The organism is Nitrosomonas sp. (assembly GCF_024282095.1).
In the GTDB taxonomy this organism is placed as follows: Bacteria; Pseudomonadota; Gammaproteobacteria; order Burkholderiales; family Nitrosomonadaceae; genus Nitrosomonas.
On record NZ_JAMWZS010000027.1, the window covers coordinates 1 to 40,789 of the forward strand.

Genomic DNA, 40,789 nt, shown 5'->3' on the forward strand with positions numbered 1-40,789 from the left:
AACTCAATCATATGATTTGGAACAGAATTATATCATTCTGCTCGTTCATAGCGGCTTTTAACCGTGCAATGGTCTCTAAGATTGAATGCGTGTTTCAGATACGGCAGCGATGCCATCAAACGAATGGGCAATCGGGGCCGACCCGCAGCACTCACTCCTGTGCCGACAGTCGCTAACGCCGTGCCGAAAAGATCACTGACCTCTACCACTTGGCCTTGACGGTTCTTGCGCTCGAAAGCTGATGCAAGTGCTGCTTCAATATCAAACTACGGCAGTCGATTTGCCAACACCGCCAAGGGGTGGTGCAGATCGATCATCTGGTCTAGACGAGCGTGGAAAAGGTCATCGGTCGGCATTTAAATTCCCCTCTAATTCCCTCAGGTTTTGATGCCTATATTATATTCTCAGGGTTTTCAGCGCTGGATAATTTGGTATGAGTCCCAGCATTCATAGGAGGTAGAGTGTTTTTGCAGGGGAGACTAAGTAGAAGTAGAATTAAACTAGACGAACACGTGCCGCTGGCCGAAGCCCGCCGCAAGATCTGGCAAAAAGTGGACCAGTTGATCGCCGACTTCTCTACTGCGAAAACACGCTGCAGTGCAGGCAATAACCCCTCCGCGAAAGCAAAACTGAGCGAAATACGCGCAAGGATTCGTGAATTGATCCACCCTAATGCAGAACTCTCGGCCGTGGCTCGATGGTGTATTTTAGTTAGAAATGATAGCCAACTCTCAAAGCTGATCGGATAAATTGGGAAAATATGGTTAGATAGACGAAAGCTCATTTCCGACAACTCACTATTCGCATTCTGCAACAATTTAACAGCTGTGCTGCCTGATTAGCCTTACCAGTTAAACATTAAACCGGAAGTGCATCACATCGCCATCCTTAACGATATATTCTTTACCTTCCAAACGCATCTTGCCGGCTTCCTTGGCGCCTTGTTCACCGTTACAGGTAATAAAATCCTCATAACTGATCACTTCAGCGCGAATAAAGCCTTTCTCAAAATCAGTATGAATGACGGCAGCGGCTTGCGGTGCGGTATCGCCTTTGTGAATCGTCCATGCTCTGACTTCTTTGACACCGGCGGTGAAGTAGGTTTGCAGTCCGAGTAATTCATAACCGGCGCGCACCAGTCGATTGAGCCCAGGTTCTTCCAGGTTAAGATCGGCTAAGAAGATTTGCTTATCTTCATCAGGCAGTTCTGCGATTTCTGACTCAAGTGCTGCACATATGGCGACTACGGGCGCATTTTCGCTTGCTGCGTATTCCTGGACACGTGTTAACAATGGATTGTTTTCAAAGCCATGATCGTCCACATTGGCTACGTAAATAGCCGGTTTAGCGGTTAGCAAACAAAGCGGTTGCAGCAATTGTTGCTGCTCCTTATCCAATCCGAGTGTTCTGGCTGGTTTGCCGCGGTCAAGATGCGCTTGTACCATTTCCAGTAAGGCGCACAATTTGATGGCTTCCTTATTGCCCGACTTGGCCACTTTGGATTCGCGTTGCAGTGCTTTTTCTATCGTGGCGAGATCAGCCAAAGAGAGTTCGGTTTGGATGACTTCAATATCCGATATCGGGTCCACTTTACCTGCGACATGAACGACATTGTCATCAGCGAAGCAGCGCACCATGTTGACGATGCCATCCGTTTCACGGATATTGGCAAGGAATTTGTTACCGAGGCCTTCCCCTTTGGATGCGCCAGCCACCAGTCCGGCGATATCAACAAATTCGACGATAGCCGGTTGCACTTTCTGCGGTTTGACGATTTCACTGAGTTTTTGCAAGCGGGGATCCGGCACTTCAACGATGCCGATATTGGGATCTATCGTACAAAAAGGATAATTTTCTGCAGCGATCCCTGCTTTGGTGAGTGCATTAAACAATGTGGATTTGCCTACATTGGGTAGACCCACGATTCCGCATTTCAGACTCATGACCTGATTCTCATTAAAATTTGTTTGAACAATGGCATGAAGTTTTGCAAACGAATAGCATACAGTTTCTATGTGCACTTATATTTTGGTATGCAATTTTAACATGGCTGCTTCACAAGCGCCTTGGGCAAGGAGTGGCCACACTTCCAGACTTCTCTCAATTGCTTCAGCAATTAATTGTGCTTCTTCTTTTTTGGGTGGATGTAATACATAACCGACCACTGCGCTACGATCACCCGGATGACCTATACCTATTCTCAATCGCCAGAAATCCTGCGTACCCAATTTTGCCGCAATGTCTTTGAGTCCATTATGGCCGCCCAAACCGCCGCCTTTCTTTAACTTGACGATACCTGGCGGTAAATCGAGCTCGTCATGAATGACGATCATTTCTTCAACCTGGATTTTATAGAATTGACATAGTGCAACCACCGCGCGCCCACTGACGTTCATGTAAGTTTGCGGTTGTAGTAGCCATAGATCAGTATCTTTCTGACTGACATGTGCACATAATCCATGAAACCGTATTTCCGGTTTAAGTGTGACATGTAACATTTCAGCAAATCGGTTGATCCACTCAAAGCCGGCATTGTGGCGTGTGCCAACATACTCTTTGCCTGGATTGCCTAGTCCAACGATAAGCTTCATGAAGTGCGATAAGACAGTTGATGGATAAATCTGCCGGTATTTGTTCTATTCCAGCAGATTTATCGAATTTTGAGTGCGATTGATTAGCTCTTTTTTTATCAGGCAGGCTTTTTCTCTGCGTCGGCTTCCGCAGCGGAAGCTTCGTCAGAGAGTGCGGAGCGTGGAATAACAATCGCCGCAACCGCTGAATTGTCACCTTTTGACAGAGCAACAATTTCAACCCCTTTGGGCAATACCATATCACTTAAGTGAAGTGTATGTCCGGCTGTGAGTTCGGCTAAATCGACTGAAATGAATTCAGGCAAGTCTGCCGGCAAACAACTGACATCCACTTCGGTCAAGATATGCGTAACAACACCACCGGATGTTTTTACACCGGGAGAAATTTCCGCATTGATAAAGTGCAACGGAACTTTCATGTGTATTTTCTTGTTCTTATCAACTCTTTGAAAATCCACATGCAACACTTGCTGCTTGAAAGGATGCATTTGTATATCGCGTAGCAGCACTTGTTCTGTTTTTCCTGCAACACTGAGCGACAAAATAGATGCATGAAAAGCTTCCAGTTTGAGCTTGTGAAATAAATCATTATGATTCATTTCAATCGATTGCGCTTCTTGATCACCGCCATAAATGATTGCTGGTACTTTACCAGAACCACGCAGGCGGCGGCTCGCACCCTTTCCCTGCAGTGTGCGCTTGTCGGCACTGATTTCAATTTTCATTGCTATACTCCATAATTGTGATTTGTTCGCGACCAAACAAACCGGTTAAAAAAACGGTTCAATTTATTCCATGAATAGTGAACTTAATGAACTTTCATTGCTGATGCGCAACATGGTTTCCGCCAGCAGATTTGCGATGCTTAACTGGCAAATGCGATCACAAGCCATCGCATCTTCGCGCAAAGGTATCGTATCGGTGACCACCAACTTATCCAGCGCCGAGTTTTGAATACGTTCCACTGCATTGCCTGATAATACCGCGTGCGTGGAGTAAGCCAGCACTGATTTTGCACCGCGTTGCTTTAATGCGTTGGCTGCTTCACACAATGTGTTGGCGGTATCCACTAAGTCATCAATGATCACACATGTACGATCCTTAACTTCACCAATGATGTTCATGACTTTTGCTTCATTGGGTTTGGGGCGCCGTTTGTCGATAATGGCCAGATCGCATTCCAAACGCTTGGCCAAATGCCGGGCGCGTACCACACCGCCAACATCAGGCGATACAACCATCAGATTCTGATAATTATGCTTCCAGATATCTCCCAGCAGGATGGGCATGCCATAAATATTATCAACAGGAATATCAAAAAAACCCTGAATTTGGTCTGAGTGCAAATCCATCGTTAACAATCGGTCAATGCCGACGGTCGTCAGCATATTGGCAACTACTTTGGCGGTGATTGGCACGCGCACTGAGCGCGGCCTTCTGTCCTGGCGGGCATATCCAAAATAGGGAATTGCCGCAGTGATGCGACCGGCGGAAGCACGTTTCAGCGCGTCCACCATGACCAATATCTCCATCAGGCTGTCATTGGTCGGTGCGCAGGTGGATTGCAATACAAAAACATCTTTTCCTCGCACATTCTCAAGGATTTCCACCATGATCTCGCCATCGCTGAAACGCCCGACAGTTGCACGCCCCAAATGGATATTCAGATGCTTCACAGCATCCTGGGCCAATTTGGGATTGGCAGTACCGGTAAAAACCATCAAACTGTCATAAGACATGCTGTTTCTTTGAGATAGATTAGCGGGAAAAGACGATTACAGGTTTTTCTTGTCAATATGAATCGTTACAGAGACTTAGAACATGACTTGATTGCCATTCATCTATTGTGTTCATGAAATAAATTTGCCAATTATTCGAATGAAATTTCTTGCTAAACGAAAACTGGCTGGGGAGGTAGGGATCGAACCTACGAATGCCGGAATCAAAATCCGGTGCCTTACCACTTGGCGACTCCCCAAAAACCGTTACTCCATCAGCCCGTGCAGCGGATGAAAATCTAATCCTTTTGCAACAAAACCTTTCATATCGTCAGGAATTTTTTCAAAAGCGGTTTGTGCCGCTAACTCTGTTACAAACTCAGCAAACACACAAGCGCCTGAACCACTCATTGCCGCTATTGTAGTATTTTCTAGCCGCTTTAGCCACTCCAAACATCTGACTACTTCAGGATATGCTTGGCAAACGACTAATTCCAAGTCGTTATGTCCTTGCCACACAGAAAAGGGCGGTATTTTGATCGGTAATGTGTTGCGTGTCAATTCCTTACTTGCAAAAACTTCCGCGGTCGATACCTGCACGGAGGGCACAAGCACTAAGTACCAAGCTGGCGGTAGATCGATAGCCGTTAGCTTTTCGCCAACGCCCTCTGCAAACGCATTTTGCCCAAAAATAAATATAGGGACATCGGCACCGAGTTGTAGCCCTAATTCGAGCAAATGATCTTTGCTCAGATTCAGCTCCCACAAATAATTGAGTGCCAGCAGAGTGGTTGCTGCATCAGAGCTTCCGCCTCCCAAACCGCCGCCCATCGGAATTCGTTTTTGTAGAAAAATGTCGACACCATGTTGGGTATTGGTTGTTTGTTTGAGCAGTGCGGCGGCACGGACGCATAAATCCTTATCCTCTGGCACACCTGCAATGGGATTGTGCAGTTTGATGATGCCATCGGTACGCAACTTAAAACTTAGTTGATCAGAGAAGTCTATCAAACGAAAAACAGTTTGCAGTAAGTGATAACCATCCGGCCTGCGGCCTACGACGTGTAAAAAAAGATTCAGCTTGGCAGGGGCTGGAAATGTATGCATGGATAAATAATGATTTTTGTTTTTAGTGAAAGAATAATTTATTCAGCTTTCCAGTTATCAACTACCAATTTGATCTTCAAATTTTCATACGTTAGGTATAAAACTCTCGGAAGAGGAGGTTGATTGGGCTGAGCAGGCGTGTAATTACTATAATAAATTTTCCAGCCATCCTGCCGGATAGCTACCACTTGCTCTTTGTTATCCAAATCTTTTTCCGCGACGGTAGCGGGTGAGTGCATACCTTGTATCCAGTATCGCAGGCCATCGAGTGGCAAGCGCCACCCTAGAATTTCTTCTGTCAGACTTTCCACATCATTGGCATAGAAAGCTTCCAGTTTTGACGTGATTAAACGTACACCTTCTTGATCTTTGGTTATTTCCGCCACTGCTTGACCGAGTGGTGTAAATAACAAGATTTCATCACTGTTTGCTAAATGCTGCCAGCGAAAGCTACCGGAAGAATTTTGGTTCTGGCTTTGAATGGATATTCTACCGAGTAGATTAAAATCAGTGGCTGGGGCGATTTGAGCATCTGCAGCAGGCTCAATGAGGATGGTTTTGACAGTGGTATCAGCCGTCGTTTGATGAGCCGGGGTAACACAACCGGAAATCCATGGAAAAGCACTACATATCAGGATTCCCGCATAGATAATCTGCTGATTGACGCTAAACCAGAGAGATAGTAATTTAAGATTTCTCACTTATCTATTAGAACTATCCGATATTGATTCATAAATAATCAGCGACTTCTAGTGAAGTTATACATTCTCTAATTATTGAGTCCCTTATCGGAATGCTGATAATCAGGCAGCACAATGTTCAGCTCTAATGTTTCCTGATTCTCATCTTGCTCAAAATTAACTGATATTGCATCCTGATTCACGTTGACGTACTTACGGATAACTTCCAGCAGTTCTTTTTGCAATTGCGGCAAATAGGAGGGCTGATTGCGATAACTGCGCTCGTGTGCTACAAGAATTTGTAATCGCTCTTTGGCAACCGATGCGGTTTTAGGTTTAGATGATCTAAAATAATCCAGTAAGCTCATTTTCTTCCTCCGAAAAGCCGCCTGAAAAACCCTTGTTTGCCATCAATGAATCGATGTGGCCGCTCTTCTCCTAAATATCGCGCGACGACATCGGCATAGGCTTGGCCTGCTTCACTTTTTTCATCGAGAATGACCGGTATGCCGGCATTAGACGCAGACAACACTGATTTTGATTCAGGGATGATACCTAACAAGTGCAACGATAGGATTTCTTGAACATCCTCGAGACTCAGCATTTCACCCAACTTGACTCGATCAGCATCATATCGGGTGAGTAACAAATATTCCTTGATCGGCTCTTCATTTCTCTCTGCTCGACGTGATTTGCTGGATAAAATACCCAACATGCGATCCGAGTCCCGCACTGAAGAAATTTCAGGATTGGTGACGACAAAAGCATCATCGGCAAAATACAGTGCCAAATTGGCACCTTTCTCAATACCCGCAGGAGAATCGCAAACAATATATTGAAATTCCTTGGACAATTCATCCAAGACTTTACCGACCCCTTCTTGTGTCAGTGCATCCTTATCACGTGTCTGAGAGGCTGGAAGAATGTACAGCAAGTTACAATTCTTATCACGAATGAGTGCCTGATTGAGACTGGCTTCCCCGTTAATGACATTGATAAAATCATAGACAACCCGGCGCTCGCAACCCAAAATCAAATCCAGATTGCGTAACCCCACATCAAAATCAATCACAGCAGTCTTGTGGCCAGCTTTTGCCAACCCCATGGCGATTGCTGCGCTTGTTGTTGTTTTACCAACGCCGCCTTTGCCTGATGTCACGACGATAATTCTTGCCAATTGAGCCTCCTTTGCCGTATTTGGTCTTAAGCAATCTCTTTAATAATTAATGCATGGTTTTGCAAATATATCTGTACCGGACTTGTGTAGGTTTGCTTGTTCAAATCTTCGCTGGTTTTATAATCCCCCGCAATGGAAATAAGCTCAGCCTGTAAATCAAAACAAAATATCCTGGCAGCCGTGTTGCCATGCACGCCTGCTAAGGCGCGGCCTCTCAGCGTATTATAGACATGTATGTTGCCTTCAGCCATTATTTCAGCACCAGCGCTGACCTGAGATAGAATGATCAAATCACCGGATGCATAAATACGTTGTCCTGATCGAATCGGCTGTGTAACGAGTGTTGCTGCAGCAGAAGCTGGTGGAGCAGGAATAGGATTTGCAGATTGCTTGGCAACGGGTACTTCCGGTTGTGGGGAAGGTTGTGGCGCGGTTTCCTGTTTTTGTGTTTCGCCGATGCTGATAGAACTGCTTTGCTCGCGTACAGTGTCAAGCGGAATGGATAATGTACGCGCTTGTTTATTTTGCTGTTCGTTACCGCCGCGAATACCGACTGGGAAGAAGCCAACTCTGCGCAATATCTGCACTATCTGAGTAAAATCCAGATCCTGGTTTTGTTTGTTGAGTTCGCGCAAATCGACAATCAACGGAGAATCTTTAAAAAACTCCGGCGCCAAGCTTATTTTGTCCTGCAGTGCCTCTTCAATTGCGGCCATGTCATTGTTGAAAAGAATCAAAATAGGTGCAAAGAAGGTACTGCTTTTAAATTCAAGTACGGGTGAAGTGTTAAGCATGTCTGAGGATTCTATCGATACCCATAGAAAGTTGATTGATGATATTGATAGCGCTGGTCAATTGTACTGTCACGCCTATTATAGCTTGACTTGTTAACTATGATTGTTCTCATGGCGTTATTTTGCTTGGTTTAATCTCAAAGCCGTTAATCCACCACTTTCTTTTTAATAAAACGTTGTAGAGTTTCAATCAATACTTCGTTATCCGGATCTTTCTCCAAGGCAAAGCGCCAGATATTTTTGGCATCTTCTTTGGCGCCCTGCATCCACAGCACTTCTCCCAGATGCGCTGCAATTTCCGGATCAGGGCGGGCTGCGAAAGCCAGGTTCAAGTAATTCAACCCCTCAGTAAAATTACCCATGCGATAGTATACCCAACCCAAGCTATCCATAATATAGGGATCTTCCGGGGACAATTCGACTGCTTTGCGAATTAATTTCAAAGCTTCCGGCAATTGATTGCCGCGTTCAGCGAGACTATAACCCAGCGCATTGTAAGCATGGGCATTGTCCGGTTTGAGCTGTATCAGCTTGCGCAGATCTTGTTCAAGAACAGTGAACTTGCCCAGTTTGTCTGCCGCTAACGCCCGGTCATAAAGCAACTCAGGATAATCGGGCAGCTTCTTTAAGCCATCATTCAATAAATTGAATACTTCCTGATGCGCTCTGGTTCTTCGCAGAATTTGCGCTTCTGCCAGTATCAGATGAGCTGCTTGCTGATCGTTGGCGGCTGGAAGTTTCTGCAGATGTTCGCGCGCTTCGTTCAAATAGCCTTTCGAAGCCAGTAAATCCGCGTAACGTATTTGTGCAGGTAAATAGCGTGGACCGCTTTTTACCATTTGATACGATTCCATCGCGATATCGGGGCGCTTGGTTTCCTCGTAGATCTGACCCAGATGAAAATGGATAGCGTTTGGATCTTTATATCCCAAGCTCAGCGCTTTCTTAAAGCTTGTTTCTGTGATATCAAAATCGCCCATTTCGGTAGCGAGCAATCCAATGGCCAGCATGACTTCAGGATCTTCCGGGTTCTTATCCAGCAGCAATTGCAACTGCTCCCGAGCTAAATCAGTGCGATCGTCGTTGATTAACACCCGGGTATACGCAATCCTCACCTCGTTGGCTGCAGGATATTTTTTTAAGTAATCATGATAAAACGCGCTCGCATCACTATTGGAGGTGCGCTGTAGTATTCGTCCATTGTGAACTGCGGCGATTTCCCACCCGGGACGTAAAGCCAGTGCTCGTTGCATTTCTTCCAATGCCAACTGATGCTGGTTGGCAAACCACGCTGCTTGGGAAATTGAGAAATGGATTTCCGGTAAATCTTTATAAGGTTGAGCGAGTTGTTGTATTAACTGTAATGTGGCTGCTTTATTGGGGTTGCGTGACAACAGTTGATTAAGTTGCATGAATGCATTGCCTACCCCATCTTTTTCTGAAGCCAGTAATTTTTCCAGATGCGGCCGTGCTGCATCCAGTTTGCCCAGATTTACCAATAGTGCTGCAATGGTTTGGCGTGCATCCACTGAATCGGGCTCAAGTTCAACCCACATGGTGGTCGCTTGTTCCGCTGCATACGGGTTTCCTGCGTGCAAAGCAATTTCACTGGCGCGTTTTGCGATCCGTGGATCGCGCGTTGTCTTGGCCAACTTGATATAGCGATTAACGGCAATATCCAGATTGCCTCGCTGTAAGGCGGTTTCACCGACTAAAAAATCAAATAAGATAGGTGCGGTCAGTTCCTGCTTAGGTAAATTAAGCTGACTGATTTCTTCTTGTTCAGTGGATTCTCCTGTTTCTTCTACTCCCTCTTTGTTGGGAATCTGCGCGCAGGCAGTCAATCCAAACAGCAGTAACACGCATAGAATTCTAAATTTCATGAAAAATCCAATTGGTTTCCAAATATAAGATAAAAGATACAACTATTCCGCGACACTTGAAAGATCTATGAAATTAAATCATTTAATATCATTCTTCCACCCCTCGATCTTTGCACTCGTAGGTAGATTCTTACCATCATCAATGCGTATATTCTACGTTTATACCGACAATAAAGTGAATAAATAATTATTTAACAGGCCGTTGAAAAACTATCTGTGTTGCCGCTACGGTGTTAAAAACAGGCTCAAAATGCTCATTTATTACGCATAAATTGCGCTTTTTCGTCTGTTTTTGCCTGGTATCGGTTGCCTCGAAAACATTTTTCAACGGCCTGTTAACGCTTGTAGTATTTTATGTCACCACGCCAAGCAATGTTAGAATTGCGCGCAAAGCAGTCATTAATTAATTTATGATAAGAAAGGATGAGAACAGCATCAGATCATGAAAGTTCACATAATCTCATACTGTGCATTGCGCTGATTATTGTAGGCTGGTCTGTCTCTCGTTCATTCATTTTGTCCATTAAGCCATCTCGTGGGTTCGATTGAAAAATCTGTATAGTATTCAGCTGATTATTATTTTCTTACTGGGCATGCTGACTGTGCTCGGTTTTGCGCCATTCTATCTGTTTCCGGTACCCGTCATCACGCTGGCCGTGTTGTTGGGATTTTGCCATAAAAGCCGGTCCCCTATGCGTGCAACCTTGCTTGGGTTTTGTTTTGGCATGGGATTATTCTGTGCAGGAGTAACCTGGATCTATGTCAGCCTGCATGATTTTGGTGCCATGCCCATGCCCATCGCGGTGATTGCGTTGATCATACTATGTGCTTATCTATCGTTATTTCCGGCTTTGAGCGTTTGGATATTAGCCAAGCTGCGGCTCACATCACCGCTGATCTGGGCAGCGGTCGCCGCTGCACTCTGGATGTTGTTTGAATGGCTGCGCGGTTATCTGTTTACCGGCTTCCCATGGCTGGCGCTGGGCTATTCACAGGCGCCATTTAGCCCATTGGCAGGTTTTGCGCCCATCATCGGTGTGTATGGTATTTCGCTGCTGTTGATATTTAGCGCCGCATTGCTTTTTCTTTGGGCGGAAACAGGTTTCAGAAAATGGCGTTATGGCGTGCCATTTGTTTTGATTTGGCTCGGTGGTTTCGGCTTGCAGGCAATTGAGTGGGTAAAGCCGGAGGGAGAGCCGGTCACGGTAAGCCTGCTGCAAGGCAATATCGCGCAAGATCTGAAATGGCGTGAAGATCATCTCGAGAATACCATGGAAACGTATGCCAAGTTGATTCTGGAAAGTGATAGTCGTCTCATTGTGACACCGGAAATTTCCATCCCGCTTTTCAGCGACGTCATGCCGCAATCCTATTTGTCCCATCTTGCCGCACATGCTAGAAACAATGATGGCGACGTATTAATCGGTTTGGCTGAGCGCACTGTCGACGGCAGTGACGATTATTACAACACCATGTTCAGTTATGGTTCCGCGCCGCAGCAGCGCTACCGCAAACACCATTTGGTGCCTTTTGGCGAATTTATTCCATTGAAACCCATCTTTGGCTGGGTGATTCAGGTGCTGCAAATTCCGTTATCCGATTTTTCGCGCGGCAGCCTGGATCAGCAGCCGATGGATTTAGCCGGACAACGGGTTGCCATTAACATCTGTTACGAAGACGTATTTGGCGAAGAGATTATTTATCAATTGCCGCAAGCAACGATGCTGGTGAATGTCAGCAATGATGCCTGGTTCGGACGCTCGATCGGACCGCAGCAACATCTGCAGATTTCGCAAATGCGCGCATTGGAAACCGGACGCTATATGCTGCGCGCCACCAATACCGGTGTGACGGCGATTATCGACGAGCGCGGCAGGGTGCTGCAAACCATCGAAATTTTTACCACCGCAGCGCTGCACGGATTGGCGCAAGGCTTCAGCGGCGCTACACCGTATGTGCGCGCTGGCAATTACCCGGTGCTTGGATTGGCCGGTTTGCTGGTGTGCATCGGATTGATGTCCGCGCTTACGCGCCGTACAAAAAACCCTGTAAAATCCAGTTAATGTTCATTTTAATGGTGGTTTAATCCAGATTCTTCATGCCGACACTGACTTTCCAGGAAATTATTCTTAAACTACAACAGTATTGGGTCAAGCAGGGCTGCGCAATTCTGCAGCCTTACGATATGGAAGTGGGCGCGGGAACGAGTCATACCGCCACTTTTTTGCGCGCCATCGGCCCCGAGCCGTGGAAAGCGGCGTACGTGCAACCATCGCGTAGACCTAAAGACGGCCGCTATGGCGATAACCCCAATCGCTTGCAGCATTATTATCAGTTCCAAGTAGTGCTCAAACCGGCACCGAAAAATATTCTGGATTTGTATTTTGAATCGTTGCGCGAATTGGGGTTTGATTTAACGCAGAATGACGTGCGCCTGGTCGAGGATGATTGGGAGAATCCCACGCTGGGCGCTTGGGGCTTAGGTTGGGAAACCTGGCTCAATGGCATGGAAGTCACGCAATTCACTTATTTCCAACAAGTCGGCGGTATTGATTGTAAACCGATCACTGGAGAAATCACGTATGGACTGGAGCGCTTGGCGATGTATTTGCAAGGCGTGGAAAGCGTGTTTGATCTGGTTTGGACCAAAGGACTGACTTATCACGATGTGTACCATCAAAACGAAGTCGAGCAATCGAAATATAACTTTGAACAGAGTGACACCGAATTTCTGTTTTTGGCCTTCGGCAAGCACGAGGCGCAGGCGAATCATTTAATCGCGCAGCAATTAGCGTTGCCAGCCTATGAGCAAGTATTGAAAGCGGCGCATACGTTTAATCTGCTGGATGCGCGCGGCGCCATTTCAGTCACTGAACGTGCTGCCTATATCGGTCGCATCCGCAATCTGTCGCGGCAGGTTGCCAAAGCGTATTACGACAGCCGCAAAAAGCTGAATTTTCCCATGGCGCCTCCTGAATGGGTTGCGCAAATGCCGGATGTCGCGGAATCCGCATCATGACCAAAAATCTACTCGTTGAATTGTTGGTCGAGGAGTTGCCGCCCAAGTCGCTGAAGCAGCTTGGCAACAGCTTTGCGGAATTATTGGCTGCCGGCTTGAAAGCGCAAGATCTTTTGGCGACGGATGCGCAGATCACCGCGTATGCCTCACCACGGCGTCTGGCGGTGCATATTACCCATGTGTCAGCACAAGCAGTCGATAAAGCGGTCGCGCAGAAACTGATGCCGGCAGCCGTCGGTCTGGATGCGCAAGGTCAGGCAACGCCGCCGTTATTGAAAAAACTGGCGAGCCTGGGAGCGGATGTCTCAGTGGTGCCGCACCTCAAGCGCGTGATGGAAGGTAAAACGGAAACATTATTTTGGGATAGTACGGTTAAAGGCACACCATTGACCGATGGTCTGCAAAAAGCCTTACAGGAAGCAATCGGCCAACTGCCGATTCCCAAAGTCATGACGTACCAGTTGGCAGACGGCTGGAGCAGCGTCAATTTTGTACGTCCGGCGCATGCATTGATCGCGCTGCATGGCGCAGATATCGTTCCGGTCAATATTCTGGGTCTACAAGCCGGACGCGAAACGCAAGGGCATCGTTTTGAGGCGACAGTTAATCCCATCGTGTTGCACAATGCGGATAGCTATGCACAACAACTGCTGACGGAAGGTGCCGTGATCGCCGGTTTTACCGAGCGCCGCGCGGAAATCGCGCGCCAGCTTGCTGTCGCCGCCACGAAGGAAAATCTCACTCCGATTGACGATGACGCATTGTTGGACGAAGTCACCGCATTGGTCGAACATCCCAACGTGTTGGTCGGCACGTTCGACGCAGAGTTTCTGAAAGTACCGCAGGAATGTCTGATTCTGACCATGAAAGCGAATCAGAAATATTTTCCGCTGCTGGATGCACAAGGAAAACTGGCCAACAAGTTCTTGCTGGTTTCCAATATTCGGCCGGCCGATCCCGGTTTGGTGATTGCCGGAAACGAGCGCGTGGTGCGTTCACGTCTGGCCGATGCCAAGTTTTTCTTTGATCAGGATCGCAAGAAAACGTTGGTATTGCGCGTGCCGGAATTGGATAAGGTGGTTTATCACAATAAACTGGGTACACAGGGTTTACGCATGCACTATGTCCGAGCGATCGCAAGCATGATTGGGCAGCAATTGGACGGCGATGCACTGGCTGCTCAGGCTTATGAAGCCGCTACGCTGGCGAAAGCAGATTTGCTCACAGATATGGTAGGTGAATTCCCAGAGCTGCAAGGCATTATGGGGCGCTATTATGCGCAGCACGAGGGTTTAAGCGACGACATCGCCTTTGCCATTGAAGATCATTACAAACCACGCTTTGCCGGTGATGCATTGCCGCGTAACCCAGTTGGCGTTTGTGTGGCGCTGGCGGATAAGCTGGAAACATTGGTGAATATGTTCGGCATCGGTGAAATTCCGACCGGCGACAAGGATCCGTTTGCATTGCGCCGCCATGCCTTGGGTGTTATTCGTATATTAATTGAAAACAATTTATCACTTAAGTTGGACATATTGATTCAGAGCGTTACTAAAATAGTCAGAGATGAAAAAATTACCGAGCAATGGGCTAAACCACACTTTGATAGAATAAAAAAAACAGGGGGAATTGCTTCACTAACTCAGTTCAACTTTGAAAGCTTTGTAAGTAGTCTTCGTCAAGCACCAAAAGAATCAACTGAACAGTTGCTGACTTTTATCCATGAACGTCTCGCTGGAACTTTACGTGAACAAGGGTACACCGCTCAGGAAGTCGATGCCGTGCTCAGTTTGAATCCGCAAAATTTGAGTGATATTCCGAAACGTCTTGCCGCTGTGCGCGCTTTTGCGGCGTTGCCAGAAGCGGTCAGTCTGGCGGCAGCCAACAAACGAGTGGGCAATATCCTAAAAAAATCGGAAGGTGGTATCAGCTCCGAGGTGAATACCAGTTTGCTGCAGGAACCTGCCGAGCAGGCGCTCTATCAGGCATTAACCAGCCTTTCTTTCAAAACTAAAGAGGCTTTTGACACCGGAGATTACACCACTTCGCTGCAAATACTCGCCGCGCTGAAATCGCCGGTCGATACCTTTTTCGATCATGTGATGGTGAATGTTGACGATGAAGCGTTGCGCAATAACCGCCTTGCCTTGTTGGCGCAGCTCCATCAGATCATGAACCGGATAGCCGATCTTTCAAAGCTGGCAAATTGATATGAAACTGATCATTCTCGACCAAACCGGTGTGATTAATCAGGGCAGTGATACATTCATCAAAACGCCGGATGAGTGGATTCCCATCCCGGGCAGTCTGGATGCGATCGCCCAGCTGACGCATGCCGGTTATCGCGTGATCATCGCCACCAATCAGTCGGGTATCGGCCGCGGGTTAATCGACATGGCGACCTATAATGCGATCAACGACAAAATGTATAAAGCAGTTCATCATGCCGGCGGGCGCATCGACACCATATTTTTCTGCCCGCACACTAACGCGGATAAATGCCTGTGCCGTAAACCCGCGACCGGTATGCTGGATGAAATCATGCAGCGGTATGGTGTTAATTTGAAGCATGTGCCGGTGGTGGGTGATTCATTAAAGGATCTGCAGGTTGCCGCCGCAGTCGGCGCGCTACCGATGTTGGTGCTGACCGGCAATGGACAGATAACCCGTGCTGCGGATGAGATTCCCGCCAACACGCAGATTTTCGAGAATTTGGCGGCGGTGGCCGATGCGCTGGTTGGAGGGGCATGATGCAGGCAATGTTACGTTCAGCACTGTATATGTTGCTGCAAATCATCATTACGCCGCCGTATGCACTGCTGACACTGGCTTGTTTTCCCTTATCACCGCATAACCGCTATCGCGTCACTTCCAGTTGGACCATGATCATGCTGTTTCTGCTGCGACATCTGTGTGGTATTCGCTATCAGATTATCGGTGCGGAGCATATCCCTAAAACCCCGAGCATCGTGCTTTCCAAGCATCAATCGGCATGGGAAACGCTGGCTTTCCAGAAAATCTTTCCGCCGCAGGTGTGGGTGCTTAAAAAGGAATTGCTGCGCATTCCATTTTTTGGTTGGGGATTGGCGATGACCAGCCCGATCGCCATCGACCGGAGTGCCAAGAAGAAAGCGCTGGAACAAATTGTCGAGCAAGGTAAAGACCGGCTGCAACAAGGATTCTGGATCGTGATTTTTCCGGAAGGTACGCGCATTCCACCGGGGCAGCGCGGCAAATACCGCATCGGCGGTGCCTGGCTGGCGACGCACACCAACGTACCTGTGGTACCGGTAGCGCATAATGCCGGCGAGTTGTGGGGGAGAAATTCTTTTGTCAAACACCCCGGCACCATCACCGTCAGTATCGGCGAACCCATCGACCCCACCGGCATGGAAGCGGGCGAATTGAATGCGAAAGTGGAAGCCTGGATTGAAGCTGAAATGCTGCGCATCAGTCAACAAAACCAGCAAAAAATATAGCAGTGCTCGCACAAACCATTCTAAATGGCGAAGAAATAACGTATATGCTCAAACGTTGTAAGCGCAAATCCATTGGTTTAAGAATTGATAGTCATGGATTGAGTATCAGCGTGCCATTACAAACCGCGCTGCCTCATGTTGAAACCATTCTGCAGGAAAAAGCAAACTGGATTACGGAAAAGCTTCAGCATTGGCAGAGTAAAAAAAGTCTTGCGCCGACATGGGCGCATGATGCTACATACCCATTATTGGGCGAGCCGTGGCGTATTGCGCTGAAACCCTCGGGTGAGATACAAATGGCATGCCAATCCGCCAATGAAGCAGTAGATTCGGCATTTGTAGAACAATTCACGGCGCAACTCAATCCGCGCCAAATCGAGAAATTCGTGATGGCCTGGTATGACCAGCAAGCCATCGTCTGTTTCAGACAACGCATCGCGATTTATGCGCAAGCCTTGAATGTGTCCGCACCCCCATTCCGCCTGTCGCGCGCCAAAACCCGCTGGGGCAGCTGCAACAGCCGCGGCATCATCCACCTGAACTGGCGTTTGATCCAGATGCCACTGCATCTAATCGATTACGTCGTGGTTCATGAACTGTCGCATTTGATCGAGATGAATCACTCGCCTGCGTTCTGGAAACGGGTGGAAAGCGTTTATCCGGATTATCTGGTAGCTCGTAAGGAGCTTAGGGCGTATGGTTGATATCTTTTGTTTAAATACACGTAGAATGTAATTTGGAACGTCCTTTACGTATTAAATTCGCTGAGGTGCTGTATCGCCTCACAATGAGGGGGATGGGAAAAGGAAGCGAGAATGTCAAATGCAAGGCTTAACTCCATGATCTCTTGGAGCTCTAGCAAAAAATGTGAATGTTATTCCTATATGCGATAAATACTAATCAGATTCTATGTAACCCTTGGCTTTTTAAAGCGATTACATTTAACACCAGGAGTGAAAATGATGAAGAAAATTGTAAAATATTGCTTGCTTGTTGTAGCTGTGAGCACAAATTTCCTGCCTAACGAGGGGCGAGCTAATTCAGTCGATGAGTTGATAAATAATATAGCTAAGGGGTGCCGGTTCAATATTCAAACAAAATCAAAGAATGAATATGTATCCGTTGGGGATGACGGCAATATTCTTAGGTGGGAAAAAACAGGTAAAAACGCACAAAAATGGATCGTCTATCCGGTTGATCCGAGTATGCCATCTGATAAGTCGGAAGTAACGGAGTCTTTGAAGTATCGAATCATGACTGTCTCCAATGGTGAATTCATGTCGGTTGGAAGCAACGGAAGCATCCTCAGATGGACGAAGGCCGGTGATGATACTCAAACATTCAGGTTCGTGGATCCGAACGGTGATTATCTGAAGATCAAGGAACCGACGAAGAGTGAATTTGTTTCCGTCGGGTGGACTGGTTCTATCCAGCGCTGGAGCAATACCAATGACGATTATCAACTCTTTAAATTCGAACCAATTGAATGTATTGGGAGTACAACTCCTAATTTTCTGGCTGATAAAGTAGCCGAAATTGAAAAAATAGGACCACCACCAATCACCAACATAAATGGTCCGGGACCTGTTGGAACTGAGTCTGAGAGAATTAAGATTGGCTGGGAGAGAATATCCTACTTGCTGGTCGATGACCCTCTCTACACCAACAAAATAAGTCAAGGTAAGAATGAGGAGTGGTATACGCTTGAACGATGGAGATATTGGAAGGCGGACAATATCATACCGATCGGTCTTAGCGAAAAAACGGTGGAAATTACCTACTATATTGGAATGTCACAATCTTCGTTGGACGAGCTGAAAAAGACAGTGTCCCAAGGTTTCACAGGCAAGCTTGAGGTTGAGGGCAAGGATAAGGTGGCATCCGCAAAAGGCAGCCTGGAATACGCTTATAAGCAAGAAAACATCGAGAGAACCGAATCTAAGCAGGATCAACAGGAATGGCGTACGCGCAAAGTAACTGAAAAATTCCCTAAAACTGACAAACAAGCTGTCATAGTTACTTGGGTTCTGTATGACGAATATAGTTTGCTTGGGTACAACGGAAAAAAGAAAGTCTGGCAAAATCCTGTACTAGCCGTTGTCGCGAACGTGGCACCGCAAGTGGTGATCTATCCGCCCCTTCAAGAATTTAACGCACCCTTACAAAATATGATAAATCAGATGAGCAATCAGACTAAACCGATGCCCTAGTACTAATAGCTGGGTTTCACAATAAAAGCGCAACCCAGCATTAAAACGTATCGATCCCGGATTTCAACAGTTTTATTCCTTATGATCGACTTTGACTCGGGAGCAAGCTCCCGAGATTTCTTCCGTTCAATGATGGCAGTTGCCTTCGGTTGCGACCGGAACATCGCAATCATGTTTGGAGCTATGACTTTGTTTTGATCCTGGGTGCATATAGTCGCAAGCATTCGTATGCTTACCATGATCGACGAATTCAGTCGAACCTGTTTGGATATTCATTGCGCCAGACACATAAACGCTGATGAAGTGATCACTCAATTGGTCAATGCGATGATTGTTCATGTCATTTATGCAATGACATATGATGCAAATGCTCTCTCAACCATTGGTGCAAATCTACAGCAGTTCACTGATCATCAGCGTGTTTGACAGCCAATACGACTTTCCGTACATTATTCATATCTTCTATGAAAAAGGTGTCCACCTTATATACCGGGAGAAACCGGATCATGATGTCCACTGCCTGCTTTAGATTAGCACTCCGATTCTTTTTCCTCTGCTTATTGTCACTATCGCTGACATCTTGCAGTAAAGATGAACCAATCGATTCCGGCTTCTCGCTCGTGCGCTTGACTCCAGAACAAAGGCAAGCCGACCTCGATGCGATGCTGGAAGAAGCTGTATTGCGAGAAACGGAACTAGGTGAGTTTTTCGAAGTCACGACTGAGATTGGCGGCGGTGCACCTGCGGCTTGCCGGCCTGAATTTGTTGCACAGCGATGGAATTCTGACCAGTATCAGGCAAACCAGTTTTTCCCCTCGACAGAGGAATGCGGGCGCAATCAACCCCCCGACAATCTCAAACAACGGGAATCGGTTCCAATCTTTTGGCTGAATTTGAGCACAAGGCGAAACGATGCAGCGGGCAACGCGATCGGTTGGAGCGACGATATCGCGCGTGACAAAATGCAGGAAGCCATTGGTTGGTTTGCTGCCTATTGCATTGACCTCGATGTAAAGAAAGTAGCGGTAGCGGCAAACCGGTTAGACAAGATGCGCGCGGCAATGACGGCCGCCATCGAAGGTAGGCCCTTTCAGGGAGATGCGGTGACTGTGGAAAGCGTGTCGGATTCTCTCAATCACCAACTTTACGAGCGGGAGCTGCGCAAACCACGCAAATATTTGCTGATACTATTTACCGATGCTTTTCAGAATGTTCGCTTCGGTGGTCAAGATTCGCGCATCAATCGTGTTGCAGGGAACTTTGAAGGTATCCCGGTGATACTGGTTCCCGATCCACCGGATTCAGCTTCGACAAACATCGTCACGCACGAACTGATTCATGGTTTTGGCAAGGTGTTGGCGGGTCAGCATAGTTTTGCTTATCTGCAAGACTCGCCACAGCTCGGCAACCCGACTCCCGAAAAAATTTCGATGAATCGGAAAGCAACATGGGATGAAGGTGGTTGTTCGTTCGATATGGGAAATGCGGGGCGCAGCGATCAAGATTCTCCAATGCGTAAACCTGATACCGATAAAATGGATTGGGCCAGTTTTTGGCAGTTTGATTTCAACGGTAACACGAAGCCAAAATAGTATTGTGAAGTTATTCCCTCCAAACGGCCGAATAAGAAATACCCAATTGTACAGTTCGTTTAGCAGGTCGTTGAAAAACGTTTTCGAGGCAGCCGATACCAGGCAAAAACAGGCGAGAAAGCGCAGTTTATGCGTGATCAATGAACATTTTGAACCTGTTTTTAACACCGCAACGGTAGCGCAGATAGTTTTTCAACCGCCTGTTAGGGGTGAATATTGTGCCAAGAATGGTATGATCTGGTTATAAAACGAACAGTTGGAGGAATCATGCGCAGTTCAGAATCTGAATCAGGCTTGAATTTTAACCTGATCATGCCGGCGGCGTTATTGCTGGTTTTATTAGTCGTACCCTTCTCGGTCAATTCCTTTATGCATATGCTGTCGGCTAAAAAGCATTTTAATACGCTGATGATGAAAATTCCGATTGATAGTAATGCAATCACGATTCCATCAGCAGCCAAACAATATGAACCTTTCGACGTGACTTTACAGCTGGAAACGAAGCAGCTTTCTAAGTTTCTGAACGAAATTGTTTCGACAGCATCCGAAGGCACCGCAATACAAGGGATTGTGGGGGTAGTGTCGCCGAACATGAAGGCGGAGGTTGCAGGTGAGGATTTTGCGATTGACAAGCAGGGGCCGCAAGAACAGCTGTCTGCCTATGGCGGCAGGGCAGACTGGCGCTGGCGTGTTACACCGGAATCATCAGGGTCACATGGTTTGAAATTTCAGCTGCACCTAGTAACGCAACATAACGGTCAGCAGAGCACCAAAGTTCTTGATCTTGCCGAAGCGAGTTTTTCTGTTCAGGCAAATCCATCGGAATGGTTTAAGCGTAATGGGTTATGGATTGCTTTATTACTGTTGGTGCCTGCTGCGATAATTTTCGGGTTGCGGCATCGTTATGCGCGATAGAACCAATTTTCACAATCGTTATCGATAATTGCCTATTAAACCGTTTATCAGGCTGCTTGAAAAAAAACGAATGATCCTTATATCCGTTACTGAAGTTGTATTGTTGTAACTGTAAAAACGCCGCATTGAAAGTTTAGCGATTACAAATTGAATGAGGCGTTGATGTTGTTGATACGCAATGTACTTTTTTAATCGATAAGGAGAAATGTATTATGGCCATTACACGTTATGAACCCTGGGGTTTATTGAGTCAGTTGCAAAGAGAATTGGAACGCAACGTTGCTGAAGGTTCAACAGCAACTGCGGAGTGGGCGCCTGCTGTTGATATCAAGGAAGAAGCCGATAAATTTGTTATCCATGCCGATATCCCTGGTGTTAAACCTGAAGAGATAGATATCAGCATGGAAGATGGTGTACTCACGATCAAAGGCGAGAAGAAATCGGAAAGCAAAACTGAGAAAGAAGGTTATAAACGTGTTGAGCGCACGTACGGTTCTTTCTACAGACGTTTCAGTTTGCCTGATACGGCAAATGCTGAGGCAATCTCGGCATCATCGAAACATGGCGTGCTGGAAGTTGTGATACCGAAGCGTGAAGCTGTGCAACCGAAGAAAATCAGTGTGACAGCGGCGGAGTGATTCATTGTAGATTTCGCCTGTTTTAAGAGTAATCAGACAAAATGGAGCCTGCGGGCTCCATTTTTATTCATACTTGTCTTTGCCAAGCGTGATAAAGCATGACAGAATAGCCGCTTGTTTTCTTGAAAATTCTGATGAGTTCCAACGACTGCCCGTTTTAAACTTCCCTGATGCCGCTTATTACACTGGAAAATGCCTGTTTGGCTTTTGGCCATCATGCCTTGCTGGATCATGCAAGCTTACAGCTTGATCCGGGTGAGCGTGTTGGTTTGATCGGCAGAAATGGCGGGGGTAAATCAAGTTTGCTGCGCGCCTTATCAAGTGAAATAAAACTGGACGATGGCATACTTTGGCTTGCTCCCAACTTGAAGTTGGCTTATGTGCCACAGGAACCCATACTGAATCCCACTAATACGGTCTATCAAGAAGTTGCAACGGGTTTGGGTAACATCAGTCAGATACTGCTGGATTATCACGCGGTCTCTCATGCCTTAAGTGAAGCGACAGATGATACGCAGGCACTACTGATTCGATTACAAGATTTGCAAGGCGCTCTAGAAGCTCAGGAAGGTTGGAATCTGCAAGCCAAAATAGAGACAGTCATCGACAAACTCAATTTGCCTACGGATACTTTGATTGCGCATCTTTCCGGCGGCTTAAAAAAGAGAGTGGCGCTGGCGCGTGCGTTGGTGGTGTCGCCTGATGTGTTGTTACTCGATGAGCCCACCAATCATCTTGATTTTTCATCCATTGAATGGTTGGAAGGGCTGCTGCAAGATTTCTTGGGCAGTGTCTTATTTATTACGCATGATCGGCGCTTTCTGGATAATGTGGCGACGAGGATTATCGAGCTGGATCGCGGAAAGTTGGAATCTTTTTCCGGGAAATTTACCGATTATCAACGCAAAAAAGCAGAAATGCTGGAAGTTGAAGCGGTTCATAATCAGAAATTTGATAAAGTCTTGGCGCAGGAAGAAGTCTGGATACGGAAAGGAATTGAAGCACGACGCACCCGTAATGAAGGCAGGGTTAGAAAATTAGAAGCATTACGCTTGGAGCGCGTAGCGCGGCGAGAGAAAGTGGGTAAAGCCAATATCAGTGTGGATGTAGGCGAACGCTCAGGTAAACTGGTTGCTGAACTGGAACATGTCAGTAAAAGCTACGGTGATAAAGTTATTATCGAAGATTTTTCCTGTCGCGTTATGCGGGGTGACCGGGTAGGATTATTGGGGCCCAATGGCGCTGGAAAGTCGACCTTATTAAAATTAATCCTCGGTGAATTACAACCTGATTCCGGTAAAATTCAACAAGGCACTAAGCTAGCGGTTGCTTATTTTGATCAAATGCGTGAGCAACTCAATGAAGAAATGATTCTGACGGATACCATCAGTCAGGGTTCTGAATTTGTGGAGATTAACGGTAAGCGCAAACATGTCATCAGCTATTTGGAGGATTTCCTGTTTGCACCGGAGCGTGCCCGCTCTCCAGTCAAATCCCTGTCAGGGGGTGAAAGAAATCGTTTGTTGCTGGCACGTTTATTTACCCGACCCGCTAATGTCCTGGTGCTCGATGAGCCGACCAATGATCTGGATATTGAAACACTCGAGCTACTGGAAGCTTTGTTGCAGGACTATACCGGTACATTATTTTTGGTCAGTCACGACCGTGAATTTCTTGATAATGTGGTAACACAAGTAATTGCATTTGAAGGAAATGGAAAATTATGTGAATATATTGGCGGTTATGAAGATTGGGTACGTGCAAAACAGTTTGAAGATAATATCAGTCGGCAGAAAATATTATCGAAGCAGTCAGAAGCTTCACCAGCCAGTATTCCTAGATCACCCGGGCTTGCTCGAGCTAAAAAACTGAGTTACCAGGAAGCGCGTGAGCTTGAAGCATTACCTGGTAAAATTGATATCTTGGAACAAGAGCAAGCGAATATTACTTTGCGTTTGAATGATCCAATTATTTATCGTGATTGCCCGGACGAAGCAAAAGCACTGCAAGCACGCTTTGCTATGATTGAAAAAGAACTGATAGACTGTCTTGCAAGATGGGAAGAATTAGAGTCAAAATCTACCGCGAAAACGTAGCGCTTGTGACAAATTTCCCCATAAACAACATGGACATGCTTGCACTTATACATTGACCAAATCGGGCGCATCGTTTAAAGTTCAACTTTTGAGAGAAGGAGGCTTACATGAAACAAAAATCGATTATGAATTTATTACTTGCCTTAGGCATGTTTTTGGCATTTTCTGGGGTGACCCAGGCGGCTGGAGATGTAGCAGCAGCAAAGGAAAAAACTTCAATGTGTGAAGGGTGTCACGGAATTCCCGGCTACAAGACAGCTTTCCCTACTGCTTATCATGTGCCTAAACTGGGCGGACAGCATGCAGAGTACATCATAAAAGCATTGGAAGGTTACAAAAATGGCACACGCAGTCATCCTACTATGACAGGCCTTGCTAAAACATTATCTCAGCAGGATATTGAGGATTTTGCTGCTTATTATGCCAAAAATTAATTAAGTCATTAACGCAAGGAACGAATTATGAAGAATTATGTGATAGCCGCTTTGAGCGGTGCAGCCTTGATACTCTCCAGTCAAGTAATGGCTGCTGATATTGAAGCAGGTAAAAGTAAAGCAGCTGAAGTTTGTGCTTCATGTCATGGTGCGGATGGTAATAGCCCAGCGCCTGCTTTTCCAAAGATTGGCGGACAATACAGAACATACTTAGTAAAAGCACTGAACGATTATAAATCCGGTAGCCGGAAAGATCCAATTATGGCTGGAATGGCCGCCAGCTTGAGTCCAGCAGACATTGAAAATTTGGCCTTCTATTATTCAAGCCTACCAGGCAACCTGAATTCGCACAAATAGAACTCAAGACAGAACACCAATAAAAATAATTTATTTGGTTTTCAAATTTAAAAACGGGATAAAACTACTGATTGGTTTTATCCCGTTTTTTTATTGACTTATTGAATTGAGCCGTCTATCCAGGCATTCAAAATAAATCGTTGCATCCGGTGCAGATTGCGTACGTTGCGCTTGCCAAATCATTTCCGCCAAACATTCCATCATTTGATGTGCCGCTGCGTGTTCATCTCCAGAATTTTTCTGCAAGCGTGCAAAGCGTTCACAAATACCGATTGGCTGGTTGATCGATAATTGTTCTTTGATCGCCACATGCATGCTCATATGTAAAAATGGATTGATATCACCCATCTCAGGTAAATAATCCTTATCAAGATAGCGCTCGGCATCATCCAGAATGTGATGATATTCCGGGTGCAGCAATATCACTTCCAGTGCAATCGTCTCAATACCGGATAATATTTCCCGCTGGCGGTATTTGCGCCAGGTATCAAAGAATAATTGGCGTGCCTGTTCTCTGGATGGTTTAAACATAGTGTGATCTGGGTCAAATAGTTTTGTTTTTATATTCGCAGAGATGATTAATTTTACATACTGCACATTCCGGTTTTCTGGCTTTACACACATACCGGCCGTGAAGAATCAGCCAATGGTGCGCATCCAGGCGAAACTCTTTGGGCACTACTTTGAGTAGCTTTAATTCTACCTCTAGAACATTCTTGCCGGGCGCAATACCGGTACGGTTGGCAATCCGGAAAATATGCGTATCGACTGCGATGGTGGGTTCTCCAAATGCTGTGTTCAAAATCACATTAGCCGTTTTACGCCCGACGCCGGGCAATTTCTCCAACTGCTCCCGTGTGCGGGGCACTTCGCTGTGGTGCTGCTGTATCAATAACTGACAAGTTGCGAGAATATTCTTGGCCTTGGTTTTATATAATCCGATACTTTTTATAAATTCAGTTAAGCCCGGCTCGCCCAAGGCAAGAATTTTTTCGGGAGTATTGGCCTGTGGAAATAATTTTCTCGTTGCCAGATTTACGCTTTTGTCGGTCGCTTGCGCGGAGAGAATGACAGCGATCAACAGTTCAAACGGTGAACGGTATTCCAATTCAGTGGTGGGGTGCGGGTTTGCTGATTTCAGGCAAGCAAAAATTTCATAACGCTTAGCTGAGTTCATGGGGTTTTGTCGGTGAATTGTTTGGGGCTGCTTGAGTTCGGGCAGCTATTGCACGCTTTATCGCCGCCTGAACAATAGCCTGCTTGCGTTCTTCCGCGGATGTTGGGGTTATCGCGGATTGCACGGTGCTCTTGTGTTTGAGTGATTTGTTATGGGCTTGTTTTTCTCGTTCACGCCGTTGTTGCCTGAATTGATAGCGTGAACGTGCAATATCAGCAACCTGCTTCTTAATCACATCCACAGGCAAATTTAATGGGTTATGAATATTCTTATCGACCGGGACCAGGCTGATACAATTCATCGGGCAGGGGGCAATGCATAACTCACATCCTGTACATTCTGCAGCAATCACGGTGTGCATTTGCTTAGCCGCGCCGACAATGGCATCGACAGGACAGGATTGGATGCAAAACGTACAGCCGATGCACATATGCTCATCAATCCAGGCGACAGCTTGGGGTTTGGGAAAACCATGGGATGTATTCAGCGGTTTAGGTTGCACACCCAGCAATTCCGCCAATTTGTAAATGCCCTCGACATCTCCGGGCGGGCACTGATTAATATCCGCACGCCCTGTCGCGATGGCTTCCGCATAGGGTCTGCATCCGGAGAAGCCGCATTGTCCACATTGGGTTTGCGGCAAAATGGCATCTATTTTTTCTATCAGCTGCTGATCCATCTTAATCAAAATTCTGTTTTGCTGTAGCGGCACAAACAGCCTGTGCAATTTCTCTGACCAAATCAGGGCCACGATAAATCAAGCCGGTATATAACTGTATCAAGCTGGCGCCGGCTTTGAGTTTATCCTGCGCATCGTGTGCCGACATAATACCGCCGACACCAATGATAGGAATGGCATCTTGTAAACAGTGATGCAGTTGATGAATAACCGCGGTGGCACGTTGCGTCAGCGGAGCACCGCTTAATCCGCCGCTTTCCTGTGCTATTGGCAGATGCTCGATTCCAGTGCGCGAGATGGTTGTGTTGGTCGCAATCACGCCATCCATTTGATGTTTCATCAGTAACGCAGCAATTGACTCAATTTGCGCCACTTCAAGATCGGGTGCGATTTTTACCGCCATCGGCACATATTTTCCATGCGTTTGTGCCAGTTTCATCTGCTCGGATTTTAGTTGGCTCAACAGCTGATCGAGCGCATCGGTCGCTTGTAATTGCCGCAAATTCTGTGTATTCGGCGATGAAATATTGACAGTGACATAGCTGGCATAGCGATAAACTTTCCGTAAGCCAATCAGATAATCATCCGCTGCCTTCTCCAGCGGCGTATCAAAATTCTTGCCGATGTTAATACCCAGTACGCCTTGATAATCCGAACGTTCGACATTTTCTATCAAGCGATCCACACCATGATTATTAAAGCCCAATCGATTAATCACGGCATTTGCTTCAGGAACACGGAAAATACGTGGGGTCGGATTACCCGGCTGAGGTCGTGGCGTCACCGTGCCAATTTCAATAAAACCAAATCCCAGTGCAGCGAGTGCATCCAAGTGTTCGCCATTTTTGTCCAATCCGGCGGCAAGTCCGACAGGATTGGGGAAATCCAAGCCCATGATGGTGCGTGGCTGACAGACAACCGGCGTGCTTTTCAGTAATCCGAGTTTTCTGGCATTTTCAATTGCGCTGAAAGTAATGCAATGCGCGGATTCCGGGTCAAGTTTGAAAAGCAGTGGGCGAAGGAGTGTATAGAGCATGCGGAATTTTATCCTGAACGACTGCCGGTTTAAATAAGTTTCAAGAAAGACTGTCGCTATCCAGCAATCGCCATTGACCGTTCATTAGGATTTCCAATGGTTGATAATTGATTTTATAGCGCATCTTGCGGTTCTCTTTGATCCAATAACCTAGATAAAGATAAGGCAAACCAAGTTTCCGGCATTGTTCAATTTGCCATAAGATATTATAGGTACCAAAACTTGCATGGGTGATATCTGCATCATAAAAAGTATAAACCGATGAAAGTCCGTCGGGCAGCACATCAATAATACTGATCATGCGTAACGTTTCACCTTCATGGAATTCGACCAGTTTGGAATTCACGTGACTTTGTAATAAGAAATTCTGATACTGCTCAAGGCAATCATTGTCCATACCACTGCCAGCATGGCGCTGTGCCTGATAACGTTGATAGAGTGCGTAATGATCCGCTTTGTAATGAAGTGGGTGTTGTGTGGCTGTCAGATGTTGATGATGCTTCCATGCGCGGCGTTGCGCGCGCTTGTAAACAAACGCATTGGCATTGACGCGTACCGATAGGCAAGCATGACAATGTGCACAATTGGGTCGATAAATATAATGACCGCTACGACGAAACCCGGCCTGCAGCAATTTCCCATACGTTTGCGTATCAATCGGATAATCCGGTGTAACCACTTCAGAGCATGCCAGCCTGTCCGGTAGATAACTGCAGGAATAAGGGTGGGTAGTGTGAAATTTAAGCACGGGTATCGCTCATTGTACGATCGAAGTTCCATCGACTGCCTGGTTCTAATTGGGTTATCAGCGTCTCTAACTTTTGACTGAATTCCCGTCTGGAAATTTCCCGTGCGCCCAAAGATGCCAGATGGCCGGTTCTAACCTGGCAATCAATCAAGCCAAACTCCCAATGTTGTAATTGCTTTACCAAATGCACGAAGGCGATTTTTGATGCATCCGGTACACGCGAGAACATGGATTCGCCGAAAAATACCTTGCCTAACGAAACGCCATACAGTCCGCCGACAAGTACGCCATCCATCCACGTTTCCACGCAATGCGCCAATCCCATTTCATGCAACGCAGTATAAGCGGCAATCATTTCCGGATGTATCCAGGTGCCGGCTTGTCCCTTACGCGGTGCAGCGCATGCGTGCATAACCTGACTGAAACTGCAATCGGTGCGAATTTGGTAGTGATCCTTGTTAAGTGTCTTGCGCAACGAACGAGAAATCTTTAATTCACTGGGAAACAGCACCATGCGCGGATCGGGACTCCACCAAAGTATCGGTTCGTCTTCGTTAAACCAGGGAAAAATACCTTTGCGGTAAGCCTCAAGCAAACGCCGTGGCGAAAGATCCCCGCCGGCGGCCAATAAACCATTGGGTTCTCTGAGTGCGCTCTCCACCGATGGAAAAGAAGAACAAGATCTAACGCTGGAACTCATAAAATTTTTCAAAAATAAATACTGATTGATAATAACTTGATACAGATCAAAGTTCCTATTTTAACGTTTATCTATTATCGGGTTTCGATTTAGAACCTAAGAATAAATAAAATATATAAAAGGAGACTCAAGTGAAAAATCTTTTTGACAGAGTGCGGCTGGCTTCACGCATTACTGCGAGTTTATTTGTTGTAGTCAGTGCAATGGCTGCGCCTCATGCGCTGGCGCATGATAAGGCAGCAGAACGCATCAAGCAATTGGAACAAAGCTTGCAGGCCATCCAGGCTGAATTGCAAAAAATGAAATCTGAATCTGCTCAGGCTGCGCAAAAGGTTAGGAATATAGAACAAACAACTAGTCAGACAGAACAGAAATTAAATAGTCTTGAAGAGAGGAAGGTTGTATTGACAGAGAGGGTAGATCCATTAACGCAACGCATCGGTTCAGATATAACAGAAAAAACTCGTTTGCTGCACTTCCGCGGCGGCTTTACACACATGATGAATCATCGCAATGGCGTATCCATACAAAGTCAAGTATCACCGGTTGGAGCTCAGGATCAATCTGATAAACAAGGCTGGTATGTGGGGGCAGGTATTGATTGGGGGCTGACCAGAGATATGTGGGGGCTTTTACCCAAAACGACTGTTTTTGCAGAACTGATGTTTGAGTATAAGCAATTTGGCGCGCATGTTCTGGGCAATGGTGCAGTAGGTAATGCTCCCAGTATGTTAGCTGGCGGCGCAGTAAATCCGGTTAATGTAACGGTTAGCCAGTTTACGGTATCCGCATCGCCTAAAATCAAATTTTTTGAAGGGTCAAAAGTTAGACCCTGGATTATTCCTGCAGGTTTGGCAGTTCACGTCATGAGCCCACCATCCGAGTCTATTACAGTTTTGGCACCTGGAGTTCAATTTGGCGCGGGTGTTGATTACAACATCTGGAAGGACTTTTTTGTCGGCATCGAGGGTCGCTATCACTTGACAGCCGGCAGGACAGATAACGTTAATTTGAGTGGTATGACGGCTGGTGGTTATGTTGGAATTGGTTTCTAAAGATTCAGATGCTGAGGAAAGACGAAAGAGAAAGCGATGAATTAGCAGTACATTGGCTTACGCAAAAAATTAAAAGTCTGTCCTTGTTCTTATAGCATTGTATTTTTGTTTCGTGGCAATAGAAGGGTATGAGTGCTTACGAAGCCTTTACACCTCACTTTTTTTGTGAGGTGTTTTTTTTGTTATGCTGCCTGGGAAAAGGAATAATTTTTGTCACCTGCGCAGCGTTTTTAAATAGATAAAACCAAGCGTGCAAGGTGGATTCATATTAAAATCCCGCTTCTGTTTAATTTTGAATCAAAAACATGCATCCAATGCTAACCATCGCGGTGAAAGCCGCGCGCCGTGCTGGCAGTATTATTAATAAGGCATCACAGAATCTGGATTTGCTCAATGTGTCGAAGAAATCGCACAGTGACTACGTGAGCGAAGTCGATGGCGCGGCGGAAGACGCCATTATCAAGATTTTGTTAACGGCTTATCCCGATCACGCGATTTTGGCGGAAGAAAGCGGTCGCCAGGGCGATCATAAAAAATCCGAGTTTCAATGGATTGTTGATCCGCTCGATGGTACAACCAACTTTTTGCATGGTTTTCCCAAGTATTCCGTTTCCATTGCGGTGAAGCATAAAGGCGTGCTGAGCCATGCGGTGGTTTATGATCCGACCAATAATGAGTTGTTTACCGCCAGTCGTGGAGGGGGCGCTTATTTGAACGATCACCGTATTCGTGTCAGTAAACGCACTCGATTTGAGGATTGTTTGATTGGCACAGGGCTTCCGTTTCGTGATTTGACGCATATCGATGCTTACTTCGCCATGCTCAAGGACATTGTTCCACGCATAGCGGGGATTCGGCGGCCGGGGTCTGCTGCGTTGGATCTGGCCTATGTCGCGGCGGGGCGCTATGACGGTTTCTGGGAAATTGGTCTGGCGCCGTGGGATATGGCGGCCGGTTGCTTGCTGATTACCGAAGCGGGCGGATTGGTTGGTGATTTGGAAGGCAATGGAACACAGTTGGAGAGCGGACAAATTATTGCGGGAAATCCGAAAGTATTCGGACAGTTGCTGCAGGTGATTGCGCCGCATCTGACACCGGAGTTGATTGAAATACAGCGGACTGCCAAGTCTCTCTAGTCGAATTGCCGGGAAAGTTAACGATCTGACGCTTCAGGTGCTGCAAACGGTAATTCTTGATGGTTATCGTTGGATTCGATCAGCGATCTCATCTCTTCGAGTGGCGGAAGTTCTTCCAAAGTACGTAAGTTCAAATCATCCAGAAACTGTGATGTCGTAGCAAACAACGCCGGTTTTCCGGGTACGTTACGATGTCCGATCGCTTCAATCCAGCCGCGCGCAGTGAGTGTTTTGAGCACCGAGCTGGATACGCTGACACCACGGATTTCTTCAATATCACCCCGCGTCACGGGTTGACGATAGGCAATAATCGCGAGTGTTTCCATAATGGCACGTGAATACCGGGGCGTCTTTTGTGGGGTCAGCCGATCCAGATACGGTTGTATCTCAGCTTTGGTCTGAAAGCGCCAACCGCTCGCCACTGTCACGAGTTCAACACCGCTATCGCGCCATTTCTCGCGAATTTCTTCCAGTAATTTGGCCAGCAACGCGGCGCTCAATTCATGATTGAATAATTTTCTCAGTTCGTTAACAGGCAAAGGCTCCTGCGTTGTCAGCAATGCCGCTTCGAGAATTTTTCTGGTTTTCTCAGGCGTGAGTGAATCCAATGCGTCAGACTGATTCGGCGGCGTCGATTGAGCGGACATAAATGATTCCAAAATCTTGGGATTGAGCAATTTCCAGTAGCAGTTCCTTCGCCAGTTCCAGAATTGCCAGGAAGGTAACCACAACTTCAGCGACTGTCGCTGTGGGGCTAAACAAGTCGTAGAATTCCACTTGTTTCTGCCCGCGCAGATCACGTAAAACCTGGCTCATATAAGCCCGTACGGAAAGAATCTCACGTTTGACTTGATGGTGGCGGTTGACTTTGGCACGCGTCAGGATGGTGGCCCAGGCATGCCGCAAATCATCCAGGTTGATATTGGGTAATTGTTCAGTAGCATTTTGTTCGATCCATACCTGAATGACGGTGAAGTCGCGCTCAGCTTGCGGCAATTCATTCAGGCGTGATGCGGCTTTTTTCATTTGCTCGTATTCGAGTAAACGCCGCACCAGTTCAGCGCGCGGATCGTGTTCTTCTTCCATTTCCGTTTTTGGAGTGGGCAGCAACATGCGCGATTTGATCTCGATCAGCAACGCAGTCATCAGCAGATATTCGGCAGCCAGTTCCAGTTGATCAACGCGCATCATGTCGACATAGGTCATATATTGCAGCGTGAGTTCTGCCATCGGAATATCCAGGATATTCAGATTATGCTTGCGGATCAGATAGAGCAGTAAATCCAACGGTCCCTGAAAGGTATCCAGGAAAACTTCGAGCGCGTCCGGTGGAATATACAGATCCTGCGGAATTTCCAGCAAAGGCTCGCCGCAGATTTTGGCTATGGGAGATACGTCAACAGAATCAATCACTGAATTCACTGCGGGATACCACTGATTTGGTTCAATTAGCCCATTGCGAATGCATCAGGAGTAACTGAGTCCCATCGCTTCACGAATGTCGCGCATGGTTTCTTCCGCCAGTTTGTTGGCTTTCTCACAACCGTCTGCAATGATATTGCGTACCAACGTTGGGTCCTCTTCATACTGTTTGATGCGCTCAACCATTGGCGCTTGTTCAGCCAGGATTGCGTCAATGACGGGTGATTTGCAATCCAGGCAGCCGATTTCCGCGTTCCGGCAACCGTGCTGTACCCATTTTTGCGTATTGTCATCGGAATAGACCAAATGGAATTGCCATACCGGGCATTTGGCTGGATCGCCTGGGTCGCTGCGCCGCACGCGCGCCGGGTCGGTAGGCATGGTGCGGATTTTTTTGCGGATGGTTTCGGGATCTTCCCGTAGGCTGATGGTGTTGCCATAGGACTTGGACATTTTCTGGCCATCCAGCCCAGGCATTTTGGAGGCTGCGGTGAGCAGCGTTTCAGGTTCGGTCAAAATCATTTTGCCGCCGCCTTCCAGATAACCAAATAAGCGTTCGCGGTCGCCCAGACTGAGATTCTGTTGTTCATTCAGTAATGATTTGGCTTCTTCCAGCGCGTTTTCATCGCCTTTTTCTTGATACAGCGTGCGCAGCTCAGTATACAGTTTTGATTTTTTTGAACCCAGTTTCTTGATGGCTAATTCAGCTTTTTCTTCAAAACCGACTTCTTTGCCATAGATATGATTGAAACGGCGAGAGATTTCACGCGTAAATTCCAAGTGCGGCGCTTGATCCTCACCGACCGGCACCCGATTGGCGCGGTAAATCAGAATATCCGCGCTTTGCAGCAAAGGGTAGCCGAGAAAACCATAGGTGCTGAGGTCTTTCTCGGACAGTTTTTCCTGTTGATCTTTGTAAGTGGGCACGCGTTCCAACCAACCGAGCGGTGTCATCATCGACAGCAGTAGATACAGTTCTGCGTGCGCCGGAACCTTGGATTGAATGAACAGAATCGCCTGCGATGGATCAACGCCAGCAGCCAGCCAGTCAATGACCATATCCCAGACATTTTGCTCGATAATTTCCGGCGTATCGTAATGGGTCGTCAAGGCATGCCAGTCGGCGACAAAAAACAGGCATTCATACTGTTGCTGCAACTTTACCCAGTTTTTTAATACGCCATGATAATGTCCTAAATGCAGGCTGCCGGTGGGGCGCATGCCTGATAAAACGCGATCAGCAAACATGTTGATTTCCTAAATTTAAAACGTTGTTAAATATATAGTCCAAAAACTGACACAATCATTATTTTGGCCCAGGTGATTGCAGGCCCGATCACGGCACCCAGTACACCGCTGAATAACAATGCCAGTAATATCATAAAACCGTAAGGTTCGATGCGGGAGAATTGATAAGCCAAGCGGTGCGGCAGCAAACTGACCGCCATGCGGCCGCCATCCAGCGGGGGCAGCGGCAACAGGTTGAGCACCATCAGCACAACATTGATTTCAATACCCGCGATTCCCATGAGGGCCAATGGTTTTGCAAAACTGCTCTCGGGCATGAAAATAGCCAGTTTGATCATCAGCGCCCAAAAAAACGCCATCAGCAGATTGGCACCCGGCCCGGCAGCGGCAACCCAGAGCATGTCGCGTTTGGGGTGGCGCAAGTTGGAAAAATTAACCGGCACCGGTTTGGCCCAACCAAATAAGAATCCTGCGCCGACGGTCACCTTGCTGAGAACAAACAATGATAGCGGTACCAGGATCGTGCCGACGAGATCGATGTGTCGCACCGGATTGAGACTGATGCGTCCTTCGTTAAAGGCTGTGAAGTCACCGAACTGTTTGGCGATATAACCATGCGCCGCCTCATGCATGGTGATGGCAAAAATAACCGGTAAGGCATAAATGGCGATGCCTTGGATGATACTATCCATGACTGATTCCAAAGGGTTCGATGCTGCCTTTACCTTGCCGGATCAATTCGGGCACGTCGCTGGTCAAATCAATCACGGTGGTCATGTCGATGCCGCAGGAGCCGGCATCCATCACCAATTCCACTTGATGCTCCAGGCGTTCGCGGATTTCCTCCGCATCATTCATCGGTAACTCATCCCCGGGCAATATCAGTGTGGAGCTGAGCAAGGGCTCGTCGAGTTCTGCCAGTAGCGCCAGCACAACCGGATGATCGGGAATGCGCAGGCCGATGGTGTTGCGCTTGGGATGTTGCATGCGGCGCGGCACTTCCCGCGTTGCCTGTAAAATAAACGTATAACTGCCGGGCGTTGTCGCTTTGAGTAATCGATACTGGCTGTTATCCACTTTGGCGTAGGTGGAGATTTCCGCCAGATTCCGGCACACCAGTGTGAAATGATGATGATCATCCACTTGCCGGATGGTGCGGATGCGCGACATCGCGTCTTTGTCGCCGAGATGACAGCCCAGGGCATAACAGGAGTCCGTGGGATAAACGATGATTCCGCCGCTGCGTACTATTGCAACAGCCTGTCTGATCAGGCGCAAATGCGGTGTGTCGGTGTGAATTGAGAAGAATTGGGCCACAGTAAAGAAGATGTCTGGATTAAATAATGATTAGGGTAGCATATCGTGAAAGTTATTCGATTGCTGCAAGGCTTTTCCAGTCATGCCAGACCGGTTTGCATCCCAGCGGAAGTTCGGGCAATTGGCCTAGATCGTAATAGCTCTCGCCAGGACCATGAAAATCCGAGCCGCAAGAAGCCATCAAACCCATGTCTTGCGCGTGTTTTGCAAAATCTTTGACCTGCTCGGGCGTGTGACTTGATGTGACCACTTCGATGGCTGCTCCGCCTAATGCACAAAATTCATCGAATAGATCATTGAGTACATTTTTACCCAAATGATAGCGTCCCGGATGCGCAATGACTGCCCGGCCTCCGCTGCCGTGAATCCAGCCGATCGCATCGCTGAGTGCTGCCCATTCGTGCGGGGTATACCCCGGCTTGCCTTTGATCAGATATTTTTTAAACACGGATTTGACATCTTTGGCATAGCCTTGCTCGACCAGAAAACGCGCAAAGTGTGTGCGTCCAATTAAGCGTTGCTCGCCCACATACGCATAAGCGCCTTCCAGACTGTCATGAATACCGATTTTGGCGAGTTCTGCGGCGATATTCTCGGCGCGTTGCGTGCGGCCTGCACGGACAGCGGCCAAGCCTTCAATGAGTGGCGTATACTGCGGATCAATGTCCAGCCCGACAATGTGTAGTGTGCGGCCACGCCAACTGACGGAGATTTCCACGCCGTTTATAAATGTGATATTTTTCGTTTCGGCTATTTGGCGCGCCTCTGCAAGCCCGGCGATGTCGTCGTGATCGGTTAAGGCCAACGTTTCAACACCGCGTATAGCTGCCCGTTCGACTAATTGTGTGGGAGTTAATAAGCCATCAGAAATGGTGGAATGACAATGCAGATCAATATTGAGCATGAAGCGGATTATATGCGCAAAGCGGAATATGCATCATAACAAATAACGCGACTTAAGAAAAATGATTGTATTGGATAATTAAAGGGATAGTTTGTCCCATGAATAAATTGCACGTTTCATAAGGAATTCGAATGACCATGACCTCGACTGTTCGCGATCATATTTCCGCTGCGCCGCATCGCAGCTTGTTTCTGGCCGGCGCACTGCAAGGCGTGCTGACGCTGTTGTGGTGGGTGTTTGATCTGGCCGGGCGCTATGCCATTGTCGGATCAGCCACAGCCTGGAGTATTGTTCCCACCTGGGCGCATGCTTTCCTGATGGTCTATGGATTTTTCCCGTTTTTTATTTTGGGTTTCCTGTTTACTACCTATCCCAACTGGATGAACAGTGACAAAGTAAAACCGAGTGAGTACATGGCCACCAGTTTATTGATGGCGCTCGGCGTTGTGCTGTTTTATGCAGGGCTAATGACGCACAAAGTGATCATCATCATGGGCGTAGAGATCATGCTGGCCGGGTGGGGTGTCGCGGTGTATGTGTTATTTCGCATCTTATTGGGCACACCCGCTCAGGATAAGCGCCATGCACGGGTAACCAGCGTTGCGCTGCTCATGGGCTGGCTGGGCATGGCGGCGTATTTGGTATGGCTGGTCACCGAAGTTCCGGCAGCGCTGGATTTTGCACGCCACGCGGGCATCTGGTTTTTTCTGTTGCCGATTGTGCTGACGGTTTCACATCGCATGATTCCATTCTTCTCCAGCCGGGTATTGGATAATTATGAGATGGTCAGACCTTACTGGATGCTGTGGCTGATGCTCGCCTGTATCGTTGCGCATGGCTGCCTGCAATGGCTGGAGATGGCCGCTTATCTGTGGATCGTGGATTTCCCGCTGGCATTTTGTGCCATTTATTTGTCGTACCGTTGGGGATTTTTGCGCAGCTTTAAAGTCAGTTTGCTGGCGGTATTGCATGTTTCCTTCGCCTGGCTGGGTGTATCGATGCTGTTGTACGGGATACAAAGCCTGGTATATCAGCTATCCGGCAACATGCTGCTCGGCTTGGCACCCTTGCATGCATTGGCGATCGGCTACTTTGCCAGCATGGTATTGGCGATGGCGTCACGGGTCACACTCGGGCATTCCGGGCGACCGTTGGAATTGGATCGCTTCACCTGGTTGCTGTTCCTGGGTTTCCAAGCGGCGGCCGTACTGAGGATTCTGGCGGATATCGTGCCGGTGCTAGCACCGATGTTCTACGTGGCCGCCGGACTCGCCTGGCTGATTTGTTTTGTGCTCTGGGCGGCTAAGTATGCGCCGATTTACTGGCGACAACGGGTGGATGGGAAACCGGGGTAGTTTAACTTCATCCTTCAATATAATAAATTCCAAAAATTTTAATTATGTTCTTATTTTATACTTGCAATTAGCAAGTAAATTGCTATACTAAAACAACTTGTGAAATGCAAGTATTGTTTGTGGAAGATAGAAGATTAATGCTTGAAGGAGTAATGACATGGAAACAACACTGGATTTACACAGTCGACTACTTCAGGCTGAATCAATTTTTCCTGCCTTCAAGGGATCGTCGGGGTCTTATTGATCCACGCTAATTGCAAAATGCGAATATAAATTCCAAATTCCAAATTCCAAATTCCAAAGGTTAATCTATAGGCAAGGGCAAAGTTATGACGAAATCAAACCAGATCAGCCGTTCCTCCTGTCCAGTCAGCTGTGCTCTGGACATATTGGGCGATAAATGGACGCTGCTTGTCGTTCGTGATCTCATTTTTCGCCATAACCGATACTTCGGGGATTTTCAGAATTCTCCAGAAAAAATCGCTACCAATATTCTTTCTGATCGGCTGAAAAAGCTGGAGGAGTGCCACATCCTTTCGCGACGCCGTGATCCGGCTAATGCGCGCAAGGTTATTTATACGCCTACTGAAAAATGCCTGGATCTGGTGCCAACAATCATGGAGCTGTTACGTTGGGGTGCAAAATATGCTCCTGAAAGTGACGCGCACGAGAATCTGGTTCAACGATTCGTACAGGATCCGGTGGAATTCATGGCGGAAATACGACTATCTCTACGTAAAGAGAATGAAGCGAATAAAGAATAGAGGGATTAGATGTTTAATTTTTAACTGAACTTTACTGGAATGCCCTTGGACTACTACCGGGGTCTTCGTACTATCCTAATAAGGCACCTACTTAACATTAAACTGCAATACAGAAGGAATAATCCATGTACGATCAATCAAATGTCGAACGCACGCTGTACGGATTCTGGCTCTCACCTTATATGAGTCAGGTCGCGCACTTCCTCTTGGAAACCGGTCTAACTTATCGCTATGAACGCGTGTCTCCGTTTCAGGGGAGCACACTTACGCCAAAGCACATAGAACGAAATCCTCTTGGGAAAATTCCCACGCTCAGGGATGTCAATGGCGTTAATATTTCGGAAAGTCACGCAATCTGTCGTTATCTCGCGAGAATCTACCCAGAAGCACGAAAGTTTTATCCTATTGATGATCCGATGCTCTGTGCAGAGGTCGATGCCAAGAATGATTTCATCACTTTCTCCATTGCGGGTCCATTCTTCAACTGGTTTGTTGTCAGCGCATATTTTCCAAAAGCATGGAAACTCAAAATTGAAAAAGAAGCACATATCTATCATCTTTGTTCTGTTTTACTAAGCAAAATGTGGCTGCCCCGACTAGTTAATGGCTCGAGAATGGAGCCGTTCCTACTTGGCAAAGAGCCTTTTCTGCCAGATTTCCAGTTGTTCTACACGCTCGAGCTTAGCCAAATGTTTTCTGAGCTGTTCGAAATACCCGAGATGCATCTATTTCGAGACGATCCAGCATTACAGACGTTTTACGATGCCATGTGCGAGCGCCCTTCTACCCGGGAAATACTGGCGGCTAAAGAATTGGAGCTGGATGTTACGAAGAAGGAACTCTTCGGAGGGTTTGGTGCGGCCTATCTTGACAAGCATATCGACAGACGAATCCTTGGAGAGCTATTCGGGCGTGAAGTCTGACCCACACATACTGCAGATCATCTGAGTAAGGTTTTGCATCTACTCCCACTTTCGCAAGGGATCAAGGGCTTCTTCTGGCGGTCTATGTTACCGTTCAGTAGCATATTTGCCTAAACATCCGGTTTGCGTATAGTGAATTTAGAAAAAAAGGCGTTTATTTTTCCTATACGCCCTTCAATCGATAATAGGCCTATGATGAACAATGCTTCCACGAATACGATCCCTAAAGGGCCTTTCACTCGAAAAATGGAACGGCGGCTGGGTAGGTATGGCAATGATGGTCATTGCCTACCTGATCGAGAAAGCCGTGCTGCGTTCGATCAAGCGCAGTGGCACAAAATCTTCGGCGCTGAACAGATGTTGATACTGGTTAAAAACTGACCATCCATTACGGTTGAAATTTGATCAGGGGGAAATAGTGCGCAGGATACTGCGCAACTATGGATAAGTTGACCAGACTAAGTTGGTTTTTTTGCCTCCTGTTGATGTTTTTAGTCGCCCCTGCAAAACGTTTGAGAACCCTATAAATGTTCGAATATCCCTGGGAAATCATGATATAGGCATCAAAACCTGAGGGAATGAGGGGAAACTTAAATGCCGATTGATGATTTTTTTCATGCTCGTCTGGACCAGATGATCGCTGCTGTATCTGAAACACACATTCAATCTGAGTGATGAAGAACTGGTGAAGTGCTGGTCCGAGAATGTGGTCTGGCAGTATTTCAGCGAACAGGTGTATTACACACCGAAGTTACCCTGTGACGCTACTCAGATAGGTCGCTTCTGCACTGCTATTGGTGAATCCGGTGTTGAAAAGCTGCTGAAGGCAACCATTGACGCTGCTGTACAGGCGAAGGCGATCAAACCGTCTGAATTCGAACGTGTCATCGTCGATACGATAGTCGCAAGAAAAAGCGATCGCGCATCCCGTGGATACACTTGCTGGAAATTGGGCGTAGCAAAATCGTACAGGCGGCCAAACGCAACGACATCACTCTGAAGTAGAACTACACCAAGAAAGGCAAGGAACTGCACCGCAAAGCCAGCGGTTATGCCCATGCCAAGCAATTTCGTCGCATGCGCAAAACCGTTAAACGCCAACGCACGATCCTTGGAAGACCACTGCACAACCGCGAGAATTTAGCTGTAGTGACAGAGAAAAATATCCAAATGACAGTTGTTGCACGTCATTTTGGTAGAAAGTGAAGTTTTTTCCTTTTTTTAGGGGAGTTTTTCCCCTTGTGCAACATTTGGACGGATTGCTCCCCTTAATGGTTGATCTACGAAAATTTTGTTGGCTGCTTTTTTCAGATTCATGCAGATACTTTTCAGTATGACTTGGGCGTTGACTTTTACCGTACCGAAGTAGCTGGCGCGTCCCATTCTGAATAGGCGTTTGATTGTGCCGAAACACTGTTCGACAATATAGCGTTTTTTGCTGATCAATTGATTCGCCAGCTTCTGGCGTGACGAGAGTGGTTTGTTCTTGTACGCACGATGCATGATTGCGCTCTTGATTTTGTGCTTTCTTAGAAACTGCCGATTGGCGTTGCTGGCCGATCCCTTGTCGGCATACACCCGATTCGCCTCGATATGCGCAACATCGATAGCTGCTTCGAAATGCATCATTTCGCT

The 40,789-nt window shown here is 47.0% G+C and carries 44 protein-coding genes, 1 tRNA gene and 2 pseudogenes; 21 read left to right on the top strand and 26 right to left on the bottom strand.

The genetic code is table 11. The features are described from left to right. Positions 1-71: 71 nt before the first annotated feature. Positions 72-356, bottom strand: a pseudogene (locus tag Q0K92_RS08865) (IS5/IS1182 family transposase); the annotation flags it as partial. A gap of 156 nt (positions 357-512) precedes the next feature. Between Q0K92_RS08865 and Q0K92_RS08870 the strand changes: the two are divergent. Then, entirely contained in the window at positions 513-749 is a 237-nt protein-coding gene (locus Q0K92_RS08870; RefSeq protein WP_297325449.1) for a hypothetical protein, read from the top strand. Between the two features lie 102 nt (positions 750-851). On the opposite strand, the gene ychF is transcribed toward Q0K92_RS08870, so the two are convergent. The 11 genes from ychF to Q0K92_RS08925 form a co-directional block, all read right to left on the bottom strand. Further along, positions 852-1,943 carry a redox-regulated ATPase YchF gene (ychF, locus tag Q0K92_RS08875; protein ID WP_297325450.1) on the bottom strand — a complete coding sequence of 364 codons (1,092 nt, stop codon included), beginning with the start codon at positions 1,941-1,943 and terminating at the stop codon, positions 852-854. 78 nt (positions 1,944-2,021) lie between these two features. Beyond that, positions 2,022-2,591: an aminoacyl-tRNA hydrolase gene (gene pth, locus Q0K92_RS08880; RefSeq protein WP_297325451.1), complete on the bottom strand. Its 570-nt coding sequence runs from the start codon at positions 2,589-2,591 to the stop codon at positions 2,022-2,024. Positions 2,592-2,689: 98 nt separating this feature from the next. Next, positions 2,690-3,316 (bottom strand): 50S ribosomal protein L25/general stress protein Ctc, encoded by a 627-nt coding sequence (locus tag Q0K92_RS08885; protein ID WP_297325452.1) that lies wholly within the window; start codon positions 3,314-3,316, stop codon positions 2,690-2,692. A 63-nt stretch (positions 3,317-3,379) separates the two neighbouring features. Continuing rightward, positions 3,380-4,330: a ribose-phosphate pyrophosphokinase gene (locus tag Q0K92_RS08890; protein WP_297325453.1), complete on the bottom strand. Its 951-nt coding sequence runs from the start codon at positions 4,328-4,330 to the stop codon at positions 3,380-3,382. A 164-nt stretch (positions 4,331-4,494) separates the two neighbouring features. Beyond that, a tRNA-Gln gene (locus Q0K92_RS08895) sits at positions 4,495-4,569 on the bottom strand. A gap of 7 nt (positions 4,570-4,576) precedes the next feature. Beyond that, positions 4,577-5,416, bottom strand: a complete 840-nt coding sequence (ispE, locus tag Q0K92_RS08900; RefSeq protein ID WP_297325454.1) for a 4-(cytidine 5'-diphospho)-2-C-methyl-D-erythritol kinase — start codon at positions 5,414-5,416, stop codon at positions 4,577-4,579. A gap of 38 nt (positions 5,417-5,454) precedes the next feature. Further along, the gene (gene lolB, locus Q0K92_RS08905; protein WP_297325455.1) at positions 5,455-6,117 is read right to left on the bottom strand and encodes a lipoprotein insertase outer membrane protein LolB; all 663 of its coding nucleotides are present in this window, start codon (positions 6,115-6,117) and stop codon (positions 5,455-5,457) included. Between the two features lie 68 nt (positions 6,118-6,185). After that, positions 6,186-6,464, bottom strand: a complete 279-nt coding sequence (gene minE / locus Q0K92_RS08910; protein WP_297325456.1) for a cell division topological specificity factor MinE — start codon at positions 6,462-6,464, stop codon at positions 6,186-6,188. After that, entirely contained in the window at positions 6,461-7,273 is an 813-nt protein-coding gene (minD, locus tag Q0K92_RS08915; RefSeq protein WP_110339560.1) for a septum site-determining protein MinD, read from the bottom strand. Before minD ends, minE begins: the two co-directional genes overlap by 4 nt. A gap of 26 nt (positions 7,274-7,299) precedes the next feature. Beyond that, complete coding sequence (minC, locus tag Q0K92_RS08920; protein ID WP_297325457.1) at positions 7,300-8,067, bottom strand: septum site-determining protein MinC; 768 nt, start codon at positions 8,065-8,067, stop codon at positions 7,300-7,302. Between the two features lie 146 nt (positions 8,068-8,213). After that, the gene (locus Q0K92_RS08925; protein ID WP_297325458.1) at positions 8,214-9,950 is read right to left on the bottom strand and encodes a tetratricopeptide repeat protein; all 1,737 of its coding nucleotides are present in this window, start codon (positions 9,948-9,950) and stop codon (positions 8,214-8,216) included. Between the two features lie 593 nt (positions 9,951-10,543). Between Q0K92_RS08925 and lnt the strand changes: the two genes are divergently transcribed. From lnt to Q0K92_RS08960, 7 genes are all read left to right on the top strand, one after another. Further along, the gene (lnt, locus tag Q0K92_RS08930) at positions 10,544-12,013 is read left to right on the top strand and encodes an apolipoprotein N-acyltransferase (protein WP_297325491.1); all 1,470 of its coding nucleotides are present in this window, start codon (positions 10,544-10,546) and stop codon (positions 12,011-12,013) included. A 35-nt stretch (positions 12,014-12,048) separates the two neighbouring features. Beyond that, the gene (gene glyQ, locus Q0K92_RS08935; RefSeq protein ID WP_297325459.1) at positions 12,049-12,969 is read left to right on the top strand and encodes a glycine--tRNA ligase subunit alpha; all 921 of its coding nucleotides are present in this window, start codon (positions 12,049-12,051) and stop codon (positions 12,967-12,969) included. Continuing rightward, positions 12,966-15,179: a glycine--tRNA ligase subunit beta gene (gene glyS / locus Q0K92_RS08940; RefSeq protein WP_297325460.1), complete on the top strand. Its 2,214-nt coding sequence runs from the start codon at positions 12,966-12,968 to the stop codon at positions 15,177-15,179. Before glyQ ends, glyS begins: the two co-directional genes overlap by 4 nt. A 1-nt stretch (position 15,180) precedes the next feature. Beyond that, positions 15,181-15,720: a D-glycero-beta-D-manno-heptose 1,7-bisphosphate 7-phosphatase gene (gmhB, locus tag Q0K92_RS08945; protein ID WP_297325461.1), complete on the top strand. Its 540-nt coding sequence runs from the start codon at positions 15,181-15,183 to the stop codon at positions 15,718-15,720. Next, positions 15,717-16,448 carry a lysophospholipid acyltransferase family protein gene (locus Q0K92_RS08950; RefSeq protein WP_297325462.1) on the top strand — a complete coding sequence of 244 codons (732 nt, stop codon included), beginning with the start codon at positions 15,717-15,719 and terminating at the stop codon, positions 16,446-16,448. Before gmhB ends, Q0K92_RS08950 begins: the two co-directional genes overlap by 4 nt. A gap of 2 nt (positions 16,449-16,450) precedes the next feature. Further along, positions 16,451-17,152 (top strand): SprT family zinc-dependent metalloprotease, encoded by a 702-nt coding sequence (locus Q0K92_RS08955; protein WP_297325463.1) that lies wholly within the window; start codon positions 16,451-16,453, stop codon positions 17,150-17,152. A gap of 255 nt (positions 17,153-17,407) precedes the next feature. After that, positions 17,408-18,658, top strand: coding sequence for a hypothetical protein (locus tag Q0K92_RS08960; protein WP_297325464.1), 1,251 nt, complete (start codon positions 17,408-17,410; stop codon positions 18,656-18,658). 126 nt (positions 18,659-18,784) lie between these two features. Here Q0K92_RS08960 and Q0K92_RS08965 read toward each other — a convergent pair whose 3' ends face one another. Further along, positions 18,785-18,997: a hypothetical protein gene (locus Q0K92_RS08965; protein ID WP_297325465.1), complete on the bottom strand. Its 213-nt coding sequence runs from the start codon at positions 18,995-18,997 to the stop codon at positions 18,785-18,787. A 167-nt stretch (positions 18,998-19,164) separates the two neighbouring features. On the opposite strand from Q0K92_RS08965, the gene Q0K92_RS08970 reads away from it, so the two are divergent. From Q0K92_RS08970 to Q0K92_RS08995, 6 genes are all read left to right on the top strand, one after another. Continuing rightward, entirely contained in the window at positions 19,165-20,250 is a 1,086-nt protein-coding gene (locus Q0K92_RS08970) for a hypothetical protein (RefSeq protein WP_297325466.1), read from the top strand. 267 nt (positions 20,251-20,517) lie between these two features. Next, complete coding sequence (locus Q0K92_RS08975) at positions 20,518-21,165, top strand: hypothetical protein (protein WP_297325467.1); 648 nt, start codon at positions 20,518-20,520, stop codon at positions 21,163-21,165. Between the two features lie 212 nt (positions 21,166-21,377). Further along, entirely contained in the window at positions 21,378-21,803 is a 426-nt protein-coding gene (locus Q0K92_RS08980; RefSeq protein ID WP_297325468.1) for an Hsp20/alpha crystallin family protein, read from the top strand. A gap of 170 nt (positions 21,804-21,973) precedes the next feature. Next, a complete protein-coding gene (locus Q0K92_RS08985; RefSeq protein WP_297325469.1) occupies positions 21,974-23,899 on the top strand; it encodes an ATP-binding cassette domain-containing protein in 1,926 nt (641 codons plus the stop codon). 107 nt (positions 23,900-24,006) lie between these two features. Then, positions 24,007-24,333 (top strand): cytochrome c, encoded by a 327-nt coding sequence (locus tag Q0K92_RS08990; RefSeq protein ID WP_297325470.1) that lies wholly within the window; start codon positions 24,007-24,009, stop codon positions 24,331-24,333. A 27-nt stretch (positions 24,334-24,360) separates the two neighbouring features. Then, positions 24,361-24,690 carry a cytochrome c gene (locus Q0K92_RS08995; protein WP_297325471.1) on the top strand — a complete coding sequence of 110 codons (330 nt, stop codon included), beginning with the start codon at positions 24,361-24,363 and terminating at the stop codon, positions 24,688-24,690. 90 nt (positions 24,691-24,780) lie between these two features. Here the strand turns inward: Q0K92_RS08995 and Q0K92_RS09000 are convergent, their stop codons facing one another. The 6 genes from Q0K92_RS09000 to aat are packed head-to-tail and all read right to left on the bottom strand — an operon-like array spanning position 24,781 to position 29,030. Then, positions 24,781-25,221: a DUF1841 family protein gene (locus Q0K92_RS09000; RefSeq protein WP_297325472.1), complete on the bottom strand. Its 441-nt coding sequence runs from the start codon at positions 25,219-25,221 to the stop codon at positions 24,781-24,783. A gap of 13 nt (positions 25,222-25,234) precedes the next feature. Beyond that, on the bottom strand, positions 25,235-25,867 hold the full coding sequence (nth, locus tag Q0K92_RS09005) for an endonuclease III (protein WP_297325473.1): 633 nt from the start codon (positions 25,865-25,867) through the stop codon (positions 25,235-25,237). Further along, on the bottom strand, positions 25,854-26,546 hold the full coding sequence (gene rsxB / locus Q0K92_RS09010) for an electron transport complex subunit RsxB (RefSeq protein ID WP_297325474.1): 693 nt from the start codon (positions 26,544-26,546) through the stop codon (positions 25,854-25,856). The genes nth and rsxB overlap by 14 nt, the downstream gene beginning before the upstream one ends. A gap of 1 nt (position 26,547) precedes the next feature. After that, entirely contained in the window at positions 26,548-27,582 is a 1,035-nt protein-coding gene (locus tag Q0K92_RS09015; RefSeq protein ID WP_297325475.1) for a quinone-dependent dihydroorotate dehydrogenase, read from the bottom strand. Positions 27,583-27,622: 40 nt separating this feature from the next. Beyond that, a complete protein-coding gene (locus tag Q0K92_RS09020) occupies positions 27,623-28,330 on the bottom strand; it encodes an arginyltransferase (protein WP_297325476.1) in 708 nt (235 codons plus the stop codon). Further along, positions 28,323-29,030, bottom strand: coding sequence for a leucyl/phenylalanyl-tRNA--protein transferase (gene aat / locus Q0K92_RS09025; RefSeq protein ID WP_297325477.1), 708 nt, complete (start codon positions 29,028-29,030; stop codon positions 28,323-28,325). The genes Q0K92_RS09020 and aat overlap by 8 nt, the downstream gene beginning before the upstream one ends. Before the next feature lie 131 nt (positions 29,031-29,161). Here aat and Q0K92_RS09030 point away from each other — a divergent pair, with 131 nt between their 5' ends. Next, positions 29,162-30,085: a porin family protein gene (locus tag Q0K92_RS09030; protein ID WP_297325478.1), complete on the top strand. Its 924-nt coding sequence runs from the start codon at positions 29,162-29,164 to the stop codon at positions 30,083-30,085. A gap of 305 nt (positions 30,086-30,390) precedes the next feature. Further along, complete coding sequence (locus Q0K92_RS09035; protein WP_297325479.1) at positions 30,391-31,221, top strand: inositol monophosphatase family protein; 831 nt, start codon at positions 30,391-30,393, stop codon at positions 31,219-31,221. Between the two features lie 17 nt (positions 31,222-31,238). Here Q0K92_RS09035 and scpB read toward each other — a convergent pair whose 3' ends face one another. Genes scpB through Q0K92_RS09065 form a run of 6 tightly spaced genes read right to left on the bottom strand, consistent with a single transcriptional unit; the run spans position 31,239 to position 36,112 of the window. Beyond that, entirely contained in the window at positions 31,239-31,868 is a 630-nt protein-coding gene (scpB, locus tag Q0K92_RS09040; RefSeq protein ID WP_297325480.1) for an SMC-Scp complex subunit ScpB, read from the bottom strand. Further along, positions 31,834-32,643 (bottom strand): ScpA family protein, encoded by an 810-nt coding sequence (locus Q0K92_RS09045; RefSeq protein ID WP_297325481.1) that lies wholly within the window; start codon positions 32,641-32,643, stop codon positions 31,834-31,836. The genes scpB and Q0K92_RS09045 overlap by 35 nt, the downstream gene beginning before the upstream one ends. A 45-nt stretch (positions 32,644-32,688) precedes the next feature. Next, on the bottom strand, positions 32,689-33,891 hold the full coding sequence (locus tag Q0K92_RS09050) for a tryptophan--tRNA ligase (RefSeq protein ID WP_297325482.1): 1,203 nt from the start codon (positions 33,889-33,891) through the stop codon (positions 32,689-32,691). A gap of 26 nt (positions 33,892-33,917) precedes the next feature. Further along, positions 33,918-34,583, bottom strand: a complete 666-nt coding sequence (locus Q0K92_RS09055) for a site-2 protease family protein (protein ID WP_297325483.1) — start codon at positions 34,581-34,583, stop codon at positions 33,918-33,920. After that, positions 34,576-35,208 carry an L-threonylcarbamoyladenylate synthase gene (locus Q0K92_RS09060; RefSeq protein ID WP_297325484.1) on the bottom strand — a complete coding sequence of 211 codons (633 nt, stop codon included), beginning with the start codon at positions 35,206-35,208 and terminating at the stop codon, positions 34,576-34,578. The genes Q0K92_RS09055 and Q0K92_RS09060 overlap by 8 nt, the downstream gene beginning before the upstream one ends. A gap of 52 nt (positions 35,209-35,260) precedes the next feature. Then, positions 35,261-36,112, bottom strand: coding sequence for a 3',5'-nucleoside bisphosphate phosphatase (locus tag Q0K92_RS09065; RefSeq protein ID WP_297325485.1), 852 nt, complete (start codon positions 36,110-36,112; stop codon positions 35,261-35,263). Positions 36,113-36,243: 131 nt separating this feature from the next. Here Q0K92_RS09065 and Q0K92_RS09070 point away from each other — a divergent pair, with 131 nt between their 5' ends. The 5 genes and pseudogenes from Q0K92_RS09070 to Q0K92_RS09090 all read left to right on the top strand — a co-directional run. After that, on the top strand, positions 36,244-37,467 hold the full coding sequence (locus Q0K92_RS09070) for an NnrS family protein (protein WP_297325486.1): 1,224 nt from the start codon (positions 36,244-36,246) through the stop codon (positions 37,465-37,467). A gap of 329 nt (positions 37,468-37,796) precedes the next feature. Then, on the top strand, positions 37,797-38,231 hold the full coding sequence (locus Q0K92_RS09075) for a helix-turn-helix domain-containing protein (protein WP_297325487.1): 435 nt from the start codon (positions 37,797-37,799) through the stop codon (positions 38,229-38,231). Between the two features lie 125 nt (positions 38,232-38,356). Further along, the gene (locus tag Q0K92_RS09080) at positions 38,357-39,154 is read left to right on the top strand and encodes a glutathione S-transferase family protein (protein ID WP_297325488.1); all 798 of its coding nucleotides are present in this window, start codon (positions 38,357-38,359) and stop codon (positions 39,152-39,154) included. A 195-nt stretch (positions 39,155-39,349) separates the two neighbouring features. After that, entirely contained in the window at positions 39,350-39,535 is a 186-nt protein-coding gene (locus Q0K92_RS09085; protein WP_297325489.1) for a hypothetical protein, read from the top strand. A gap of 256 nt (positions 39,536-39,791) precedes the next feature. After that, positions 39,792-40,270: pseudogene (locus Q0K92_RS09090) on the top strand (transposase); the annotation flags it as partial. A gap of 105 nt (positions 40,271-40,375) precedes the next feature. Here the strand turns inward: Q0K92_RS09090 and Q0K92_RS09095 are convergent. Continuing rightward, positions 40,376-40,789, bottom strand: a 414-nt coding sequence (locus tag Q0K92_RS09095) for a transposase (RefSeq protein ID WP_297325490.1), incomplete at its 5' end; no start/stop codon positions are given.

Bases quoted from the DNA above. Each gene is read 5' to 3' on its own strand.
- Q0K92_RS09050 (WP_297325482.1), bottom strand. From the start codon at position 33,891: ATGTTTGCTGATCGCGTTTTATCAGGCATGCGCCCCACCGGCAGCCTG.
- minE (WP_297325456.1), bottom strand. From the start codon at position 6,464: ATGAGCTTACTGGATTATTTTAGATCATCTAAACCTAAAACCGCATCG.
- glyQ (WP_297325459.1), top strand. From the start codon at position 12,049: ATGCCGACACTGACTTTCCAGGAAATTATTCTTAAACTACAACAGTAT.
- pth (WP_297325451.1), bottom strand. From the start codon at position 2,591: ATGAAGCTTATCGTTGGACTAGGCAATCCAGGCAAAGAGTATGTTGGC.
- Q0K92_RS08990 (WP_297325470.1), top strand. From the start codon at position 24,007: ATGAAACAAAAATCGATTATGAATTTATTACTTGCCTTAGGCATGTTT.
- Q0K92_RS08970 (WP_297325466.1), top strand. From the start codon at position 19,165: ATGATGTCCACTGCCTGCTTTAGATTAGCACTCCGATTCTTTTTCCTC.
- Q0K92_RS08950 (WP_297325462.1), top strand. From the start codon at position 15,717: ATGATGCAGGCAATGTTACGTTCAGCACTGTATATGTTGCTGCAAATC.
- Q0K92_RS09015 (WP_297325475.1), bottom strand. From the start codon at position 27,582: ATGCTCTATACACTCCTTCGCCCACTGCTTTTCAAACTTGACCCGGAA.
- Q0K92_RS08985 (WP_297325469.1), top strand. From the start codon at position 21,974: ATGCCGCTTATTACACTGGAAAATGCCTGTTTGGCTTTTGGCCATCAT.
- ychF (WP_297325450.1), bottom strand. From the start codon at position 1,943: ATGAGTCTGAAATGCGGAATCGTGGGTCTACCCAATGTAGGCAAATCC.
- Q0K92_RS08975 (WP_297325467.1), top strand. From the start codon at position 20,518: ATGCGCAGTTCAGAATCTGAATCAGGCTTGAATTTTAACCTGATCATG.
- lnt (WP_297325491.1), top strand. From the start codon at position 10,544: ATGCTGACTGTGCTCGGTTTTGCGCCATTCTATCTGTTTCCGGTACCC.
- Q0K92_RS09055 (WP_297325483.1), bottom strand. From the start codon at position 34,583: ATGGATAGTATCATCCAAGGCATCGCCATTTATGCCTTACCGGTTATT.
- minC (WP_297325457.1), bottom strand. From the start codon at position 8,067: ATGCTTAACACTTCACCCGTACTTGAATTTAAAAGCAGTACCTTCTTT.
- aat (WP_297325477.1), bottom strand. From the start codon at position 29,030: ATGAGTTCCAGCGTTAGATCTTGTTCTTCTTTTCCATCGGTGGAGAGC.
- scpB (WP_297325480.1), bottom strand. From the start codon at position 31,868: ATGTCCGCTCAATCGACGCCGCCGAATCAGTCTGACGCATTGGATTCA.
- Q0K92_RS09065 (WP_297325485.1), bottom strand. From the start codon at position 36,112: ATGCTCAATATTGATCTGCATTGTCATTCCACCATTTCTGATGGCTTA.
- Q0K92_RS09035 (WP_297325479.1), top strand. From the start codon at position 30,391: ATGCATCCAATGCTAACCATCGCGGTGAAAGCCGCGCGCCGTGCTGGC.
- nth (WP_297325473.1), bottom strand. From the start codon at position 25,867: ATGAACTCAGCTAAGCGTTATGAAATTTTTGCTTGCCTGAAATCAGCA.
- gmhB (WP_297325461.1), top strand. From the start codon at position 15,181: ATGAAACTGATCATTCTCGACCAAACCGGTGTGATTAATCAGGGCAGT.
- rsxB (WP_297325474.1), bottom strand. From the start codon at position 26,546: ATGGATCAGCAGCTGATAGAAAAAATAGATGCCATTTTGCCGCAAACC.
- Q0K92_RS08960 (WP_297325464.1), top strand. From the start codon at position 17,408: ATGATGAAGAAAATTGTAAAATATTGCTTGCTTGTTGTAGCTGTGAGC.
- Q0K92_RS08885 (WP_297325452.1), bottom strand. From the start codon at position 3,316: ATGAAAATTGAAATCAGTGCCGACAAGCGCACACTGCAGGGAAAGGGT.
- Q0K92_RS09070 (WP_297325486.1), top strand. From the start codon at position 36,244: ATGACCATGACCTCGACTGTTCGCGATCATATTTCCGCTGCGCCGCAT.
- Q0K92_RS09085 (WP_297325489.1), top strand. From the start codon at position 39,350: ATGAACAATGCTTCCACGAATACGATCCCTAAAGGGCCTTTCACTCGA.
- Q0K92_RS09000 (WP_297325472.1), bottom strand. From the start codon at position 25,221: ATGTTTAAACCATCCAGAGAACAGGCACGCCAATTATTCTTTGATACC.
- ispE (WP_297325454.1), bottom strand. From the start codon at position 5,416: ATGCATACATTTCCAGCCCCTGCCAAGCTGAATCTTTTTTTACACGTC.
- glyS (WP_297325460.1), top strand. From the start codon at position 12,966: ATGACCAAAAATCTACTCGTTGAATTGTTGGTCGAGGAGTTGCCGCCC.
- Q0K92_RS08995 (WP_297325471.1), top strand. From the start codon at position 24,361: ATGAAGAATTATGTGATAGCCGCTTTGAGCGGTGCAGCCTTGATACTC.
- Q0K92_RS08890 (WP_297325453.1), bottom strand. From the start codon at position 4,330: ATGTCTTATGACAGTTTGATGGTTTTTACCGGTACTGCCAATCCCAAA.
- Q0K92_RS08925 (WP_297325458.1), bottom strand. From the start codon at position 9,950: ATGAAATTTAGAATTCTATGCGTGTTACTGCTGTTTGGATTGACTGCC.
- Q0K92_RS09080 (WP_297325488.1), top strand. From the start codon at position 38,357: ATGTACGATCAATCAAATGTCGAACGCACGCTGTACGGATTCTGGCTC.
- Q0K92_RS09075 (WP_297325487.1), top strand. From the start codon at position 37,797: ATGACGAAATCAAACCAGATCAGCCGTTCCTCCTGTCCAGTCAGCTGT.
- Q0K92_RS08980 (WP_297325468.1), top strand. From the start codon at position 21,378: ATGGCCATTACACGTTATGAACCCTGGGGTTTATTGAGTCAGTTGCAA.
- Q0K92_RS08965 (WP_297325465.1), bottom strand. From the start codon at position 18,997: ATGAACAATCATCGCATTGACCAATTGAGTGATCACTTCATCAGCGTT.